Annotated in this window: 45 protein-coding genes (1 of these 45 running past the window's edge); 20 read left to right on the forward strand and 25 right to left on the reverse strand. The window is 63.4% G+C overall.

Annotation, left to right across the window (positions count from 1 at the left end):
• Positions 1–134: 134 nt before the first annotated feature.
• Positions 135–1,007, reverse strand: coding sequence for a helix-turn-helix transcriptional regulator (locus tag NKJ23_RS26905; RefSeq protein WP_352621213.1), 873 nt, complete (start codon positions 1,005–1,007; stop codon positions 135–137).
• 105 nt (positions 1,008–1,112) lie between these two features.
• Here NKJ23_RS26905 and NKJ23_RS26910 point away from each other — a divergent pair, with 105 nt between their 5' ends.
• Together NKJ23_RS26910 and NKJ23_RS26915 are read left to right on the forward strand one after the other, a co-directional pair.
• On the forward strand, positions 1,113–1,964 hold the full coding sequence (locus tag NKJ23_RS26910; protein ID WP_352683530.1) for an SDR family NAD(P)-dependent oxidoreductase: 852 nt from the start codon (positions 1,113–1,115) through the stop codon (positions 1,962–1,964).
• Positions 1,961–2,683, forward strand: coding sequence for an SDR family oxidoreductase (locus NKJ23_RS26915; RefSeq protein WP_352683533.1), 723 nt, complete (start codon positions 1,961–1,963; stop codon positions 2,681–2,683). The genes NKJ23_RS26910 and NKJ23_RS26915 overlap by 4 nt, the downstream gene beginning before the upstream one ends.
• A gap of 30 nt (positions 2,684–2,713) precedes the next feature.
• Here NKJ23_RS26915 and NKJ23_RS26920 read toward each other — a convergent pair whose 3' ends face one another.
• From NKJ23_RS26920 to NKJ23_RS26940, 5 genes are all read right to left on the reverse strand, one after another.
• On the reverse strand, positions 2,714–3,091 hold the full coding sequence (locus NKJ23_RS26920; RefSeq protein WP_352683535.1) for a DoxX family protein: 378 nt from the start codon (positions 3,089–3,091) through the stop codon (positions 2,714–2,716).
• A gap of 61 nt (positions 3,092–3,152) precedes the next feature.
• Positions 3,153–3,611 carry a carboxymuconolactone decarboxylase family protein gene (locus NKJ23_RS26925; RefSeq protein ID WP_352683537.1) on the reverse strand — a complete coding sequence of 153 codons (459 nt, stop codon included), beginning with the start codon at positions 3,609–3,611 and terminating at the stop codon, positions 3,153–3,155.
• 13 nt (positions 3,612–3,624) lie between these two features.
• Positions 3,625–4,143, reverse strand: coding sequence for an RrF2 family transcriptional regulator (locus NKJ23_RS26930; RefSeq protein WP_352453193.1), 519 nt, complete (start codon positions 4,141–4,143; stop codon positions 3,625–3,627).
• A 100-nt stretch (positions 4,144–4,243) separates the two neighbouring features.
• Positions 4,244–5,557, reverse strand: a complete 1,314-nt coding sequence (gene preA, locus NKJ23_RS26935) for an NAD-dependent dihydropyrimidine dehydrogenase subunit PreA (protein ID WP_352683539.1) — start codon at positions 5,555–5,557, stop codon at positions 4,244–4,246.
• 2 nt (positions 5,558–5,559) lie between these two features.
• On the reverse strand, positions 5,560–6,924 hold the full coding sequence (locus tag NKJ23_RS26940; protein WP_352683541.1) for an NAD(P)-dependent oxidoreductase: 1,365 nt from the start codon (positions 6,922–6,924) through the stop codon (positions 5,560–5,562).
• A 220-nt stretch (positions 6,925–7,144) separates the two neighbouring features.
• Between NKJ23_RS26940 and NKJ23_RS26945 the strand changes: the two genes are divergently transcribed.
• The 3 genes from NKJ23_RS26945 (at position 7,145) to NKJ23_RS26955 (ending at position 9,198) form a co-directional block, all read left to right on the forward strand.
• Positions 7,145–7,594 (forward strand): cupredoxin domain-containing protein, encoded by a 450-nt coding sequence (locus tag NKJ23_RS26945; RefSeq protein WP_352683543.1) that lies wholly within the window; start codon positions 7,145–7,147, stop codon positions 7,592–7,594.
• A 279-nt stretch (positions 7,595–7,873) separates the two neighbouring features.
• Positions 7,874–8,650 carry a VOC family protein gene (locus NKJ23_RS26950; RefSeq protein WP_352683545.1) on the forward strand — a complete coding sequence of 259 codons (777 nt, stop codon included), beginning with the start codon at positions 7,874–7,876 and terminating at the stop codon, positions 8,648–8,650.
• Positions 8,651–8,805: 155 nt separating this feature from the next.
• Positions 8,806–9,198, forward strand: a complete 393-nt coding sequence (locus tag NKJ23_RS26955) for a DoxX family protein (protein ID WP_023675853.1) — start codon at positions 8,806–8,808, stop codon at positions 9,196–9,198.
• A gap of 4 nt (positions 9,199–9,202) precedes the next feature.
• Here NKJ23_RS26955 and NKJ23_RS26960 read toward each other — a convergent pair whose 3' ends face one another.
• Both NKJ23_RS26960 and NKJ23_RS26965 read right to left on the reverse strand, forming a co-directional pair.
• Positions 9,203–11,644, reverse strand: coding sequence for a GcvT family protein (locus tag NKJ23_RS26960; RefSeq protein ID WP_352683547.1), 2,442 nt, complete (start codon positions 11,642–11,644; stop codon positions 9,203–9,205).
• Between the two features lie 79 nt (positions 11,645–11,723).
• Positions 11,724–13,262: a trimethylamine methyltransferase family protein gene (locus tag NKJ23_RS26965; protein WP_352683549.1), complete on the reverse strand. Its 1,539-nt coding sequence runs from the start codon at positions 13,260–13,262 to the stop codon at positions 11,724–11,726.
• 218 nt (positions 13,263–13,480) lie between these two features.
• On the opposite strand from NKJ23_RS26965, the gene NKJ23_RS26970 reads away from it, so the two are divergent.
• Complete coding sequence (locus tag NKJ23_RS26970) at positions 13,481–14,071, forward strand: transglycosylase SLT domain-containing protein (RefSeq protein WP_352683551.1); 591 nt, start codon at positions 13,481–13,483, stop codon at positions 14,069–14,071.
• A gap of 14 nt (positions 14,072–14,085) precedes the next feature.
• On the opposite strand, the gene NKJ23_RS26975 is transcribed toward NKJ23_RS26970, so the two are convergent.
• From NKJ23_RS26975 to NKJ23_RS27000, 6 genes are all read right to left on the reverse strand, one after another.
• Positions 14,086–16,506 (reverse strand): dipeptide ABC transporter ATP-binding protein, encoded by a 2,421-nt coding sequence (locus tag NKJ23_RS26975; protein ID WP_352683553.1) that lies wholly within the window; start codon positions 16,504–16,506, stop codon positions 14,086–14,088.
• Positions 16,507–16,569: 63 nt separating this feature from the next.
• Entirely contained in the window at positions 16,570–17,727 is a 1,158-nt protein-coding gene (locus NKJ23_RS26980; RefSeq protein WP_023675848.1) for an ABC transporter permease, read from the reverse strand.
• Positions 17,728–17,738: 11 nt separating this feature from the next.
• The gene (locus tag NKJ23_RS26985; protein ID WP_352453204.1) at positions 17,739–18,773 is read right to left on the reverse strand and encodes an ABC transporter permease; all 1,035 of its coding nucleotides are present in this window, start codon (positions 18,771–18,773) and stop codon (positions 17,739–17,741) included.
• Positions 18,774–18,994: 221 nt separating this feature from the next.
• The gene (locus NKJ23_RS26990; protein ID WP_352683555.1) at positions 18,995–20,647 is read right to left on the reverse strand and encodes an ABC transporter substrate-binding protein; all 1,653 of its coding nucleotides are present in this window, start codon (positions 20,645–20,647) and stop codon (positions 18,995–18,997) included.
• 261 nt (positions 20,648–20,908) lie between these two features.
• Positions 20,909–26,959, reverse strand: a complete 6,051-nt coding sequence (locus tag NKJ23_RS26995) for a translocation/assembly module TamB domain-containing protein (protein ID WP_352683557.1) — start codon at positions 26,957–26,959, stop codon at positions 20,909–20,911.
• Complete coding sequence (locus tag NKJ23_RS27000; RefSeq protein WP_352683559.1) at positions 26,959–28,884, reverse strand: autotransporter assembly complex protein TamA; 1,926 nt, start codon at positions 28,882–28,884, stop codon at positions 26,959–26,961. The genes NKJ23_RS26995 and NKJ23_RS27000 overlap by 1 nt, the downstream gene beginning before the upstream one ends.
• 273 nt (positions 28,885–29,157) lie before the next feature.
• Between NKJ23_RS27000 and NKJ23_RS27005 the strand changes: the two genes are divergently transcribed.
• From NKJ23_RS27005 to NKJ23_RS27035, 7 genes are all read left to right on the forward strand, one after another.
• Positions 29,158–34,638, forward strand: a complete 5,481-nt coding sequence (locus NKJ23_RS27005) for an alpha-2-macroglobulin family protein (RefSeq protein WP_352683560.1) — start codon at positions 29,158–29,160, stop codon at positions 34,636–34,638.
• A gap of 214 nt (positions 34,639–34,852) precedes the next feature.
• Positions 34,853–36,943: a penicillin-binding protein 1C gene (gene pbpC / locus NKJ23_RS27010; RefSeq protein ID WP_352683562.1), complete on the forward strand. Its 2,091-nt coding sequence runs from the start codon at positions 34,853–34,855 to the stop codon at positions 36,941–36,943.
• Between the two features lie 54 nt (positions 36,944–36,997).
• The gene (locus tag NKJ23_RS27015) at positions 36,998–37,684 is read left to right on the forward strand and encodes a M15 family metallopeptidase (RefSeq protein WP_352683564.1); all 687 of its coding nucleotides are present in this window, start codon (positions 36,998–37,000) and stop codon (positions 37,682–37,684) included.
• 218 nt (positions 37,685–37,902) lie between these two features.
• Positions 37,903–38,931, forward strand: a complete 1,029-nt coding sequence (locus NKJ23_RS27020; RefSeq protein ID WP_023675840.1) for a sulfate ABC transporter substrate-binding protein — start codon at positions 37,903–37,905, stop codon at positions 38,929–38,931.
• 18 nt (positions 38,932–38,949) lie between these two features.
• Positions 38,950–39,801, forward strand: a complete 852-nt coding sequence (gene cysT, locus NKJ23_RS27025) for a sulfate ABC transporter permease subunit CysT (RefSeq protein ID WP_352683566.1) — start codon at positions 38,950–38,952, stop codon at positions 39,799–39,801.
• Positions 39,794–40,678, forward strand: a complete 885-nt coding sequence (gene cysW / locus NKJ23_RS27030) for a sulfate ABC transporter permease subunit CysW (protein WP_352637285.1) — start codon at positions 39,794–39,796, stop codon at positions 40,676–40,678. Before cysT ends, cysW begins: the two co-directional genes overlap by 8 nt.
• Before the next feature lie 131 nt (positions 40,679–40,809).
• On the forward strand, positions 40,810–41,850 hold the full coding sequence (locus NKJ23_RS27035) for a sulfate/molybdate ABC transporter ATP-binding protein (RefSeq protein WP_352647042.1): 1,041 nt from the start codon (positions 40,810–40,812) through the stop codon (positions 41,848–41,850).
• 14 nt (positions 41,851–41,864) lie between these two features.
• Here the strand turns inward: NKJ23_RS27035 and NKJ23_RS27040 are convergent, their stop codons facing one another.
• Together NKJ23_RS27040 and NKJ23_RS27045 are read right to left on the reverse strand one after the other, a co-directional pair.
• Entirely contained in the window at positions 41,865–42,263 is a 399-nt protein-coding gene (locus tag NKJ23_RS27040; RefSeq protein WP_352683568.1) for a type II toxin-antitoxin system VapC family toxin, read from the reverse strand.
• Positions 42,263–42,535 carry an antitoxin gene (locus tag NKJ23_RS27045; RefSeq protein ID WP_352683570.1) on the reverse strand — a complete coding sequence of 91 codons (273 nt, stop codon included), beginning with the start codon at positions 42,533–42,535 and terminating at the stop codon, positions 42,263–42,265. Before NKJ23_RS27045 ends, NKJ23_RS27040 begins: the two co-directional genes overlap by 1 nt.
• Positions 42,536–42,819: 284 nt before the next feature.
• On the opposite strand from NKJ23_RS27045, the gene NKJ23_RS27050 reads away from it, so the two are divergent.
• Both NKJ23_RS27050 and NKJ23_RS27055 read left to right on the forward strand, forming a co-directional pair.
• Complete coding sequence (locus tag NKJ23_RS27050; protein WP_352683572.1) at positions 42,820–43,806, forward strand: sulfate ABC transporter substrate-binding protein; 987 nt, start codon at positions 42,820–42,822, stop codon at positions 43,804–43,806.
• 247 nt (positions 43,807–44,053) lie between these two features.
• Positions 44,054–44,503 carry an RrF2 family transcriptional regulator gene (locus tag NKJ23_RS27055; RefSeq protein ID WP_006202816.1) on the forward strand — a complete coding sequence of 150 codons (450 nt, stop codon included), beginning with the start codon at positions 44,054–44,056 and terminating at the stop codon, positions 44,501–44,503.
• Here NKJ23_RS27055 and NKJ23_RS27060 read toward each other — a convergent pair.
• From NKJ23_RS27060 to NKJ23_RS27090, 7 genes are all read right to left on the reverse strand, one after another.
• Positions 44,500–45,045, reverse strand: a complete 546-nt coding sequence (locus NKJ23_RS27060) for a gluconokinase (protein WP_352683574.1) — start codon at positions 45,043–45,045, stop codon at positions 44,500–44,502. The genes NKJ23_RS27055 and NKJ23_RS27060 overlap by 4 nt on opposite strands.
• 5 nt (positions 45,046–45,050) lie before the next feature.
• The gene (locus tag NKJ23_RS27065; protein WP_352456242.1) at positions 45,051–46,037 is read right to left on the reverse strand and encodes an ABC transporter permease; all 987 of its coding nucleotides are present in this window, start codon (positions 46,035–46,037) and stop codon (positions 45,051–45,053) included.
• Positions 46,034–47,014 (reverse strand): ABC transporter permease, encoded by a 981-nt coding sequence (locus NKJ23_RS27070; protein ID WP_352564358.1) that lies wholly within the window; start codon positions 47,012–47,014, stop codon positions 46,034–46,036. The genes NKJ23_RS27065 and NKJ23_RS27070 overlap by 4 nt, the downstream gene beginning before the upstream one ends.
• Positions 47,011–48,552: a sugar ABC transporter ATP-binding protein gene (locus tag NKJ23_RS27075; RefSeq protein WP_352683576.1), complete on the reverse strand. Its 1,542-nt coding sequence runs from the start codon at positions 48,550–48,552 to the stop codon at positions 47,011–47,013. The genes NKJ23_RS27070 and NKJ23_RS27075 overlap by 4 nt, the downstream gene beginning before the upstream one ends.
• 79 nt (positions 48,553–48,631) lie before the next feature.
• Positions 48,632–49,756: a sugar ABC transporter substrate-binding protein gene (locus tag NKJ23_RS27080; RefSeq protein WP_023675828.1), complete on the reverse strand. Its 1,125-nt coding sequence runs from the start codon at positions 49,754–49,756 to the stop codon at positions 48,632–48,634.
• 296 nt (positions 49,757–50,052) lie between these two features.
• A complete protein-coding gene (gene gntR / locus NKJ23_RS27085; RefSeq protein WP_352683578.1) occupies positions 50,053–51,081 on the reverse strand; it encodes an HTH-type transcriptional regulator GntR in 1,029 nt (342 codons plus the stop codon).
• Positions 51,082–51,253: 172 nt separating this feature from the next.
• A complete protein-coding gene (locus NKJ23_RS27090; protein ID WP_352683580.1) occupies positions 51,254–52,486 on the reverse strand; it encodes an MFS transporter in 1,233 nt (410 codons plus the stop codon).
• A gap of 175 nt (positions 52,487–52,661) precedes the next feature.
• Between NKJ23_RS27090 and NKJ23_RS27095 the strand changes: the two genes are divergently transcribed.
• The 5 genes from NKJ23_RS27095 to NKJ23_RS27115 all read left to right on the forward strand — a co-directional run bounded on the left by NKJ23_RS27095 (position 52,662) and on the right by NKJ23_RS27115 (position 56,418).
• Positions 52,662–52,949: a DUF3175 domain-containing protein gene (locus NKJ23_RS27095; RefSeq protein WP_023675825.1), complete on the forward strand. Its 288-nt coding sequence runs from the start codon at positions 52,662–52,664 to the stop codon at positions 52,947–52,949.
• Between the two features lie 119 nt (positions 52,950–53,068).
• Positions 53,069–53,980 (forward strand): myo-inosose-2 dehydratase, encoded by a 912-nt coding sequence (gene iolE / locus NKJ23_RS27100; protein WP_352683582.1) that lies wholly within the window; start codon positions 53,069–53,071, stop codon positions 53,978–53,980.
• A 200-nt stretch (positions 53,981–54,180) separates the two neighbouring features.
• Entirely contained in the window at positions 54,181–54,387 is a 207-nt protein-coding gene (locus tag NKJ23_RS27105) for a LacI family DNA-binding transcriptional regulator (RefSeq protein WP_352683585.1), read from the forward strand.
• 4 nt (positions 54,388–54,391) lie between these two features.
• Positions 54,392–55,858, forward strand: a complete 1,467-nt coding sequence (gene mocR, locus NKJ23_RS27110) for a rhizopine catabolism transcriptional regulator MocR (protein WP_245274662.1) — start codon at positions 54,392–54,394, stop codon at positions 55,856–55,858.
• 194 nt (positions 55,859–56,052) lie between these two features.
• Entirely contained in the window at positions 56,053–56,418 is a 366-nt protein-coding gene (locus NKJ23_RS27115; RefSeq protein WP_352683587.1) for a GFA family protein, read from the forward strand.
• Positions 56,419–56,449: 31 nt separating this feature from the next.
• Here the strand turns inward: NKJ23_RS27115 and NKJ23_RS27120 are convergent, their stop codons facing one another.
• Positions 56,450–56,893, reverse strand: a complete 444-nt coding sequence (locus NKJ23_RS27120; protein WP_352571761.1) for an SRPBCC family protein — start codon at positions 56,891–56,893, stop codon at positions 56,450–56,452.
• A 167-nt stretch (positions 56,894–57,060) separates the two neighbouring features.
• A protein-coding gene (locus NKJ23_RS27125; RefSeq protein ID WP_352683590.1) for a DegT/DnrJ/EryC1/StrS family aminotransferase crosses the window boundary here: on the reverse strand, positions 57,061–57,671 show its final stretch. It continues 634 nt past the right edge of the window; the window shows 611 of its 1,245 coding nt (coding positions 635–1,245); its start codon lies off the right edge, out of view; it ends in the stop codon at positions 57,061–57,063.

The raw sequence follows: 57,671 nt of genomic DNA on the forward strand, positions 1-57,671 counted from the left end.
CCGGACATATGGACGCAAGCGATCGAAAACGACGCAAAACAACCGTTGCAGGCAGGGCGCCGTCCACATATGGATCCCAGGGTCTCCGCGACGCCGCTTCGCGGCTGCTACGCCCTGGGATGACGAAGCTGGGTTCACGCGCTGCGCCGTTCGGCCGGAAGCGTCTCCAGCAGCTGTTCGAGCTTGGCGATCGAGTTCTGCTCGGCGAGCGGCGTGTAGACGATCAGCTTCATGTCCGAGCCGTCGTCGATCGACAGGCTCATATGCTCGAACGCCATGGCGCCTGCCGTCGGATGCCTGACATGCTTCACACCCGACAGGTTGCGGGCCACATCGCGCAGCGGCCACCATGCCCGAAACTCCAGGCTTGAACGTGTCATCAGCGCGATCAGCCGCTCGAAATCCGGGTCGCCGACATATCTGGCGCTTTCCGCCCGGAATGACGCCAGCACGGCACGCGCCAGTTCCTCCCAGTCGACGAGCAGGCGCCTATGATGTGGATTGGTGAAAATCATATGGACGATGTTGCGGGCATCGCCCTCCAGCAGGCCATAGTCGCCGAACACGGCTGCCGCGGCAGAATTCCAGGCCAGCACGTCCCAGCGCCGCCCAAGGACATAGGCCGGCTGGAGGACCAGGCTCTGCAGCATGTGCAGCAACGGGCCATCGACTTTTTCCGGCGCATCGAGACGACGCTCCGGCTGCGGGCGGCCGGCAAGAATGAACAGATGCCGTTGCTCGGCCGTGTCCAGGCGCAACGCCTGACTGAGCGCCGTCAGCACCTCCACTGATGGCCTGACGTCGCGCCCCTGCTCTAGCCAGGTGTACCAGGTCGTGCCAACGCCGGCGATCATCGCCACCTCCTCGCGCCGCAGCCCGGGCGTGCGCCGGCGCAGGCCGGTCGAGATGCCCGTGGCCGAAGGCGTCAGCCTTTCGCGCCGCGAGCGCAGGAAGGCGCCAAGCTCGCGGCGTCGGCTGTCTTCGGCGGAATGCGTCGGTGAATCCATCGGCGCTATTATAGCAGTACCGATACCAGGATAAAGTTTGAACTGTTTGGCAAACGGCTTGCGGCCCATCTTTCCGCTCAGAGCGATGACATGGAGGCTCTGAACATGGAACTGAAAGACAAGAAGATCCTGATTACCGGCTCGACCGACGGCGTCGGCAGAGTCGTGGCGCAACGGCTCGGCGCCGGCGGCGCCCGCATCCTGGTGCATGGCCGCGACGCGACAAGGGGCAAGGCGACCGTGGCCGAGATCGAAGCCGCCGGCGGCAAGGCCGAGCTGCTTGTCGCCGACCTCTCCTCCCTGGCCGAGGTCCGCCGCCTCGCCGAAGCCGTGCGCGCCAGGACTGACCGGCTCGATATCCTCATCAACAATGCCGGCGTCGGCACAGCCGGCCCCAACGCGAAACGGCAGGTCAGCGCCGACGGCTACGAGTTGCGCTTTGCCGTCAATTATCTCGCCGGCTTCCTGCTCACCACGGAGCTGCTGCCGCTGCTCAAGGCCAGCGCGCCGGCGCGCATCATCAATGTCGCCTCGGCCGGGCAACGGGCGATCGACTTCAGGGATGTCATGCTGACCCGCTCCTACGACGGCGTTCGTGCCTACTGCCAGAGCAAGCTGGCGCAGATCATGTTTACCATCGATCTGGCGGAGCAGCTGAACGGCACCGGCGTCACCGTCAACAGCCTGCATCCGGCAAGCTACATGAACACCACGATGGTGCGGCAGGCGGGCATCACGCCGTGGAGCTCGGTCGAAACCGGCGCCGAAGCCATCATCAATCTCGCCACATCGCCCACGCTGGAAGGGCGAAGCGGCCTCTATTTCGACGGCCAAAGGGAATCCCGCGCCGATGCGCAAGCCTATGACGCGAAGGCGAGGCAGCAGTTGCGTGAATTGAGCCTCGGTCTTGTCGGGCTCGCACCCGCTTCCGCCACATCGAAGAAAGAAAATTCATGATCGAGAAAACGCAGCACGCCGTGGTCGTCGGCGGCTCCTCCGGCATCGGCCTCGCCACCGCGAAAAAGCTGCTCGGCCCGGGGATGAAGGTGACGATCACCGGGCGCAGCCAGGAAAGGCTCGACAATGCATGGCAAAGCCTTGGCAGCGCGGTCGAAAAAGCTGCCTTCGACGCCGCGAAGCCGGACGAGGTTCGCCGGTTCTTCAGCGAACTCGGCCCTTTCGATCACCTGGTGCTGGCCGCCAGCGGCGGCAAGGGGCTCGGCCCGTTCGAAACGCTTGACCTGACTGACATCGGCGGCGGCGTCGACGAGAAGGTCCGGCCACAGCTCTCCTGCCTGCAGGCCGCTTTGCCGACGCTGAACAAGAGCGGCTCGGTGACTTTCATCTCGGCGGTGTCGGCACAATTGTCGGCGCCGGGTGTCGCCGGCATCGCCGCCGTCAACGGCATGCTGCTGACCGTGGTGCCGATCCTGGCAATGGAGCTGAAGCCGTTACGCGTCAATGTCGTGGCGCCAGGCGTCATCGACACGCCCTGGTGGGACTTTTTGCCCGATGAACAGCGCCATGCGGTGTTTGCCGCGTATGCCGGCAAGACGCCGGTCGGCCGCATCGGCCGCGCCGAGGACGTCGCCGAGGCAATTGCGTTCCTGGTCTCGAACAGCTTCGTCACCGGCCAGATCCTGACCTGCGACGGCGGCTTGCGGTATGCGGCGTGAGCGGCTGCCTCCAAGAGGCATCAGTCGTTGTCAAAGCGACTGCGCGATCAGCGCCAGAAATCCTCCGGCCAGCGCGACGTTGCCGACAAAGCCATTGATGCGGGACGCGCGCTCCGGGCCCTGATGATCCCAGAAGTTATGGAACATCGGCGTGGCGACGATCAGGAACAGGATCAGGCATGCCGCCGCCGGAGCGGTCCAGATGCCCGCGATCACCCGTGCTCCGGCAATGATCTGCAGGACGATCCCCAGCCACAGCACCAGCCGTGCCCGCGGCACGCCGCGCGTCGTCATCAATTGGCTCACCAACGCCGCGTTCTGAATGTTGCGCAGGCCGGCAAAGACAAAGGCGCCGCCAAGCAGCAGGCGGGCGCCGAATAGGATCTCACTATCAAAGTTTGAAAACATGCTGTCGGGTCCTCGGGCAGAAAAGAGGCGCGCGGCGGAAGGCCGCGCGCCTGGTCCATGCTCAAGCGGCCAAGACTGCTGGCATCGGATGGATTGCATGAAACGGAACGCAAAGCCGGTTCCAGGTGTTGATCATGCCGAGCGCAACCGAGAGCTTGACCAGCTCCTGTTCCGAGAAATATTCGAGCGTCCTTGCATAGAGTTCGTCCGACACACCGTTGTCGGCAATCCTGGTCAGCGCGTCGGTCCAGGCCAAGGCCGCGCGTTCGCGCTGTGAAAACAGCGGCGATTCCTTCCAGGCGGAGACGAGATAGAGCCGCTGCTCGCTTTCGCCGTCGCGGCGCGCTTCGCGGCTATGCATCTCGACGCAATACGAGCAGCCGTTGATCTGCGACGCCCTGAGCTTGATCAGATGCAACAGGCTTTTTTCGAGCCCGCATTCGTCGACTGCCTTGTTAAGCGCCGACACCGCCTTCATGATCTCCGGCGCCGCGCCGAAAAATTGCAGCCTCTGTTTCATCGTCTATAGCCTTTCATGCTTGCTTGGTTGAACTTGATTTCTGCGGCCGCCGATGGCGCTCGACGAAGGCGCAGTTCGCGGCGACCGAACGGGGATCGGCATCGGCCGTGTATTCTGCAACGATGTCGGACAGCCGGGCGTCGGCGAGCGCGGCGCGATAGGCACGCTCGGCCTTCAGCATGGCTACGTTGATGCCGCAGGGTTTGACATAGACCGAGGCATCGAGCTTCGCTGGGCCGCGCTGGCGGATTTCGGCGCAGCGGAACGCCGGTTCACGCCCCTCGACGGCCAGCACGATATCGAGCAGCGTTATGCGTTCCGCCGGCCGCGCCAGCCGGTAGCCGCCGGACGGCCCCGGCACTGATTCCAGAATGCCGGACGCAGTCAGCGCGTTGAGATGCTTAAGCAGATAGCTCGGCGACAGCCCGAACGCTTCGGCCATGGCAGCACCTGGCAAGGTCGCGGCGCCATCAACGCCGGCGAGCATCGCGGCGCAGTGGATGGCCGCTTCGACGCCTTCGCCCAGCTTCATTTCGCTCTCCTGTTCATGGATATAGATTATCGTGGATAACTTTTATCCGCAATAGGAAAGTCAAAAAGCGGCGCCATGAACGCCGCTTTTTTTCGCAATGCTATTCCGCCGCCACCTTGGCCATCGGATTGTTCGGATGCGTCGTCCAGTTGGCATAGATCGGCGACACCGGCCTGCCGGTGCGCTGGTCCATCACGCCGACCGCCAGCGCCTCCATGGTGATGCAGTTCTCGACCGGACAGACATTGACGCAGAGATTGCAGCCGACGCATTCGGCCTCGATCACCTCGAAATGCCTGACGCCATCGACGATTGCGGTGATCGCCTGGTGCGAAGTGTCCTCGCAGGCGATGTGGCAGCGGCCGCATTTGATGCAGGCATCCTGGTCGATATGCGCCTTGGCGACGTAGTTGAGGTTGAGATACTGCCAATCGGTGACGTTGGGCGTGGCACGGCCGACGATGTCGTCGAGCGAGGCATGGCCCTTTTCGTCCATCCAGTTTTCCAGGCCGGCGATCATTTCCTGCACGATCTTGAAGCCATAGGTCATCGCCGCCGTGCACACCTGCACATTGCCGGCGCCGAGCGCCATGAATTCGGCGGCGTCGCGCCAGGTGGTGATGCCGCCGATACCGGAGATCGGCAGGCCATGCGTTTCCGGATCGCGCGCGATCTCGGCCACCATGTTCATGGCGATCGGCTTCACCGCCGGGCCGCAATAGCCGCCATGCGAACCCTTGCCGTCGATCGTCGGCTCCGGTGCGAAACTATCGAGATTGACGCCGGTGATCGAATTGATGGTGTTGATCAGCGACACCGCGTCGGTGCCGCCGGCAAGGGCAGCGCGTGCCGGCTTGCGTATGTCGGTGATGTTGGGCGTCAGCTTGGTGATGACAGGCATGCGGGTGTTGGCCTTGCACCAGCGCACCACCATTTCGATGTATTCCGGCACCTGGCCGACTGCCGCACCCATGCCGCGTTCCGACATGCCGTGCGGGCAGCCGAAATTGAGCTCGATGCCGTCAGCGCCGGTCTCCTCGACCACCGGCAGGATCGCCTTCCACGCATGCTCCTCGCAAGGCACCATCAGCGAGACGACGATCGCCCGGTCGGGCCAGTCCATCTTGACCTGCTTGATCTCGCGCAGATTGACCTGCAGGTCGCGGTCGGTGATCAGCTCGATATTGTTCAGGCCAAGCAAGCGGCGGTCGGCGCCCCAGATCGCGCCGTAGCGCGGCCCGTTGACGTTGACCACCGGCGGGCCCTCTTCGCCGAGCGTCTTCCAGACCACGCCGCCCCAGCCCGCCTTGAAGGCGCGAATGACGTTATAGGCCTTGTCGGTCGGCGGCGCCGAGGCCAGCCAGAACGGGTTCGGCGATTTGATGCCGACGAAATTGTTGCGAATGTCTGCCATGCTCATGCCCTCCCGTTCGAGGTCAGTGCCCGATGAATGCTTTCCGCCGCGTCGCGGCCTTGCGCGACGGCCGAGACTGTCAGGTCGTCGCCGCCGAAAATGCAGTCGCCGCCGGCCCAGACATTGGCCAGCGAGGTGCGGCCTTCGACGTCGACCTTGATGCGGCCGGCTTCCAGGTCAAGCAAAGCCCCGCTGCCGTTGAGCGCAGCCGGGACAAAACTCTGGCCGATCGCCTTGAACACCTGGTCGGCGACGAGCGTCAGCCGCTCGCCGGTGCCGACGAGCCGGTCGCCGTCCATCGCGGTGTATTCGAGCTCGATCGCCGACACCTTGCCGGCATCGGCAATGACCCGCTTCGGCTGCAACCAGTGCCGGATGATGACGCCGTTGGCAGCGGCCAGGTCCTGCTCGAATTCGGAGGCGTTCATGTGCTCCGGGCCGCGCCGATAGCAGATTGTCACCTCTTCGGCTCCGAGCAGCTTCGACTGCACCGCCGCGTCGATCGCCGTCATGCCGCCGCCGATGACGACAACACGCCGGCCGACCGGCAGGCTGGCCAGATCGCTGGCCTGACGAAGCTCGGCAATGAACTCGACGGCATTGGTGACGCCTTGCGCCTCCTCGCCATCCGCTCGCAAGGCATTGACGCCGGCAAGCCCCATGCCGAGGAACACCGCATCGTAATTCCTGGTCAAGTCCGACAGCTGGTAATCACGGCCGAGCGCCTTGCCGTTCTGGATGTCGATGCCGCCGATCGACGTGACATAGTCGACTTCGGCCTGGGCAAAATTGTCGACGCTTTTATAGGCGGCTATACCGTACTCATTGAGGCCGCCGGGCTTCGGGCGGGCTTCCAGGATGGTCACGTCGTGGCCATGACGGGCAAGCCGATGCGCGGCCGCAAGCCCGGCCGGTCCGGCGCCGACCACGGCGACCGTTTTGCCGGTCGGTTCGGAGCGGTTGTAGAACTGCTTGTTTTCGGCCATGGCGACATCGGTGGCGTAGCGCTGAAGGCGACCAATCTGCACCGGCTTGCCTTCGGCCACCTCGCGCACGCAGACTTCTTCGCACAGCGTCTCGGTCGGGCAGACGCGGGCGCACATGCCGCCCAAAATGTTCTGGTCAAAAATAGTCTTGGCTGAGCCGATCGGATTGCCCGTCGAAATCTGGCGGATGAACAGCGGGATGTCGATCGAGGTCGGGCATGCATTCATGCACGGCGCATCATAGCAGAAATAGCAGCGGTCGGACTCGACCAGCGCCTCGTGATGATCGAGCGGCGGGTGCAGGTCGGCGAAATTGTCGGCATATTGGTCCGGCGAGAGCCGCCCGCCGGCAATGCCTTGCTTGAACTGGCCTTCTGGCATCGTCAGTTCCCCATGTTCTTGTTTTGGGGAAGGCTAGCACGTTTTATTTTTTTATCAATTGGTCAATTTTCGGCGCAAGCCGCTGAAACCCCTCGATAAAAACATGATAAATGTACTCATGTTTTTGAGCACCGTCCGTTGCGTCTCAATGGATGCGGCGCCCAGAATTGGCTACCAGTGGCGACAAGCTGTTCGAAAGCGCTTACGGGGCGGTAGGCGCTTGAGCATCGTGCGCGATTTTCAAACATTGGAGAAGGTGATGGACATTGTTCAGGAGGCGGTTCAGCGGTGGGAGCCTGTGGAAGATTTACCGCTGGCTGCCTGTCAGGTGTGGCGTCTGAAATCCGACAACTACTTTGAATTGGCCGTCGAAGGCGACTTCTTCGTCGGGGCATCCGAACGAACCCTCAAGATCAACTTCCACGGAGTGCTAGCACTTTCGGCTCATGACGACATGTTGGGAGTGACCCATGTCAGCGCTAGCAGCTCAATCCCATTGATTGGCTCTGGCGGGCAAGCCTCCTATAGATGGCCCCTCCTCCGAGTCGAGAACTCGCACTGGTTGCGATCAATACCCGGGCCGACAGACGACTGTTCGCATTTCCTATTGCTCAGTCTCGAATGCACGGTAGAGGTGATTGCTCGTGAAGCCATAGCTGCTTGGATCTGACCGCTCGCTTCGCACCACGCCTTCCACAACCATTCCGGGCAGCGGGATAGGCCTTAGACTGGTGATGGTCCGCTCTGGTCAGGGAAGTGAGCGACATCCGGCGCATGGATCAACAACCCCTCGTTGACTGAGAGCAAAGTCGAAAACCTTAGGGCGCGCAACCCGGTAACATTTCCAATTTGCCGTCATCTTTTTTGGTTGGCTGTCGGATTTTCGTCGTGAAGATCGTCCTAGAATGGATCGCGCATGATCGATGTACAAACCGCAAGGAGCACGACAATGCCACAGTCCCCCATGCCCTTCTTCTGGTACGAGCTGATGACCACCGATCTCGACGCCGCCGAGGCGTTTTACACCTCCGTGGTGGGCTGGAGGGGGCAGCCTTTCGAAGGGGCCCAGGGCATGCCGCGCTATATCGTCATGAATGTCGGCGAGCGCGGCGTCGGCGGGTTGATGACGCTGCCCGATGACGCGCGCAAGATGGGCATGCCGCCGGCCTGGGTCGGTTATATCCTCACCAGGGACGTCGATGCCGCAACGGCCTCCCTCAAGAAGGCTGGTGGCGCGGTTCACCGCGAGCCCGACGACATTCCTGGCGTCGGCCGCTTCGCCGTCGTTGCAGACCCGCAAGGCGCGATGTTCAACTTCTTGCAGCCCAGCGGCCCCGACCAGCCGCCGCTACCGTTGGCGACCCCCGGCAACATCGGCTGGCATGAGCTCTACACGTCAGACTGGAAGGCGGCGTTCGATTTCTATTCCAGCCAGTTCGGCTGGGAGAAGGGCGACGCCATGGATATGGGTCCGATGGGCGTCTACCAGCTTTTCGCCTTCGGCGGCGAGCCCGTTGGCGGCATGATGAACAAGCCCGAGCAGATCCTGGCGCCGGTCTGGCAGTTCTATTTCAACGTGCCCGGCATCGACGCGGCAGCCAAGCGCGTCACCGACAATGGCGGCAAGATCCTGATGGGTCCGATGGAGGTCCCCGGCGGCAGCTGGATCGTACAGTGCACAGACCCGCAAGGCGCGCACTTTGCTCTGACAGCGCCCGGGCATTAACGGCCGCGCTGATCGCGGGGCCGCCATCGTGCGGCCCCAAGGCTGCAGCACGCCTCACGACTCACTCACCGACAGTTGAATGCAGGCCGGACTATGTGAATGGTCCGGCCTTTGGCGATGACCTATGGCCGGGCTAGGTGAAAATGGAGTCGTAGATGAAGCTTTTCGAAGGCCTCGCCGGATATCAACCGTTCGCCCTTGCCGCCTTGCGCATCATGACGGCGCTGCAGTTCATTGAGCACGGCACCCAGAAACTGTTCAATTTCCCCGTCGGCGACCATGCCGGCACCATGAGCGGGCTATCGCTGACCGCGGCCATCCTGGAATTCGGAGGCGGCATCCTGCTGGTATTGGGGCTTTTCACCAGGCCGGTGGCATTCCTTCTCAGCGGCGAGATGGCGATCGCCTATTTCATGGCGCACATGCCGCGCGACTTCTTCCCGGTCAACAACGGCGGCGATGCGGCAATATCGTTCTGTTTCATCTTCCTGTATCTGGTGTTCGCCGGCGCCGGCGCCCTGGCGCTGGACAACCGCCGCGGTGCCTGAAACGTCACCCACGCATCCGCTCGAAATTCGCGTCGAACAGCGGGATCGGCTGCATGCGCGCGGCGTGGCGTTTGCCCAGAAGCTCAATCTCGAAGCCGTCGGCTTCGTCGGCAATCTCTTTCGGCACATAGCCGATGGCGACGGACTTTTTCGAATGATGCGCGTAGCCGCCCGACGTGACCCAACCGCGCACGGCACCGCCGTACCAGATTGGCTCGTCGCCGATGACGTCGGCATCGACAGTATCGACGACAAAGGCCCGCAGCCGCAGTCTGCCGCCTTGCTTGCGCTCGGCCAACGCCGCCTGCTTGCCGATGAAATCGGCTTGCTTGCCGTAGGCGACGAAGCGGTCGAGCCCGGCTTCCAACGGTCCATAGATCGGCCGGTATTCGCGCGCCCATGAGCCGTAATTCTTCTCAAGCCGCAATGCGTTGAGCGCGCGCGAGCCGAACAGGCCGATGCCGAATTCCTCCCCCGCGGCCATCAGCGCCTGATAGGCGGCGCGCTGATATTCCGGCGCCACCCAGATTTCGTAGCCGAGGTCGCCGGTGTAGCTGACGCGCCCGACCAGGCATGGCGCCATGCCGATATCCATCCTGCTGATGGCCATGAACGGAAAGGCCGTATTCGACACGTCAGATCGCGTGACCTTTTCAAGAAGGTTCCGCGCGCTCGGCCCGGCGATCGACAGGCCGGTGAGTTTTGCTCCCAGCGCCTCGATGCTAACAGAGCCGTCCTGCGGCAGATGCGCTTCGAACCAGCGCATGTGGTACTGCTCGGCGACACCGCTGCCGGCCAGGAACCAATCCTTACTTGCAGAATTTGGACCGCCGAGATTGGCCAGCGTGAAATCGCCGATCAACCTGCCGTCTTCCTTCAGCATCGGCGCCAGCGTTATGCGGCCGGGCCTTGGCAGCTTGCAGGCCAGCAGACGATCAAGCCACGCCGCCGCCCCCTCGCCCGTCACCTTGTATTTGGCGAAGCTCGAAATCTCCGATAAGCCAACGCCTTCACGAACGGTCTTGACCTCATTTGCGACATGCTCGAAATCGCTCGAGCGGCGCCAGGAGAATTCGTCCTTGACCCCTTCGGGCGCATACCACAGCGGCACTTCCAGCCCATAGGCGACGCCCCATTGCGCGCCCTCGGCCGACAACAGATCATAGACCGGCGACGTCTTGAGCGGTCGCCCAGCCGGCAACTCCTCGTTCGGGAAGCGGATCGAAAACCGCCGCGAATAATTCTCGCGCACCTTGGCGTTGGTATAGGCCATCGTGGCCCAGTCACCGTAGCGCGACACATCCATCGCCCAGATGTCGGCGCCGGGATCGCCCTCGATCATCCAGTTCGACAGCGCCAGGCCGACGCCGCCGCCCTGCGAGAACCCGGCCATGACACCACAGGCCACCCAGAACCCCGGCAGGCCGCGCACCGGCCCGACCAGCGGATTGCCGTCCGGTGCGAAGGTGAAGGGCCCGTTGATGATCTGCTTGATGCCGGTGTTCTGGAAGGCCGGAAAATGCCGGAAGCCGACCTCCAGCGACGGCGCGATCCGGTCGATGTCGGGTTCGAGCAGCTCGTGGCCGAAATTCCATGGCGTTTGGAACTCGGACCAAGGTTTGTTGGCCTTTTCATAAGTGCCCATCAGCATGCCGCCGCGCTCCTGGCGCAAATACAGCTCGCCATCGAAATCCACGGCATGGATGATTTCGGAACCAGTCTTCTGGTTCCAGGCGGCGACTTCCGGCATGTCCTCGGTGATCAGGTACATGTGCTCCATCGCCAGCACCGGCAGCTCCAGCCCGACCATGCGGCCGACCTCACGCGCCCACAGGCCGCCGGCGTTGACGACATGCTCGGCCACAACCTCGCCCTTGTTGGTGATGACACGCCACAACCCGTCGGCGCGGCGCACGATGTCCTCGACCTTGGTGAAACGCTCGACCTCGGCACCAAGCTTCCTCGCGGCCTTGGCGTAGGCGTGGGTGACGCCGGAGGGGTCGAGATGACCGTCCTCCTTGTTGCGAACGGCGCCGACGAACTGCTTGGGGTCGAGCAACGGCATCAGCTCGGCCGCCTCATCAGGCGATATTTCTTCGAGGTCGATGCCGAGATAGCGGCCCTTGGCGACGACGCCGCGCAGCCAGTCGAGGCGCGCCTCGGTCGCCGCCAGCAAGACGCCGCCAGTCAGATGCACGCCGGTCGCCTGGCCGGACAGTTCCTCGATCTCCTTGTAGAGCGAGATTGTGTATTTCTGCAGCTTGGCGACATTGGGATCGCCATTGATGGTGTGCATGCCGCCGGCGGCGTGCCAGGTCGAGCCGGAGGTCAATTCATTGCGCTCCAGGAGCACGATGTCGGTCCAGCCGTGCCGGGCCAGATGGAACAGCACGGAGCACCCGACGACGCCACCGCCGATAACCACGACCTTTGCATGCGATTTCATGGGATTCTCTCTGACGTCAACGAGTTGGATGGGAACGATGAATTCGGGGAGGAGCCCCACGAGCGCAAGCCTTCGATCATCACGGCTCGCTTTGCCCGATCGCTTCCTTGCGCTTGGCCACGTACGCCTCCAGCGCTTCGCGCCTGGAGATTTCCATCACCGGCTCGACATAGTCCTCCAGCGCCTTCTTCCAAAGCCTCGTCGCCCGCGCCGTGGCATCGAGCCCGCCAGCCTCCTGCCAGGCCTCGAAATTCTGCCAGTTGGACAGTATCGGCTGATAGAATGCAGTGGCATAGCGCTCCAGCGTGTGCGGCTCGCCGAAGAAGTGGCCGCCGGTCGGAACCGCACCCAGAGCCTCGACAGCAAGCTCGGCCTCGTTGACCTCGATCGGGCGCAAAAACTCCATCATGTGCTGGATCATCTCGACGTCGATGATGAACTTTTCGAACGACGCTGTCAGTCCGCCCTCTTGCCAGCCGGCGGCATGGTAGACGAGGTTGCCATGGCCGAGCACCGCGCCCCACAGCGCCATCAGCGTCTCATAGGCGCCTTGCGCGTCGGCGGCATTGGAAGCCGAGCCCGGCGTTGTGCGATAAGGCAGGTTGTAACGCCGCGCCAACTGTCCGGACGCGATATTCGCCTTGGTGTTTTCAGGCGTGCCGAACGCCGGCGCTCCCGATTTCATATCGACATTGGAGGTGAAGGCGCCATACATCACCGGCGCGCCGGGGCGGACGAGCTGCGTCAGCACCACGCCGAACAGCGCCTCGGCATTCTGCTGGGCGAGCGCGCCGGCAAGCGTCACCGGGCTCATCGCCCCCATCAGCGTGAATGGCGTTACCGCCACCGACTGGCCGAACTCGGCCATCGTCATCAGCCCCTCGGCCATCATCTCGTCGAAGCGGCGCGGCGAATTGACCGAAATGATCGTGGTGACGCCGGGATCGTCGCGCATCTCGTCAAGCGTCAGTCCGCGCGCGATTGCCATCATTTCGATGCCGTCGAGCGCCCTGCCGCGGCCGATGGCCGAGACGTGAAAGCTTTTGTCGGTCAGTGTCAGATTGGCGAAATAGGTGTCGAGATGACGGGAATTCGCCGGCAATTCTACCGGCGCGCAGACCTGGTTGCCTAGCATGTGGATGCAGTTGAAATGCTGCGCCAGCCGGACGAGATCGGAATAATCGCGCAAATTGCCGGCACGGCGGCCGCGCTCCATGTCGTGCACATTCGGCGGCCCGGCGACGAGCGTGAAGTTGATGGTATTGCCGCCGAGGTGGACGGCATGGGCGGGATTGCGCGGCGTCAGCGTATAGCTGGACTGCGTCGTCTTCAGCGCTTCCTCGATCATGCCGCGATCGATGCGGACGTTCATCGTTGCATGATCGACCTTGGCCCCGGCCTTCTCGAACAGCGACAGCGCCCGCGGGCTCATCACCTCGATGCCGAAATTCTCCAGGATATGCATCGACGCCTGGTGGATCGCCTCGATCTGGTCGGCCGAGAGCATCGCCATTGGCGGATAGGGATTGGTGACGCGGCGCAACGGCAGTTGCGGGATGGCGGTCGGTCCCCTGTTGCTGGTTCGCTCGGCGCCGCGCTTGCGTCTTGGTTCGCTCATGCCGCGCATCAAAGCGCCGGCACGAGGATCGAGCTGTCAAGAATCCGCCACCTGCGGGCGTGATTTTAGCCAAGGCGGCATTCCGGGAATTTCACATCGGCAAAAGCGACAACAAACGTCGGAATGGTTATACTTGTTCCGCGTCAGGCAAAGCGGCCGATGAGCCGTTAAGGAACGCAGCAAGATTCCTTTTATGTTTTCGGCCTAATGCTCTTGCAATGCGTAGGTTGAGTTTTAGTAAAATTGTAGCGATTACCGTGCCGCTGGCGCTTTCGGCCTGCGCGACGCCGCCGAACCACATCAACGATGTCTGCGCCGTTTTCGACCAGAATGACGGCTGGTTCGACAATTGGCAGGCGGCGGCACAACGCACCGAGCAGAAATACGGTGTGCCGGTTCCCGTGCTGATGGCGACGGTGCGCAAGGAATCCGGCTTCAAGAGCAACGCAAGGCCGCCGCGCACCAAGCTGCTGGGCTTCATTCCCTGGAAACATATCTCCAGCGCCACCGGCTTCTCGCAGGCGCTCGACGGCACCTGGGCGCAATACCAGAACGAGACCGGCAGCTGGGCGGCGCGCCGCACCAGGTTTGCCGATGCCGTCGATTTCGTCGGCTGGTATCATTCCAAGACCGCCGAGACCCTCGGCGTCGCCCGCAACGACACCTACAATCTGTATCTCGCCTACTATCTCGGCTGGAATGCCTATAAGCGCGGCAATCGCGGCGACGCCGACGTGCAGCGCTATGCGCATGCCACCGAACAGATGGCGCAGGACTACGCCGCGCAGCTACGGCAATGCGCGCCCTAGCCTATTAACGGCTCTCAGCCGCCCTTGGGTTTGCGCGGCTTGCGCGTGGCGTCCTCGGCCTGTCGGCCGTCGCCGACAGTCGGCGGCATGATTGGTGCCACCTGGCTGTCGGCAGAGCTTGAGGTGCCGGTCTCTGAAACCTCGTCGCGAACCTCGTGACGGCGGGCTTTGGCGACCGCTTCGGCATTCTCCACTGCCTGACTCTCGGCATCGGCTTCAACGCTGCCAGTCTTTCCATGCGGGCGCTTGGGCGGATCTCCGGCAAAGCCCGGGCCAACACCGTGGTTTGCATCATCCGGCACGCCCTCATTCGCGGCGTGCTCCTTGTCGAATTTGATCACCGGCTCCATTTTCGCCAGCACGTCGTCGGACAGCCAGCACAGGCTCATATGGCCGTCGCCGAGATTTTTGACTGGCGGCACCGTGGTTTCGCAAAGGTTGTCCGGCACCAGTTTCTTGTAGCCGCAGCGCGTCTGGAACGGACAGCCGGACGGCGGGTTCATCGCCGAAGGGATGTCGCCCTCCAGCACGATGTGCTTCTTGACCACGCTTGTGTCGGCGATCGGGATCGCCGACAGCAATGCCTCGGTATAGGGGTGATAGGGCGGCGCGAATATCTGGTCGGTCGTGCCTTGCTCAACGATATAGCCGAGATACATGACGACGACGCGGTCGGCGATGTAGCGCACCACGGACAGATCGTGGCTGATGAACAGCATCGTCGTCTTGTTCTTGCGCTGGATGTCCATCAAAAGCTCGGTCACCGCCGCCTGCACCGACACGTCGAGCGCCGAGACCGGCTCGTCGGCCACCACCACCTTGGCATCGCCGGCAAAGGCACGCGCCACGCCGATGCGCTGTTTCTGGCCGCCTGAAAGCTGGCGCGGCTTGCGCGTCTCGAATGCCCTCGGCAGCTTCACCAGGTCGAGCAGTTCCAGCATCCGCTTGCGGCGGTCGGCCACCGTGTCGCCGACATTGAACTTTTCCAGCGTACGGATGATCTGCGAACCGACCGAATGGCTGGGATTGAGCGTGTCGAACGGATTTTGGAACACCATCTGGATCGACGACACCGTGTCGACGCTGCGCTTCTCGATCCCGGTCGACTGGATCTCCTTGTTGCCGAGCTTGACGCGGCCGGAGCTTGCCGTTTCGAGGCCGAGCAGCACCTTGGCCAGGGTCGATTTTCCGCAGCCGGATTCGCCGACGATCGCGACGGTTTCGGATTCGCGCGCCATGAACGAGATCGTCTCGTTGGCCTTGACGACACGGCCCTCGCTCGAGCCGAACACTTCGCTGCCGCCGACCTTGTAGTACTTCCTGAGGTCTTCGATCTGGAGCACCGGCGCACCGGGCACCACCCGCTCGTTGACCTTCTTGGCGCCGGGCGGCAGCGCCTCCCAATCGATTTCGTTGAAGCGCACGCAGCGCGAGAAATGCCCGTCATGGCCTTCGACCGCGATCATCGGAATTTCGGCGGCGTTGCAGACTCCCTCGACGAAATGGTGGCAGCGCGGGCCGAAATTGCAGCCTTTCGGCCGCTCGTGCGGCAGCGGCAACTGCCCCGGGATGGAGATCAGCGGCCGCGAGTTCTTGTCGGCGCCCGGCAGCGGGATCGAGCGGAACAGGCCTTGCGTGTAGGGATGGCGCATCCGGTCGAAGACGTCCTTGATCTTGCCGGTCTCCACCGCTTCGCCCGAATACATCACCGTGATGCGGTCGCAGGTCTCCAGGATCAGGCCGAGATTGTGCGACACGAAGATCATCGAGGTGCCGAACTTCTCGCCCAGCCCCTTGACCAGGTCGACGATGCCGGCCTCAACCGTCACGTCGAGCGCTGTCGTCGGCTCGTCGAGCAGAAGCAGCGCCGGCTTCGACAGCAGCGCCATGGCAATGACGATGCGCTGCTGCTGACCGCCGGAAAGCTGGTGCGGGTAGGAACGCATCATGCGCTCGGGATCCGGCAGCTTCACCGCGCGCACCATTTCCAAGGCGCGTTTGTAAGCTTCGTCCTTCGACACCTTGTCGTGGATCAGTGGCACTTCCATCAGCTGCTGGCCGACCTTCATCGCCGGGTTAAGACTGGCCATCGGCTCCTGGTAGATCATCGCGATCTTGTTGCCGCGGATAGCTCGCAGTTCCTCGTCGGACAGTTCTCCCATGTCCTTGCCTTGGAATTTGATCTTTCCGCCGACGATCTTTCCGATGTTGGAGAGGTCGCGCATGATGCCCAGCGACACGGTCGACTTGCCGCAGCCGGATTCGCCGACAATACCCATCGCCTCGCCAGGCATGACCGTGCAGGAAAAATCCATGACGGCCGGGATCTCGCCCTTGCGGGTGAAGAAGGAGATCGACAGGTTCTCGATCTCGATGATCGGCCCATTGGTCGGCCCATCGGTCGGCTTGGCGGGATTTCGAACTGCCTCATTCATGGGTCGCTCCAATCCTTGTTCTTCAGGCATGTCGGGCCGAACCCGGCATCGATCTTCCCGGCATCAATCTTTCATTGACTGTTCGCGCAACGAATCCGCCAGGAGGTTGAGGCCGAGCACGAACGACATCAATGCGATCGTCGGCGGCAGCGCCGGGTGGATGAAGGAGCGCAGCAGCCGGCTGGCATCCTTGATCGCCGTGCCCCAGTCCGGGCTTTCCGGCGCCAGTCCCAGCCCGAAATAGCCGAGCGTGCCGAGCAGGATCGTGGTGTAGCCGATGCGCAGGCAGGCGTCGACGATCAGCGGCCCGCGCGCATTGGGCAATATCTCCCACAGCATGATGTACCAGGGCGATTCACCGCGCGTTTGTGCCGCCGCAACATAGTCGCGCGTTTTGATATCCATGACCAGGCCGCGCACGATGCGGAACACGCCGGGGCTGGAGGCGAACACCACCGCCACGAAGATGTTGAGCTGGTTGGGATCGATGTGGATGATCTTGAACGGATCGGCATCGAAGACAAGGCCTGCATAGATCCAGCCGCCAAGTACCAACGTCAGGCCAAGCAGGATATAGAGGCGGTCGGGGCGGTTCTTGTAGCGCGTCCAGAACAGCACACTGAAGAAGATGATCGGAAACAGGAAGAACAGCCCTGCCATCGCGTAGGGGATCGGCGTGTCCATGATGCCCGGCGTCACCAGCAGGTAGAACAGGAGGATCACCGGGAAGGCCAGCACAAGGTTGGCGAGGAAGGACAGCACCGTATCGATCTTGCCGCCATAATAGCCGGCCGGCAGGCCGAGCGTAATGCCGACCATCAGCGCAAAACCGGTCGCCGCCGGCGCGATGATCAGCACGATCTGGCTGCCATAGACCATGCGGGAGAACACGTCGCGGGCGAGCTTGTCGCCGCCGAAATAGTATACAAGTTTCGACGCCGGCTCGATTGCGCCCGGCAGCGCGTCCTTCATGATCGGCACTTGGGCGAGCGGATCGAAGGGCGAGATGGTCGACGCGAAGATCGCCGTAAACAGCCAGAACAGGCAGATGCCGACGCCGACGATGCCGACGCCGCTGTCGAAAAGCTGGCCGTAAAGGCCTAGCTTCTTCTTGTAGCCGAAGCTCGCCCCCATCACCAGGGCGAGAGCGATCCAGACCGGCCAGAAGCGGGTAAGCACGCCGAGTACGACGTTGAAGGCGCTGAGATATTCGACCTGCATCCGCCGGTCTCCTATTGAACTCTGATGCGCGGATTGAGGAACGCGTAGCCGACATCGGAGATGAGCTGTGTGATCAGGACGATAAACACCGAGACCAGCGAGCAGCCGAGCAGAAGATCGATGTCGTTGTTGCCGGCGGCCTCGACCAGGGTGTAGCCGAACCCCTGGTAGCGGAACATCACCTCGACGATGACGACGCCGGTGAGCAGCCAGGGGAACTGCAGCATGATGACCGTGAATGGCGCGATCAGCGCGTTGCGCAGAGCGTGCTTTATCACCACGCTGCCGAAGGAGAGGCCCTTCAGCCGGGCGGTTCGGATATATTGCTGTGTCATCACCTCCACCATCGAGGCGCGGGTCATGCGAGCGATGTAGCCGATGCCGTATATCGCCAGCGTCATCACCGGTAAGGTGAAATTATAGAAGGTGATGCCCTGGCTGGCCGAGGCCGCCGAACCGTTCAGCACGCCGAGCCAGGAGGCAAAGATCACGGTGAAGATGACGCCCGAAACATATTCGGGCGTCGCCGTCGAGGCGATCGAAGCCACCGACAATGTGCGGTCGGTGCGTGAACCCTCGCGCATGCCGGCGAGAATACCGATCAAAAGCGAGATCGGCACCATTACGGCCAGCACGCAGAGCATCAGGATGCCGGTGGCGCTGAGCGCCGGAAAGAGTTTTGAAGCGACCGTCGTCTTGAACTTGGTCGAGCAACCGAAATCGCCTTGCAGGATGCCGGAGAATGTCGGCACGACCGGATCGTTGCAGAAGGAGAAACGCTGTGCGGGCTTGCCGGTCGCCGGGTCGGTCACCGGCTGCTTGGGCATGATGCCCAGCCATTGGCCGTAGCGGATAAAGAAATTCTGCCGATAGCCGTGGTTGACCAGCCAAGCCTCAAGCTGCTCGGCGGATGTGTGCATTTCGGTCTGGCTGATCGCGAGCTTCTTCAGATTAGGCCCGAGATTGACCAGGAAGAAGACGATCATCGTCAGGCACAGCATCGTCACTGCCATGGTGCCGAGACGCCTGATAACGAAAGAAAGCATGGCGGTCCCCTGCCGGTCGGGTTGGGGGGTGGAACCGGTTTGCAAGCCGTGCGCTGCCGCCAGCGGCAGAACAAGCCTTCAGACCAGTCCCAGATGCAATACCCTTTTTATTGCAGACCCAGGCCGAAGAGTCCGCAACTTTTTGCTGCGCCGACTTCCGGTCCAAGGACCATGCAAAGAGCGAGGGAAAGGGGCGAGACGCCCCTTTCCGGATCGTCCGGTCAGGCCTGGTCGAGCCAGACCTTGCCGTAGTCGCGCTCGAAGGTCGGGTGCATCTTGTAGTTCTGCACCGCCTTGACCGAATGGCTGTAGAGCTTGCGCCAATAAGGCTGGATGATAATGCCGGAATCCTGCAGGATCTGCTCGATATCCTTCATCATTTCCTTGCGCTTGGCGGCGTCGGCAACTGCCAGCGCAGCGTTGAGCTTGGCATCCCACTCCGGATTCGACCAGGCCGTCTCGTTCCAGGCCTCACCTGTGCGATAGCCGATCGCCAGAACCTGGACGCCGAGCGGCCGCATGTTCCAGTTGGTCATCGACAGCGGATACTTCGTCCAGTCGTTCCAGAAGGTCGAACCCGGCAGCACCGTACGCTTGACCTTGATGCCGGCGTCGCGCATCTGCGCGGCGATCGCGTCGCCTGTGTTCTTGTGCCAGTCTTCGTCGACCGTGATCAGTTCGTGCTCGAAATCGGCCTGGCCGGCTTCGGCCATCAGCGCCTTTGCCTTGGCCGGGTCGCGAGCAATCTTCGGCAATTCATAGTATTCCGGATGGATCGGGGCGACATGGTGGTTTTCGGCAACCGTGCCGGCATTGCCGTAGCCGAGCTGGAGGACGACATTGTTGTCGACCGCGAGCTGCAGGGCGTTGCGAACCTTCTGGTCGCCGTAAGGCTTGTTGGTCACATTGGTGCGGCAGACGATCGTCGAGGCGGTGACGACCTCCGACTTCGCCAAGTCCATGCCGTCCAGAATGGACACATAGTCGGCCGAGGTTTCGAAGTTGGTGTGCACTTCGCCTGCCTCGAAGGCGCTGACCATAGCCGCCGGATCGGTGCCGTAGTCGATGAACTCGATGCCGTCGAGGAAGACGTCACCATCCCACCATTTGTTGTCTTCGCGGCGCTTGTAGACCACTTTCTGGCCGACATCGTAGGAGACCAGCTCGAACGGGCCAGTGCCGATCGGGCAGGACTTGAAGTCGCCGCCTTTTTCGTCGAACGTCTTGTGGACGATGAGGCCGGGATAGTCGCACACGTTGGGAATGAGGGCGATATCCGGCTTGCTGAGCGTCAGCTTGATCGTGTGGTCATCGACCTTGGTCACCGCGCTCTCATCCAGCTTGTCGTCCTTGACCAGCGAACCGAGGCGACCCGGCATGGAATTGCCTTCGGCCTTCTTGTCGGCCCAACGCTTGAGGTTGAAGATGACGTCGTCTGCGGTGAACGGATCGCCGTTGTTCCAGGTGACGCCCTTGCGCACATGCAGCGTGTATTCGGTAGCGTCGTCATTCACGTCCCAGCTCTCCAGCAGATAGGGGCGGAACGTGTATTCGGTGGTGTATTTGACCAGCGGCTCGAGCGCCTGGCGCTCGGCATTGGCGATTTCCGACCAGTCGGACTTGCGCGGATCCTTCGGATCCTTGATCCATTGCGCGACCTTCAGTATGCCGCCTTTCTTGCCCTTCACCTCTTCCGCCTTGGCCGGCGTCGGGTCTGCGAGGCCAAGCATGCCATAAGCCATCGCCGTCGAGGCGCCGAAGACGCTGGCGAGAGCCAGAAATTCGCGACGATCCATCTTGCCTGCCTTGGCATCTTCGGCCATGGCCAGGATGTGATCGGGAACGCGGTCGCCGTTACTCTTGTAGATCGTCATGACTAACTCCCATTGTTGGCTTTCTGCCTTTTAACATTCCGCATCCGCGCCATGATGTCAAAGACGGCACGGATTGGGAACATGCCAAGGAATGTGCAACTTTGAAAGCAGGGCGGTTCGCGCGATAACGACAGTCTTGGCGCAAATTTGCTACTGCGCCAGGGATTTCGTCTGAAATCTCAACGGGCAATTAAACTGGGACATTCGCCGCTGCGCCGCTCGTTCTTCAGGCAACCAGTTGTTCTGCGCGAACGGCCGGTTTCAATATTCCCGTTCGTAGAAAACACCGCCTTTGGCTTCGCCGGCGTCGGTTGCCTCGCCACGCAGCTTGACGCCGCGTCCAACGTCGAGATCGACGGTTGCCTTGCCCGAGCCCGGCCTGTCGCCCTTCTGGATCGTCACATAGGTGCGGTCGTTGAGATACTTGCCCGCCGAGACGGCGGTGCCGCCCTGTTCGTCGGTGATCACGTCGAGATCGTCGACGCCGATCGCGCTGCGCAGGTTCTGCAGCAGGGAGGTCGAGCCGCCGACGCCGGCCAGTTGTCCGGCAGCCTCGGCAAGCTGCGCGATCTGCAGCGGCGACAGGTTCGACATCGAACGGCCGAAGATCAGCTGCGCCAGCACCTCATCCTCCGGCAACGCGGGTACCGAGGAGAAGGTGAATTTCGGGTTGTTCGCCTCGCCCGACACCACGATAGTCACGGTGGCGCTGGTCGTCTTCGATTGCGCCGTGAGATTGAGGTAGGGCACCAGAGAGCCGGAAAAGCCGACGGTGCCTTCCGTGAAGGTCAGCCGCTTGGCAAGGATCGTCAACCGCCCGCGCCGCAAGGTGAAGGTGCCGACCGCCTGGGGTGACGATGCCGGGCCGGTCAGCCGCAGCGAACCGCCGAGCTCGGCGTCGACACCCCTGCCCTGGATGAAGATCTGGCTCGGCGCATTGACCGTGACGTCGAGATTGAGGCCGCTGCCGCCGCCACCGCTGCTTGCAGCGGCCGGGCGCAACGCCTTGTCCTGGGCACGCACGGCGGCCGGCGCATTCTTGTGCTTGACGTTGAGCTCGGCCAGCGAGCCGGGCAGCTTTTCCGGTACGGTGATGACGGTCTTGGCCAGGTTGACGGTACCGGAAATCACCGGCGCGGAGATGAGCGGTCCCTTGACGGTCAGGTCGCCGCCAAGATTGGCGGTGACCACCTTGCCGTCGGTATAGCGGCCGTCGACGAGCTTGATCGACAGATCGGCCGGAAAACCCTTAGCCGGATCGATGCCGACGGTGCCGCTGGCCGAAAGGCTGCCGCGTGTCGACAGCGTGCCGGTCAGGCGATTGATCCTGGCCACGCCATTGCCGATAGCGACATCGGCAGTGATGTCGTTGATCGCAAGCCCCGAGCGCGCGTCGAGCAGGCGGGCGCCCGACGTGCGGACCGTGCCTGAGATCACCGGCGACGTCGCCGGGCCGCGCACCTGCACATCGACGTCGGCCGTGCCGCTCAGGGACAGGCCTTGCGCGGCGAGTGTCCTGGTGAGGAAGGCGAACGGCACCTTGCCGGAAAAGTTGAGATCAAGGGTGGGCCCGCCTGATGTCGTCATCGTGCCGCCGCCCTTGAGGCCGAGGCCGGCGGCATCGCTCATGTTGGCGTCGAAGGTCAGTCTGTTGCCCGAATACGTACCTGAGGATGAAACGCCCATGTCGCCGAAACCTGCACCACGGGTCTGCGACGTCTGAACGCCTGCGGCGTCGATCTTGAAGGCAACGGCCGGATTGGCCGGCGCGCCCGTCACCTTCACAGTGCCTGAGATGGAACCGGCGGCATCGAGGCCCGGCGAAAAACTGTTGGCTATCGAGATCGGGACGCGGGCCAGCGTCGCGTTGAGGTCGAACGCCTGCCCAGCCTTGCCCGTGACCGTCGCCGTGCCGCCGCCGAGGTTGAGCACCAGCCTGTCGAGGCTGGTCACTCCATTGGCGATGTTGATGGTCGAGGCCTGGGCGATGGCCGCCTTGATGCCGCGGATGGTCGCCTCGCCGGAGGCAAGTTCGACCGTCGTCGTGCCCTTGACCGCCTTGACCCGGCCGGCCGCCCTCAGCGGAATATCCTTGATGGTGGCGCCACCGGAAAAGCCGGTCCATTCGCCGTCGCGCTTGAGATCGACGTTGACGCCCCGAATAGCCGTGCCGCCGGAAGTTACGCTGTCGGCACGGATTTTGCCCGAGATCACCGGTGCCGCCAGATAGTTGGCGATCAGCGCATCGATGCTCACGGCCTTGGCCGAGACATCGCCGCGCGAGATCGAGGCCGTCGTCGCCTTGACGGCGACTTGCGGCACGGTGCCCGCCTTGGAGAAGGCGATCGTGCCGCGCACATCGCCATCGGCCTTTTCCAGTGCCAGGGCCGCAAGCGGACCGATATCGGGCAGGTCGAGCGCCACGGTGCCGGCCGGCAGGAAGGCATCGTCGAGCGCCAGGTCGCCGGAGATACGGTTCTTGCCGAGCGACAGCAAAAGTCCATTGATGGCGCGTTTGCCGTCCGATGTCGCCAGCACGGCGCTGCCCTGCAGCGGTTGGCCCGCGACATTTCCGGTGAGTTGCACATTCGCAGCCGGGTTGGCGGCATCAGCCTTGCCGGTGGCAGTGAGCTTCAGACCGGTGATCTCGCGCGCCGCGACCGAAAGCCTGTCGCTGTTGACACTCAGCGACAGATCCGGCGCGGTGCTGGCGCCTTGCGCATTCAGCGCGAAAGAGATGGCGCCTTTGGCGTCCTTGGATAGCAGCGAGACGTCGCCTAGCGCGCCTTTGACGTCGGCGCTGAGCTTGTTGTCGGCAAGGCTCGCCTGGCCGTCTGCCGTCAGCGAACCGGACGACAGCCTGACGGTATTGGCGGTGACATTGCCATTGGCGTCCCGCTTCAGCGCGGCACTGAATTGCGTTCGCTCGGCGAGCACGCCACGTACCGCCCCCGGCAGTGCCGCCGAGGCGGCGTCCGCCTTGACATTGAGGTCGATGGCGCCGTCGGCCAGCGAGACCCGCCCGTTGAAGCCGCTGTTCAACGCGTCGCTGGTCACCGTGCCGCTATCGATGACGATGGCATCGGCGGCAAGGCTGCCGGCGAGTTTGGCGGTGACCTTGCCGGCGATCAGCGGCGCGATAGTCGGATTGTCGAGGCCGATTTTTTCGGCAGTCACGGTGCCGGAGATCGGCCCGCTCCGGGCTTTCACGTCAAAGCGATCGGAGTGCAGTGCAAGCGTGATACCCTCGATCATAGCTAGATTGGTGGCGGCCGATGGCAGCGTCGCGGAAATGTCGAGCTTCGGCTGGGCGCCCTGCCCGGCCGCCGTTAGCGATATCGCCTGTAGCTCGAGCTTGATCGGGCTCTCCTTGCTGCCAAGCGACAACGGCAGGCTCGGACCGGTAGAGGCCAGGTCGAGCGAAAAATCGCTGGCACCGTTCGGATTGATGATGCCGGCTGCCTTGCCGGAGATTTTCTCGCCGGCAAGCGTCGCCTGCTCGATGGCCAGGCCGCTGGCCGACGAGAAACGGCCTGCCGCGTCGAGATCCAGCGGCCCGAGCCCAGCCTGCCGGGTCTGGCTGGTTTCGGCGCCGCTGAGCCGGGCGGTGAAGCGAATATCTGGGGCAGCCGACGATCCGGTGACCTGCGCGGTGCCGCTGAGCGCGCCCACGGCATCGAGACCCGGTGAAAAATCATTGGCAAGCGCTGCCGGCACCGCCGACAAGGTGGCAGCGAGATCAAGCGTCTGGCCGGCCGTACCCGACACGGCAACCGAACCACCGCCGACACCGAGCGCCAATTTCTCTATGCTCACCCTGCCATTGGCGATTGTCAGCGCTGATGGCTGCGCGACAGCTGCCTTGATGCCGCGGATGGTCGCCTCGCCCGAGGCAAGCTCGATGCTGGTGGTGCCGTTCGCAACCCTGACCAGCCCGGACGCGCTGGCCGGAATGCCGGCGACCGTGGCGCCGCCGCTAAAGCCGGTCCAGTCGCCATCGCGCTTCAGGTCGACATCGATGCCGCTGATCACCGTGGTTCCGGAGGTGATCGTGTCGGCCTTGATCTTGCCGGCGATTGCCGGTGCTTTGAGATAATTGGCGACCAGCGCGTTGACGGCGATTGTCTTCGCCGCCAGTTCACCGCGCGAAATCACGGCGCTCGTCGCATCGATCGCGACCGTCGGCGCTCCGTTGTCGTTCGCAAAGCGGATGGTGCCGCGCACGTCGCCGGCTACCGACTGGCCTGCGAGTGCGGCCAGCGGAGCAATATCGGCGGCATCGAGGGTCAACGTGCCGAGCGGCAGCAGGTTGTCGTCGAGCCCGAAGTCGCCGGAGACCTTGTTGTCGGCTAACGAGACGGCAAGTCCATTGATGGAGCGCTTGCCGTCGGTTGTGACCAGCGATGCCTTGAGGTCGAGCGGCTGGTCGTCGACCGAGCCGGTCAGCGAGACATCGGCGGCGGGACTGGCGATATCGGCCTTGCCGCTCGCGCTCAGCTTGATCTGCTTCACCGCATGGCGGGACGCCGTCAGGCTGTCGCTGTTGGCCGAAACCGAGAAATCCGGTGCGCTGCGCGCGCCGCTTGCGGTAAGCCCGAAACCGACGGCGCCGCCGACCTTGGCGCCGACCAGCGGCGACAGCACCGACACGTCGCCCAGCGTACCCTTGATATCGGCCCGGATATCGGTGCCTTGCGCACTGGCGGTGCCGCTGGCGCTAAGCGTGCCGGAGGTGAGTTGCAATGCGTTGGCGGCGAACGCACCGTCCGGGTCGCGTGTCGCGGTTGCGGAAAACTGCACGCGCTCGCCGAGAACCGAGCTGATTTGCGGCGGCAGCGCCGTCGAAGCCGCGTCGGCATTCATTTTGAGCGTCATCGACAGATCGGCAAGCGCCACTGTGGCTGTTACGGACGCATTGAGCGCGTCGCTGCGTAGCGTGCCTTCGTCGACGACAATCTGTTCCTTGCTGACGGAGCCGGCGAGACCGGCGCTGACCCTGCCCGTTATCAGCGGCGCCAAAGTCGCGACGTCGGTGTTCAGGCCGGCCGCCGTCAGCTTGATGGTGACCGGCCCGCTACGGTTCTGGATGTCGAAACCATCGGAATGCACTTGCCCGATTAGGTCGTCCACCCGCGTGCCGCCCGCCACCACCGAGACTAGCGACGCGCCGATATCCACCATCGGCGCCTTGCCATCGCCGAATGCGCGGGCCGTGGCATCCTTGATTGCCACGGTTATCGGTTGCGCCTCGCTGCCGAGGCTGAGCACGATCGGCGGCCCCTTTGCGGCGAGCTTCACCGAAAGGTCGCTGGCGCCGTTCGGATCGACAATGCCGGCGGCGGTCGCGTGCAAGGCGCCGCTGTCGATATTGGCGCGCTCGACATCGACGCCGCCGGCCGCGGTCGCCGTGCCGGCGAGGTCGAAGCTGGTCTTGCCGGCAAACAGCGGTTTCAGGGTTTCGGGCAGGAAGCGCTCGAATTCGCCATCGCCCTCGGCCTCGACATAATGACCCTTGTCGGTGAGCTGATGGCGACCGGTAAGCTGGGTGACGATCCGGCCGTCGACAACGAAGGTCCCGATGCCATTCCAGTTGGCGAGCGGTCCGGTGCCGGAAACGACAATGTTGACCGGCGGCGCGCCCGGCAGGTTGAGCAGGTTGGCGATGATGCCGCCGGCCGGCTCGGATGCCTTAAGGTCGAGGTCGAGCTTGTTGTCGGCCGGCGCGAAATGGGCTTTGGCGTCGACCGTGCCTTGCTTGCCGTCGTGGCGAACGATGTTGAGGTTGGTCTCGATCGCCAATGGTGAGGCGTTCGCCTTGAGCGCTCCCTTGGCTGCAAGTTCGGCGACACCGCTGCCGGCCAGAGCCTGCCCGAGCGCGATTTCGGGAAGGTCGAGTTGCCTGACGTCGATGGAAACCGGCAGCGTCGTCGCTCCGCTTTGGCTCGACTGTGTATTGGCCACCGGCAGCCTTGCCAACTCGATACGCTCGGCCCCAATGCGATCGGCGCTGAAGCTCTTCGACAGGAGTGCCAGCGGCGACCAATCGACGGCCACGTTGCGCGCCACCATCCAGGCGCCTTCGCGATCCTCCAGAACGACATGATCGACCCTCAGCGCGCCCGACCAGATACCGTCGATGCCGACGACAGTGACCTTGCGATCACCGGTCGAGGCCATGGTCGAGATGATGCCGGCAAGGTTTTCGCGGCCGCGCTCGGTTTTGGTCAGCACGACGAGCGCCCCCACCGCCGCTGCCACGACGATGAGCAGCGTGTAAAAAAGGATACGGAGGATGCGCCTGAATATTGCCATCAGAATGCCTGGCCGATGCCGGCATAAATGCCGAAATGAGGATCGTCGGGGCCGCGGTTGAGCGGCACCGCCGCGTCGACGCGCAGCGGCCCGAACGCCGTCAGATAGCGCAAGCCTACACCCGCGCCGACCTTCATGTCCGAAAAATCGGGGACCTGCCTGGTCGACACCGTGCCGGCATCGACGAACGGCACGACGCCGATCTTGTCGGTGACGGCGATGCGCATCTCGACCGAGGTCTCGAAGAAGGAAAGCCCGCCGATCGGCTCTCCATTGCTGTCCTTCGGGCCGATGCCTTGATAGGCATAGCCGCGCACCGAACCGCCGCCGCCTGAGTAGAAGCGTCGATCTGCCGGAACATCTTGAAGACTGGCGCCGATGATAGAGCCGATGGCGACACGTTCGGCGAAAACGAATTTCGAGGCCGAATCGAGTGACTGGTAGGCCGACCCCTCGCCCTTCAGCTTGACAAACGCAGCCCCGCTCAAAATGTCGTAGCTCGGCTCGCCATAGGCCAGCACCCTGAAGCCCCGGGTCGGATTGAGCTTGCTGTCGCGATTGTCGTAGACATATTGCAGTGGAATGCTGGCGATCAGATAGGTGTGCTTGCCGAAAGCGTCGTGGATCCTCGAATAATCCAGCGCGACTTGCGCGGAAGCCGTCTGCTTCTTGTCGAGTTCGTAGGATAGGCCGGTGCTGCCCTTGACCGAGAAATGGTCGTAGGCGTCGGGGTGCTCCAGCACGGTATTGACGCTGGCAATGAATTTCGACGCCGGCCCGATCACGCCCGGCTTTTCGAACATGACGCCGGCATTGTAATTGAGCTGGGTCAAGTCGTTGCTGCCGATGCCGCTGATCTTGCCGTCGATGCGCAGCTTTTCGGCGCGGCCAAACAGATTGCGATGCCCCCAATAGCCTTCGAGGCCCAGCCCTTCGGTGTTTGAGAAGCTGCCGCCAATGCCAAAATAGCGCGGCTTGCGTTCGCTTACCTGGACACCGATCGGGATGTTGCCCTCGGCGTCGAGGGCGTCGGCTTCCTTCACCGTCACGCTGTTGAAGACCTCGAGCCCGAGCAGCCGGTCGCGCGCATCGTCGATCTCATCGGGCGAATATTGGCGGCCGCGCTTAAGGCCGGTCATATATTGGGTGAAGTCGCGGTCGACCTTTTCGGTGCCCTCGACAGTGGTGTCGCCATAGCCGGCGACCGGGCCGGCCGCGACGGCAAGCGTCACGTCGAGCGTCGAACCGGCGTGCTCGGCGACGATCTCGCGGCCCGTCACCTTGGCCAGCGGCCTGCCTTCTTGCTTGAGTGCCCGCACGATCGCCGCCTCGGCCTTGAGCACGGCGCCCGAACTGGCGTCACCGCCGGCGATCAGGCCGAAATCGGCACTTGCCAGCCCCGCCGCATCGCCTTCCAGTTTGATGTTGCCAAGCGTGAATTTCGGCCCGGCTGCTATGCTTATCACCACCGGTATCGGCTGCGGACCCGAAAACTCGGCATCGGGCGGCAGATCGTCGAGCGGCTTGCCCTGAATAGTGATGGTGACGACACCCTCGTAGCGGGCGTCAGTGTAGAGTGCGGCAACAAGTTGCTCACGGTCACTGCGCGCCTTGGCCAGCAGGCCGAGAGAACCGGATACCGGGTGTTCCTCGTCGGCCTTCAGCGCCGAGGCGTTTTCGAGCTTCTCGGCGAGATCCTTGTCGGCGTCCGGCGCCTCGATCGTCACCGCATAGCGCAGCGGGTCGACGATATCGGCATCTTCGTCTTTGGATCCCCACAGCTTGATGCCGAAAATCTCGAAGGCTGCCGCACTTCCGGTTTCGGCAACAAGTGCCGTAGAGCACAACAATGCGAAAAGCAGGGCGCGCGAAAGCGCGCGCCGTGGCGCGGTTCCTCCCGACATCTGCCTTTCATACGCCGGCATTACGCTCCTAGCCTAGCTCGCAAACCTAAAATTGGAATGAAGTTCTGAAGCACTCGTAAAGGGGCCACAATCCAATTGCTGAAATAGACAGGGCTTGGAACTCACACCTTCTGCGTCGCCGCAAGAAAGCGTGATCCCCTGTCCTATGGAGCTACTACCGGTCACCGGCCGGAAAGCAAACCGTTGGCAGGCGGATCCTGCCGCGTCCCGATGTTGACAAGCGCGACTGAAGCTTGAAGATTTCTGGACGTAAGCACTTGTCTGGAGGGGTTTATGGCAATGCGCGCGGCTCGTGGTCTATCGATTCTTTTCCTTCTCTTTTTTGCCTGGAGCGGTGTCGCGCAAGCGGCCGAAGCCCGGCGGGTGGTGACATCGGACAATTCCGACTATTTCGGTTTCGATCTCAGATCCGACCAGAATGTCAGCCTCGACCAGTGCAAGACCACCTGCCTCGGCGACCCGGCCTGCCGCGCCTTCACCTACAACCTCAAGGCCAAATGGTGCTTCCTTAAATCCGATTACAATTCGTTGAAACCCTTCGGCGGCGCCGTCGCCGGCAAGGTCGTCAACATCGATGGCGATCCCGACATCGGCGCGCCACCCGAACTCGCCTTCTTCCCCAACTGGATGGCCGACCAGGCCCAGCAATACCGCAACAAGCTCACTGGCCCGACCTACACCAAGCCGACAGAAGGGCTGACGGCGCTGAGGGCCGCCGCCGAACAGTCGGCGCTGACGGGCGATCATCGCTCGGCCATGCACAAATACGAAGCGGCGGTTTCGGTGTTGCCTTATGATGGCCAGCTCTGGCTCGAGCTGGCGCGCGAAACGCTTGCCGTCCATCCGACCGCCAACAGCTCGGAGCCGTCGACCCTACCGGCGAACGCCACTTCCGCTGCCTTCAACGCCTACAAATTGCTGCGCACCACCAAGACGCGCGCCGACGTGCTGGCGCTGCTCGGGGACGGCCTTGATCGCCGCGATCTCTACAGGCCGGCCCTGCAGGCCTACGAGGCGAGCCTCGCTCTCGTCAATTCGCCGGCAGTCAGGGCCGCCTATCAGGATCTCAAGGCCCGCAAGGGCTTCCGCGTCATCGATCATACCGTCGATGCCGACACCAGCGCGCCACGCATCTGCGCGCAGTTCTCCGAGGAACTGGTCAAGACCGGCGTTGACTACTCGCAGTTCGTTACTGTCGACAACGCCGCTCCCAAGGGCGTCGAAGCCAAGGACAAGCAGATCTGCGTCGAAGGACTCGAGCACGGCCAACATTATGACGTGATCTTCCGCGCCGGCTTGCCGGCCGCCATTGGCGAAGTCACCGCGGCACCGGTGGTTCTGTCGATCTACGTGCAGGACCGCGCGCCTTCGGCCCGCTTCACCGGCGACAGCTTCGTGCTGCCCGCAGGCGCACGCCGCGGCATACCGGTCGTTACCGTCAACATGAATGCCGCCGAAATGAAGCTCTTCCGCATCGGCGACCGCTCGCTGGCCCAGCTTCTGTCGGGATATCAGTTCCTGCGCCAGCTTGACGGCTACGACATTTCGAACATCTCCGAACAGATGGGCGAGCCGGTCTGGCAAGGCCAGCTCGACATCGCCAACGACCTCAACAAGGAAGTCACCACCTCCTTCCCAATCGACGAGGCTTTGCCGAAGCGCAAGCCCGGCGTCTATGTGCTGACCGCACAAGCCGTCAACGATCGCAGCGACGACTATGATTCGCACGCCACGCAATGGTTCGTCGTCTCCGATATCGGCCTGTCGACCTATACCGGACAGGATGGGCTGAACGTCTTTGCCCGTTCGCTCGCAACCGCCAAGCCGATCGCCGGCGCCGAGCTGACGCTGCTGGCCAGGAACAATGAAATCCTCGGCACCGCGACCACCGACGCGGAAGGGCGGGCGGTGTTCAATCCCGGCCTGACGCGCGGCGACAGCGGCATGGCCCCGGCCGTGCTGATGGCCAAACAGGGCGACGACGATTTCGTCTTCCTCGATATGGGCCGCGCCGGCTTCGACCTGTCCGACCGCGGCGTCGCCGGACGGCCGGCACCTGGCGCGCTCGACGTCTATGCCTGGACCGAGCGCGGCATCTACCGCGCCGGCGAGGACGTCCATGTCGCAGCCCTTGCCCGCGACAGTGCCGCCAGGGCGGTCGAGAACCTGCCGCTGACCTTCATCTTCTCGCGGCCCGACGGCGTTGAGGACCGCCGCATCGTCAGCGATGGCGCATCGGCCGGTGGTCACGCGGTCGACCTGCCGCTGGAACCCAACGCTATGCGCGGCACCTGGACGGTGGCGATCCATACCGATCCCAAGCAGGCGGCGGTCGCCAGCCAGATGTTCCTGGTCGAGGACTTCGTACCGGACCGCATCGAGTTCGACCTGTCCTCCGACAAGCAGGAGATCGCGCAGGGCGAGACCGCCAACATTACCGTCGACGGCCGCTTTCTCTACGGCGCGCCGGCCGCGGGCCTCGCGCTCGAAGGCGAATTGACGCTGTCGACCGCCCGCGACTGGGACCGCTTCAAAGGCTATTCCTTCGGTCTGGCCGACGAACAGTCGGCGGAACCGACGGTGACGCCCTTCACCGGCCTGCCGGTGGTCGGCGAGGACGGCAAGGCGACCTTCCCGGTCTCCGTCGATCAATTGCCATCCACCACCAAGCTGGTCGATGCCAAGGTCACTGTCAGGATGCGTGAAACCGGCGGCCGTGCCGTCGAGCGCTCGCTGAATATCGGCATCCGCCCGCAGGGCCACATGATCGGCATCCGCCCGGATTTCGACGACGACGAGGTGCCGCAAGGCGGCACGGCCAAGTTCAGCCTGATCGCTGTCGACCCAGACGGCAAGCGTGAGGCGCTGAAGGGCGCGCAGTGGTCGCTGGTCAAGGTCGAGCGTAGCTACCAGTGGTACCGCTCGAGCAACTCCTGGAACTATGAGCCGGTCACCTTCACCAAGGCGGTGGCCAACGGCCAGGTCGACCTGAGCGCCGATGGCGAGGCGACGGTGTCGCTGCCGGTCGACTGGGGCCGCTACCGGCTCGAGATCGAGACAGCGGATCCGGAAGGCCCGGCCACCAGCTACGAGTTCGACGCCGGCTGGTATGTCAGTTCCACCACCACCGAAACGCCCGACGGCCTCGAGATCGCCCTCGACAAGGATACCTATGCGGCGGGTGAAGTGGCCAAGCTCGAAGTGTCGCCGCACTTTGCCGGCGAGCTGCTCGTCACCATCGGCGCCGACAAGCTCCTGAAGACCGTCACCGCCAGCGTGCCGGCCGGCGGCAGCACCGTCGACATCCCGGTCGGCGACGACTGGGGTGCCGGCGCCTACGTCACTGCAACGCTGTTCAGGCCGGGCGATGCGCAAGAGACACGCATGCCGGCGCGCGCCATCGGCGTCAAATGGCTGAAGCTCGATCCCGGCTCGCGGAAGCTTGCCGTCAGCTTGGCGCCGCCGGACAAGACCATGCCGCGCCAGCAGCTGTCGATCCCGGTGGCCGTAGCCGGCGTGCAGCGCGGCACCAACGCCTATGTCATGGTCGCGGCCGTCGACGTCGGCATCCTCAACCTGACCAACTACAAGGTACCGGATCCGGAGAACTGGTTCTTTGGCCAGCGCATGCTCGGTCTCGAGGTTCGCGACATCTATGGCCGGCTGATCGACGGCTCGCTGGGCACAACCGGTAAGCTGCGCACCGGCGGCGACGGCGCCAACATGCAATCGCAAGGCAGTCCGCCGACCGAAAAGCTGGTCGCCTTCTTCTCCGGCCCGGTCCAGCTCGACGCCGACGGCAAGGCGCGGATCGACTTCGACATACCGCAGTTCAACGGCACCGTGCGCGTCATGGCCGTCGCCTGGACAAAGGAAGCAGTCGGCCATGCCCAGTCCGACGTCATCGTTCGCGATCCGGTGGTGATCACCGCCGGCCTGCCGCGATTCCTGGCTCCCGGCGATTCCGCCGTCATGCGGCTCGACGTTGCCGACACCGACGGCCCCGCTGGCGACTACAAGCTGACCATCGACACGACGGGCGACCTGTCTACCGGCAGTGCCGCCTTGCCTGAAAAGCTGACGCTGGCCAAAGGCAAGCGGCAGACGCTGACCGTGCCGTTGATTGCGCAGACCGCGGGCAACGCCTCGATCACCATCAAGCTTGCGCATGCCGACGGCACCGCCGTCGAGCAGACGCTCTATGTGCCGGTGCGCCCAGCGCAACTGCCGGTGACCACCCGCATGGTCGTCGACCTCAAGGGCAATGGCGGCGCGCTGCGCGTCGACAAGGAACTGCTGGCGGCAAGCCTGCTCGATGGCGCTTCGGTCAGCGTCGGCGTTTCGCAGGCGGCTGCCTTCGATGTACCGTCGCTGCTGATGACGCTCGACCGCTATCCCTATGGTTGCGCCGAACAGACCACCAGCCGCGCCATGCCGCTTCTCTACGTCAACGAGATGGCTTCCGGCATCGGCATGGCCAGCGACCCCGATCTGCATGGCCGCGTCCAGGACGCCATCTACAAGGTGCTGAGCTACCAGGCATCGGCCGGCAGCTTCGGCCTGTGGGGTCCCGGTTCCGGCGATCTGTGGCTCGACGCCTATGTCACCGATTTCCTGACCCGGGCGCGCGAGCAGAAATACGACGTGCCGGCCCTGGCGATGAACCAGGCGCTGAGCAATCTGCAGAACGCGATCGGCTACGATCAGGACGTCCAGGATCGCGGCAGCGAGATCGCCTATGCGCTTTATGTGCTTGCCCGCAACAAGAAGGCCTCGGTCGGCGATCTGCGTTATTATGCCGACACCCAGCTCGAAGCCTTTACCAGCCCGATGGCCGTCGCCCAACTGGCGGCGTCTCTCGCGCTCTACGGTGACACGCAGCGCTCGGAGGCAACCTTCCAGGCCGCGCTGCAACTGGCCAAGTCGACGCCCGAATATGACTATTACCGGTCCGACTATGGCTCGCCACTGCGCGACGGCGCGGCGATCCTGGCGCTTGCCGCGGAAAGCAAGCCGGTGCCGACCATCGTGCCGGCGCTGATCCAGCTGGTGACCAGGGAACGCGCCGACGCCAGGTGGACCAGCACACAGGACGAGTCCTGGATGGTGCTGGCGGCCCGCGCGCTGAAGGCCGGCAATGATTCGATCGCGCTGACCATCAACGGCGCACCGCATGCCGGCGGCTATGCGGACCAGATCGCCGGTGGCGACCTGGCCGACAGTCCGCTGACCATCGTCAACACCGGCAGAAATCCGCTGCAGGCGGTCGTCACCACCGTGGCCTCGCCGATCCAGCCTCTGCCGGCCGGCGGCAACGGCTTTACCATCAGCCGTACCTACTACAAGCTAGACGGCACAGAGGCCAACGTGACGGAGGTCAAGCAGAACGAACGCTATGTCGTCGTGCTCAAGGTTTACGAGCAGAACACCTGGCCTTCGCGACTGCTGATCACCGACCTGTTGCCGGCCGGCCTCGAGATCGACAATCCGGGCCTGGTCTCCAGCGCCCAATTGACGAACTTCTCCTGGCTGGCGCAGACCGATGCCGCCCATCTCGAATTCCGCGACGACCGTTTCGTCGCGGCGTTCAATCCCAACGACGGCGACGGCGACCGCAACATCACACTCGCCTACGTCGTGCGCGCGGTGACGCCGGGCACCTACGCCCACCCGGCGGCAACGATCGAGGACATGTACCGGCCGCAATATTCGGCCCGCACCGCCACCGGCATGATGGAGGTCAAGGCGCCATAAGGCAAAAAATGGCGGATAGGAATATGGCGATGGCGCTGCCCCTCATTGCCCTGCCGGGCATTTCTCCCCGTATAGAGACGGGGAGAAAGAGCCATGCGCCGAAGTTTTCGCCGAACTTTAACGTCGCAGAAAAGGCGCCAAGGGTCGCGACAGCCCCCTTCTCCCCGTCACTAAACGGGGAGAAGGTGCCGGCAGGCGGATGAGGGGCGGCGCCATGCTCTCCAGAAAATTCCTGCGCCGAGCGGCCATCACGGGCATTTCCTTGGCCGGTCTCGCTGCAATCACCGCCGCCGCCCTCTGGCAGCTCGACCGCGCATTTCCGCCGCCGCTGCCGGCTGCTTTGACGGTCTCGACCGAGGTGCAGGACCGAGACGGCCAGCTGCTGCGCGCCTTCGCTACGCCGGATGGCTACTGGCGGCTCGCTACCAGCCTGGACCAGGTCGACAAGCAGTTCGTCGACATGCTGGTCACCTATGAGGACAAGCGTTTCTGGGATCATCAAGGCGTCGACGTGCTGGCACTGGCGCGTGCCGCCGGCCAGTTCGCGACCAGCGGCCATATCGTCTCCGGTGGCTCGACGCTGCCGATGCAACTCGCCCGGCTGATCGAACCGCGCGACAGCCGCAGCCTCGGCTCGAAGATCAAGCAGATGCTGCGCGCCCTCCAGATCGAACGGCGGCTTTCCAAGCGCGAGATCCTCGAACGCTATCTGACGCTGGCGCCCTATGGCGGCAATCTCGAAGGTGTGCGCGCGGCTTCGCTTGCCTATTTCGGCAAGGAGCCGAAACGGCTGACGGTCTCGGAGGCGGCCCTGCTCGTCGCTTTGCCGCAATTGCCGGAAAAGCGGCGCCCTGACCGCAACCTCGACGTCGCCCATGCCGCCCGCGACCGCGTCCTGACCCGCATGGTCTCGGCAGGCCTGCTCGGCGAACGTGAGGCCGCGCGTGCCGCGCTCGACGATGTGTCGGGGCTGCGGCGGACCTTGCCGGCGCTCGCTGCCCATGCGGCCTATACAATGCTGTCCAAGGCTGTTCCCGGCCAGAAGCTGCAACTGACGATCCGCAAGAGTGTCCAGGAAGGGCTGGAGCAGGTGGCCAAGGATGCGGCCGCCAGGCTCGGCCCTCGCCTCTCGGTGGCCATGGTACTGGCCGATGCCCGTACCGGCGATATTCTTGGTGAGGTCGGCTCTGCCGATTTCTTCGATGCCAGCCGTTCGGGCTGGATCGACATGACCAAGGTCGTTCGCTCGCCTGGCTCGACGCTGAAGCCGTTCATCTACGGCCTCGCCTTCGAACAAGGCCTGGTGGCGCAGGAGATGCTGATCGAGGACAGCCCAGCCGATTTCTCCGGGTATCGGCCGAAGAACTTCGACATGGGCTATCAGGGCGATGTCAGCATCAGGCAGGCGCTGCAATTGTCGCTCAACGTGCCGGCGATCCGCGTGCTCGACGCGGTCGGCCCGGCCCGGCTGATGGCACGCTTTCGCCAGGCCGATGTGACCCCTATCCTGCCCGTCAACGAAGCGCCCGGCCTGGCGATCGGCCTCGGCGGCGTCGGGGTGACCCTGCGCGACCTGGTCCAACTCTATGCCGGCCTTGCCAATGGCGGCAAGGCACACACGCTGCATGACGGCACCGAGCCGGCGAATGCCGAACGCTCGACCACCACCATCCTCGACGGGCAGGCGACCTGGCAGATCACCGACATCCTGTCAGGCGTCAAGCCTCCCCAGGGTGCCGCCCAACGCGGCATCGCCTACAAGACCGGCACCTCCTACGGCTATCGCGACGCCTGGTCGGTCGGCTTCGACGGCCGCTACGTGCTCGGCGTCTGGGTCGGCCGCCCCGACGCCGGCGCGGTGCCCGGCCTGTCCGGCTATGTCTCGGCTGCGCCCATCCTGTTCGAAGGTTTTGTCCGTTCCAGCCTGGCCGCCGTACCGCTGCCGAGCCAGCCGTCCGGCGTCCGGCGTCCGAACCGCGGGGGGCGGCCGGGGACGCTTACGCGCTTCGGCGCCGGCGCCGATGGGCTGGTACAGGCGACGCCGACCGAACCTGCGCCAACCATCATCTTTCCGCCCGACGGCGCCCGCGTCGATCTCGGCACTTCCTCGGCCGACGCCTCGCCGCTGGTGCTCAAGCTGCAAGGCGGCCGCGCACCATTCCGCTGGCTGGCCAACGGCAAGCCGCTGGTCGGCATCGACCGGCGGCGCACCGCGACCTGGCAGCCGGACGGCGCCGGCTATTCGACCCTGACCGTGATCGACGCGGCGGGACGCGCGGCCAGTGTGAAGGTTTTCGTCGAGTGAAAGTTTCCCTTGAATAACTTCCGGCAGGTGATTCAGGGGATTGGGTTTTACGTCTTGCTTTCAGCCGCCGGTATTTCCTCGGCGTCTGCTGACGCGCTGCCCGCCAGCTTTGTTCGGCTAGCCGACATCGATCCCAATATCCGGCAGGATATCCGCTATGCCGGCCTCGAAAATTTCCTGCGTCGCAAGGTAAGCGGCTACGATGCGCCGGTATGCGTCCTCACCAGGCAAGCGGCGCAAGCGCTTTCGGCAGTGCAGAAAGCGATTGCCGCCGAAGGACTGACGCTGGTCGTGTTCGACTGCTATCGCCCTGCGCGGGCTGTCTCCGACATGGGTGACTGGACAAAAACGAGTGGACCACCGGACCCGCAATGGTACCCAAAGGTCAAGCGCAAGGATCTCATCGCCAAGGGCTACATCGGCGAACTGTCCACCCATTCGCGCGGATCGACGGTCGATGTCGCGATCGCGCGAGCCGACCGCAAGAGCGCTCCGAAACCGGCCTGCGGCGCGACCGATGCCGACACGCTCGATTTCGGTACGGGTTTCGACTGTTTCGATCCAGCGAGCGAAACGGCTCACCGACCGATAGCCCGTGAAGCGGCGGCTAACCGCAAAAGACTTGTCGAGGCGATGCGTGCCCGCGGCTTCAAGAATTACGCCCGCGAATGGTGGCACTTCACGCTGGAGAACGAGCCGTTTCCAAAAGAGCGCTTCAACTTTCCCGTTACCGCCGAATAGCCGGCCGAAACCTTCGGGCGCGACGCAGCCATTGCCGAAGAGCTAGCCGTCTCTAGATAATCGCGTCGGGAGCGCGATCATGGTCCATGCGGGAAAATAGTTTCTCGCATCGCCGAAACTAGGCGAAAAATTGCTTCAATAGGCCAAAAAAGGCAACATTGAATGCATCTAAATTCTATCAATTCGGTAGATTTGGCGCGAGTTCAACGGAGGCGGAAATGACCAAACCTCATTTCAGGAAACTGCTCGGCGCACTGGTCGCCACGTCTGTCCAGTTCGGCACGCTCGGTTTCGCGTTTGCCGACACCACCATTCTCAACGTGTCGTATGATCCGACGCGTGAGCTCTACAAGCAATTCGACGAGGCCTTCACCGCCCACTGGAAGGCCGAGACAGGCGAGACGGTCACCGTCCAGCAGTCGCATGGCGGGTCGGGCGCGCAGGCTCGCGCCGTGATCGACGGCCTCGACGCCGACGTGGTGACGCTGGCGCTCGAAGGCGATATCAACGCCATTGTCTCGAAAGCGAAGAGGATCAATCCCGACTGGCGGACGAAATTCGAAAACAATTCGGCGCCCTACACCTCGACCATCATCTTTCTCGTCCGCAAGGGAAACCCCAAGGGCATCCATGACTGGGGCGATCTGGTCAAGGACGACGTCCAGGTGATCACGCCGAATCCCAAGACCTCCGGTGGTGCGCGCTGGAACTATCTCGCCGCCTGGGCCTATGCCAGCGCCAAGGATGGCGGCGACGAGGCCAAGACCAAGGAATTCGTCGGCAATCTCTATGCGCATGTCCCGGTTCTCGACACCGGTGCGCGCGGCGCAACCGTGACCTTCGCGCAAAAAGGGCTGGGCGACGTGCTGCTCGCCTGGGAAAACGAGGCCTATCTGGCGCTCGACGAGTTCGGCGCCGACAATTTCGACATCGTCTACCCGCCGACCTCGATCCTGGCCGAGCCGCCGGTCGCCGTGGTCGACGCTAATGTCGACGCCAAAGGCACGCGGAAAGTTGCCGAAGCTTATCTGAGCTATCTCTATTCCAAGGAAGGCCAGACGCTCATCGCCAAAAACCATTATCGCCCTTCGAAGCCCGAGTTGGTGCCGGCGGAGGACTTGGCCAAGCTGCCTGAGATCAAGCTGATCACCATCGACGACCCGCTTTTTGGCGGCTGGAAGAAGGCACAGCCTTATCATTTCGGCGATGGTGGTATATTCGACCAGATCTACAAACCGGCCCAGTAGCATTTAGATCAGGACGACATGACCACAGCACCCGCCAAGGCGGGGTGGCGATTCAGGCAGCCGAGCGTCATTCCGGGTTTCGGATTGACGCTCGGCTTCTCGCTTGCCTACCTCACCCTCATCATCCTCATTCCCCTGTCCGGGCTGATCTGGCGCTCGGCGGCGCTCGGCTGGACCGACTTCTGGGCGATCGTCACCGACCGCCGCACCATCAACGCGCTTGAAATCAGCTTCGGCACCGCCTTCATTGCCGCCGCCGTCAACGTCGTCTTCGGCACGATCGTCGCGTGGGTGCTGGTGCGCTACAGCTTTCCAGGCCGCCGCATCGCCGATGCCATGGTCGACCTGCCCTTCGCGCTGCCGACGGCGGTTGCCGGCATCGCGCTGACCACGCTTTACGCACCGAATGGCTGGATCGGAAGCCTACTGACGCCGCTCGGCATTAAGGTCGCGTATACGCCGCTCGGCATCGTCATCGCGCTGGTCTTCATCGGTCTGCCCTTCGTCGTGCGCACCGTGCAGCCGATCATGGAGGAGATCGACAAGGAGGTAGAAGAAGTGGCCGCCACGCTCGGCGCCAATCGCTTCCAGATCATCAGCCGCGTTCTACTACCCGGACTGGCGCCTGCCATCGTCACCGGTTTCGCGCTGGCCTTCGCGCGCGGCGTCGGCGAGTACGGTTCCGTCATCTTTATCGCCGGCAACCTGCCGTTCAAATCCGAGATCGCGCCGCTTCTGATCGTCATCCGGCTGGAGGAATATAATTACGCCGCGGCGACCGCGATAGCGGCGATCATGCTGGCGCTGTCCTTCCTCATGCTGCTGGTCATCAACCTGGTGCAGACCTGGAGCCGCAAACGCTATGGCTGACCCGGAGATCAAATCCTACGCGCCGCACCATGAAAGCCAGTCGCCGGCGGTGACCGAGAGCCGCACGGCGAGAACCGTGCTGATGATCGTGACCTTTGCCTTCCTCGGCATTTTCCTGCTCCTGCCGCTGATCATCGTCTTCAAGGAAGCTTTCGCCAAAGGTATCGAGGCCTACACACAGGCGCTGAGCGAACCGGACACGCGCTCGGCGATCCGCCTGACGCTTCTGGTCGCGGCGATCTCGGTGCCGCTCAATGTGATTTTCGGCATCTCCGCCGCATGGGCGATCGCCAAGTTCGAGTTCAAGGGCAAGGCGTTCCTGACCACACTCATCGACCTGCCCTTTTCGGTCTCGCCGGTCATTTCCGGCCTGGTCTATGTACTTCTGTTCGGCGCGCAAGGCCTGCTCGGCGCCTGGCTCAAGGCGCATGGCATCGTCATCCTGTTTGCCGTGCCGGGCATCGTGCTGGCCACGATCTTCGTCACCTTCCCCTTCGTCGCCCGCGAATTGATCCCGCTGATGCAGGAACAGGGCAATGGCGACGAGGAGGCAGCCCTGTCGCTCGGGGCCAATGGCTGGCAGGCGTTCTGGTACGTGACGTTGCCCAACGTCAAATGGGGATTGCTCTACGGCGTGTTGCTGTGCAATGCCCGTGCCATGGGCGAGTTCGGCGCGGTCTCGGTCGTGTCGGGCCACATACGCGGGCTGACCAACACCATGCCGCTGCATGTCGAAATCCTTTATAACGAGTACAATGCCGCCGCCGCCTTTGCCGTCGCTTCGCTGCTTGCCGGCCTGGCGCTCGTCACGCTGGTCTTGAAAACACTTCTCGAGATGCGCTACGGCGCCGAGATCGCCGCGACGCGCGGACACTGACAAATGCATGTCGCCCAAAAGTGTGTAGCGGTTTTTGGACAACGACATGCATAAAACAAAGATTTAATGTCGCCCAAAAGTGGGAACCGGTTTTGGGATAACGGCATGCATCAACTACAAAAGGGATTTGCATGGAAGTTCGCGTTGCCAACGTGCGCAAGGAGTTTGAGCGGTTTCCGGCCCTCCGCGACGTTTCGCTCGACATCAAGTCGGGAGAACTGATCGCCCTGCTGGGACCTTCCGGTTCCGGCAAGACGACGCTGCTCAGGCTGATTGCCGGCTTGGAGCGGCCGACCCGCGGAAAGATCTTCTTCGGCGAAGAGGATGCGTCCCAAAAGTCGATTCAGGAGCGCAATGTCGGCTTCGTCTTCCAGCACTACGCGCTGTTTCGCCATATGACGGTCGCCGACAATATCGGCTTCGGACTCAAGGTCCGGCACGGGCCGTCACGCCCGTCGGCGAAGGAAATCCGCCGCCGCGCCTCGGAACTCCTCAACCTCGTTCAGCTTTCCGGTCTGGAAAAACGCTATCCGGCACAGCTTTCGGGCGGCCAGCGCCAGCGCGTGGCGCTGGCCCGCGCCATGGCGATCGAACCGGCCGTGCTTTTGCTCGACGAGCCGTTCGGCGCGCTCGATGCGCAGGTGCGCCGCGAACTGCGCCGCTGGCTGCGCGACATCCACGACGCCACCGGCCACACCACGGTCTTCGTCACCCATGACCAGGAAGAGGCGCTGGAGCTTGCCGACCGCGTCGTAGTGATGAGCCAGGGCCGCATCGAGCAGGTCGGCACCGCCGACGAAATCTACGACACTCCGAACTCGCCCTTCGTCTACGGCTTCATCGGCGAATCGAGTTCGCTTCCGGTCAAGGTCGAGGACGGCCAGGTCTGGATCGCCGACCGGCCGATCGGGCTTTCCGCGCCGCACGCACCGCAAGGCGAAGCGACGCTGTTCTTTCGCCCGCACGACGTCGATCTGGTGGAAGAATGCAACGGCTGCATCGCCGGCACGGTCGCCGCCAGCCGCCGCGTCGCCGGCACCAGGCGGGTCGAGCTCGAAATCGGCGGCGAACGTCAGCGGGTCGAGATCGAATTGCCCGTCGATCATCCGGCGGCGCAGAAAAGTCGCGTGGCTTTTAGGCCGCGGCGCTGGAAGCTTTTTCCGGCTGCTTGATCCTCTATCAGGCGCTACACCAGCCAGTTCTCGACCTTCAGGCCTTTGATCCGGTTGAACTCCCCGGTGTTGGCGGTCACCAGGGTAGTTCCAAGCGCACGGGCGTGGGCAGCAATAAAAAGGCCATTTTGGCCGATGGTCTGGCCCCTGCCTTCCAGTTCTGCGCGAATCGCGCCGTACTCGGCATCCACCGGCACATCGAGCGGCAAGACGGGAATCTCAGCCAGCAATTCCTCGACCTTCTTGTGCAACTTGGCTGATCTTTTCTTGACGCAGCCATATCGCAGTTCCGACGCGACCACGATGCTGGTACACACGGCGGCGTCTCCCACGCGCAGGACAGCGCTTGCGGCTTTCCCGGCCGGATTTCGGATCATGTCGCTGACAATGTTCGTGTCCAGCATGAACCGCATCAAAAAATTTCCTCGGATTTGACAGGCATATCCTCGACTTCGGGAAAGTCTTCCTCGGCACCGGGCGGCGGCTCTTTCGCCCATTGCGCGAGCAGTGCGGTGAGGCCAGGTTTGCGGACCGGCTCGATGATCAGGCGGTCGCCTTCACGGCTGATCAAGACCTTTTCGCCGGGAAGTTCGAACTCGACAGGAATGCGCACCGCCTGGCTGCGATTGTTACGAAACAACTTCGCCTCCTTCGGCGGGGTTGTTGAATGGCGGTGTTGAGACATGACAACAGCTCCTTGTATATACTATTTGTATATGCCAGACTAGGGCGGCGATGCAATCGCCTTGCACCGCGTTGGCCGGCCGGGAATCATCGTGCACGCCGACGGCATCGGCGCCGCTGCCAAGCTGTCCTGAGACTCTGCTTGAAAGAAAAAACTAGAAATCGCCCACAACGGGACTACTTTTTCTCGCGATAATGTCGAGCGGCCGCTCTGCGTGCCTCGTCGCGCACGATGCCTTGCCGCTATGGTCCGGCATTAAGCTCATGGCATTGGAGCCTGTTTTCATGAAGCGATTTTTGCTTGGCGTCGCCACATTGGCCGGCCTGGTCCTCGCATCCTCCCAAGCCTGGTCGGCCGACAGATTGCTCAATGCTTCCTATGATGTCGGCCGCGAACTGTTTGCGCAGGTCAACAAAGCGTTCGTCGCCGGGCACCCCGGTGTGACCATCGATCAGTCGCATGCCGGAACTTCGGCGCAGGCGCGTGCCATAGCCGAAGGCCTCGGCGCCGACGTCGTCACCTTCAACCAGGTCATCGACATCGACTTCCTGGTCAAGAAGGGCCTCATCTCCGCCGACTGGCAGAAGGACTTTCCCGACAACGCCTCGCCTTTCTATTCGCTGCCGTCCTTCCTGGTGCGCGCCGGCAATCCGAAGCACATCAAGGATTGGAACGATCTCGTGCGCGACGACGTCCAGGTGATCTTCCCTAATCCGAAAACATCGGGCAATGCGCGCTACACCTATCTCGCGGCCACCGCCTACGCCAAGGAAGCCTTCAAGGGCGACGATGCCAAGGTGAAGGAGTTCGTCACCAAGTTGTTCAACAACGTGCCGGTGTTCGACAGCGGCGGGCGCGCCGCGACCACCACTTTCGTGCAGCGCGAAATCGGCGACGTACTCATCACCTTCGAGTCGGAAACGCGCGGCGTCCGCAAGGAGTATGGCGAGGACAAGTTCGAGCAGGTGACGCCTTCGGTCAGCCTGTTGGCGGAATTTCCGGTGGCGATCGTCGACACCGTTGCAGACGAGCATGGCACGCGCGATCTCGCCAAGACCTATCTCGACTTCCTCTATACGCCGGAGGGCCAGGACATCGCCGCCCGCAACGGCCTGCGGGCCCGGGACGCGGCGGTCGCCGCCAAATACAAGGCTGAGTTTCCCGACGTCCGCCTGCTGACGGTGGAGGACGTCTTCGGCGGCTGGGCCAAGGTCAAGGCCGAGCACTTTGCAGCGGGCGGCCTGCTCGACCAGACTTATGGCAGCCGCTGAGGCGATCTTCCAACTTTGACAGAAGCCGGCTTTGCCGGCTTCTTTGCTTTCGCGCCGCGAAAGGTGATTTCTGGCACTTTCCGGGCGCATTCCGTCCAAAACGTTACAAAGAATCAACGCGTTTGTGCCTACCGTGAGAACGGACGGCTTGTTTTCGCGAACGGCTTCGCGTGATCAAACCGTCATGATTTGCACACAAACAGCCGCCAGACGCGGGTGGTTGGGGCTTCATGGGTTGACTCGGGGCATGCTTACCAAAAAAGGCAAATACGGCCTCAAGGCCCTCGTGCATCTGTCGGGCCTGCCGGTCGGCCAGCTCGCATTCGTCAACGACATTGCGGTCGCCAATAACATCCCCAAGAAATTCCTGGATGCCATCCTGGGCGAGTTGCGTAACGCCGGCTTCGTCCAGAGCCGCAAGGGCAAGGAAGGCGGTTACCGCCTTGCCCGGCCGGCTTCCGAGATCAAGATCGGCCATGTCGTGCGTGTCCTCGACGGGCCGCTGGCGCCGATCCCCTGCGCCAGCCGCACGCAATACCAGCGCTGCGAGGATTGCGACGAGGCGACCTGCCAGGTTCGGCACATGATGCTGGAGGTCCGGCAGGCGATCGCCGAGGTGCTGGACAACCGCAGCCTCGCGGCCATGCGCGACGCCGACAATGACGATTTCCCAGTCGAACTGACGTCGCAAATCTAGCGCGCGAGCAGGCTCAAGGCAGTCGCGACGGTGTCGGCGACCGGACGCGTGCCATCCAAGGTTATCGCCGCCTCGTCCGCCGCTGGCGCCTCGAGCGTGGCGAACTGGCTGTCGACCAGGCTTGCCGGCATGAAATGACCCTTGCGATCGCCGACGCGCTGTTTTGCTGTTGCCGGGTCGATCTCCAGGTAAACGAAAACGATATCCGGGCAAAAGCCGCGCAGGCGATCGCGGTAGCTGCGCTTCAGCGCCGAGCAGGCGGCGACCACACCTTGCCCGCTTGCGACCGACGCGGCCATCCGCTGGCCGATCGCGTCGAGCCAGCCCTCGCGTAGTGCGTCGGTGAGCGGCTGACCGCTCGCCATGCGCGCGACGTTTTCGGGCGGATGCAGCCTGTCGCCTTCGATAAAGACGGCGCCCAATGCCGCTGCAAGCGCTTCGCCAACGACCGACTTGCCGCAGCCGGCAACGCCCATCACCACGATGGCGGGTATCTTTCGAACAGTGCTCGCCGGCTTATATGCCACGTCTTTACCGGTCATGCAGGTCAGCGGCTTGCCGGCGCGCGGCCATAGAGCAGCAGCATGGCGACGATGACGACGCCGTAGATGATCTGCCGTCCCGCCTCCGGCATCTGCATGACAGAGAGAATGGACTGCAAGAGGGTGATCAGGATTACCCCGGCGACGGTGCCGAGATAGGAGCCGCGCCCGCCGAGGATCGAGGTGCCGCCGAGCACCACCGCGGCGATCGACGGCAGCAGATAGGCATCGCCCATCGACTGCGCCGCCTTGGAGGCATAGCCGGCCAACAGCACGCCGCCGAAGGCGGAGAGCCCGCCCGAAACCGCAAAGGCGATCATCACCACGCGCCTTGTATCGATGCCGGAAAGATAGGCGGCACGCTCGCGATTGCCGATGCCGTAAACGGTGCGGCCGAAGCCGGTGCGGGTCAGCACGAACACCATTGCGGCGCCGATCAGCGCCCAGATGAGGACGGCGTTGGGCACGGCAGGAACGGCAAAGCCGGTCGCCAGATAGCGCATCGCACCGGTCGCCGAATCCTGCGGCGAGAAACCGCCCGTGTAGACCACCATCAGCCCCTGCGCGACGGCGTTGGTGGCAAGCGTGATGATCATCGAGGGAATGCGCAGATAGGCGACGCCGATGCCGTTGACGATGCCGATCAGAACACCGCAGAAGATGCCGAACGGAATGGCAAGCGCCACGCCGACGGTACCGTATGCGGCCGCGGCACAGGCCATCATGGCGCCGGCCGCCACCGACCAGGGCACCGACAGGTCGATCTGGCCGAGCAGGATGACCAGCATCATGCCGGTCGCGATGACGCCGAGAAACGACGCCACCTTGAGCTGCTGCAAAAGGTATTCAGGCGACAGGAAGCTGCGCGAATAGAGGCTGCCGAGGAACAGCAGCAGCACGATACAGGCGAACGCCGTCAGCACCGCCGGGTCGGCGCGGCGGAGGAATTTCGGCATGCGGCCGGCGAGACCACTCACAGTCGTTTCGCTCACAGGAACCACTCCAGCCGGTTGCGGACCCGAAACAGGGCGAACGCGCCGAGGCTGACCGCGATCAGCAGAATGACGCCCTGGAACAGGGGCTGCCAGAGCGGATCGAAATCGAAGACGAACAGCAGGTCGCCGATGGTGCGGAAGGCAAGCGCGCCGAAGATCGCGCCGATGGCGCTGCCCTTGCCGCCGAACAGCGACACGCCGCCAAGCACGACCGCGGCAATCGAAAACAGCGTATAGGCGTTGCCGCTGGCATAGGCCGCATCACCGGTATAGGTGAAGAACGTCAGGAACAGCCCGCCGATCGCGGCAAGCAGACCGGCAAGCGCATAGGCGGCGAACTTTCCACGCCGGATCGGCACGCCGGACATGTAGGCCGCCATCTCCGAGGAGCCGGCTGCATAAGCGGCGCGACCGAGCACCGACCGGCTGAACGGCACCCAGACCACGAGCACGACCGCCAGCAGCGTCACCAGGCTCGCCGGCACAAAACCAAACAGGCGCCCGGTCAGCGCATCGGCGAGCCCTTCATTGACCGAGCCGCCCGGAAACGGCCGAAGCAGCAGCGCAATGCCGAAATAGACCGCACCGGTGGCGATGGTGGCGACGATCGGCTGCAGGCGTCCATAGATGACGATCGCACCGTTGATTGCCCCGCACAGCAGCCCGGTGCCGAGCACGGCGATGACGCCGAAGGCGGTCTCGATGCCGGTGCCGACGACCAGCCACGAGGCCAGGCAGTTGGTCAGCGTGAAGATCATCCCGACCGAGAGATCGATGCCGGCGGTGATCACCACCAGCGTTTGCGCCATGGCGACGAAGGCGAGCAGCACGCCCTTGTTCGAGGCCGTCTGTACGACGTTGGCGGTGAAGCCCGCCGGATGGTTCGAGGTGTAGATGACGAACATGACAACGAAGATGCCGAACGCCAGCAACGTTCCGCGCTGTTCGGCAAGCCAGTAGCGCCAATCCTTCACGCGTCCGCTCCCTGCCTTGGCATCTCTTCGTGAATGTTGAGCGCGCTGGCGATCAGCGCCCGCTCGGTGATTTCGGCGCCGACCAGTTCGCGCTTGACCGCGCCATCATAGAGCACCAGCACGCGGTCGCAGCAGCCGATGAGCTCGTCATAGTCGGTCGAATAAAACAGGATCGCCGCGCCCTGGTCGGCAAGCTTGCGCATCAACTGATAAAGCTCCTGCTTGGTGCCGACATCGATGCCGCGCGTCGGATCGTTGAGCAGGATGATGCGCGGCTGCCGCATCAGCCATTTGGCGATGACGACCTTCTGCTGGTTGCCGCCGGACAGCGCGCCGACCGGAATGTCGAGCCCGGCCGTCTTGATCGCCAGAAGACCGACCATGTCGTCGATCAGCCGCTGCTCGGCGGCGCGATCGATGATGCCGGCCCTGGACAGCCGGTCAAGCGCGGCGAAGGAGAGGTTTTCGCGCACCGTCATCGGCAGCATCAACCCTTCGGTCTTGCGGTCCTCCGGGATCAGCGCCATGCCGATCCGGTCATCGCGCGCCGCGGCCGGGCTGGCGATCGCCACCGGCCTGCCGTCGATCAGGACCTGGCCCGACAGGCCGCGCAGCACACCGAAGAAGGCGAGCAGCAATTCGCGCTGGCCCTGGCCGTCGAGGCCGCCAAGCCCGACCACCTCGCCCGCCCCGACCGATAGCGAGACATCGTGCAGCCGATCCGTCCAGGACAGGCTGCGCGCCTCCAGAACCGGCGTGGCTGCGGCAGCCGCCCGCGCGGGCTTGGGCGGAAAGATGTGGCTGTATTCGCGCCCGATCATCAGCTCGACAACTTCATTGTCGCTCTTGGTGCCGGCCGCGTAGCTGGCGACATTGCGGCCATTGCGGAACACCGTGCACTGGTCGGCCAGCTCGGCGATCTCGTTCATGCGGTGCGAGATGTAGAGCAGCGCCAGCCCTTCCGAACGCAGTCGCTTCAACACGGCGAAAACTCTGGCGACGTCAGCCGCGGTCAGCGCCGAGGTCGCCTCGTCGAGGATCAGGATGCGTGGCTTGCGCGCCAGTGCCTTGGCGATCTCGACCATCTGCCTTCTTGAAAGAGGAAGATCCTTGACCAGCGCCAGCGGATGGATATCGGAAGCGCCGGCGCGAGCAAGGGCTTCTTCGGCGATGCGGCGCTGCGCCTTGCGGTCGATCATGCCGAAACGCTTCGGCGGATCGGAAATGACGATGTTGTCGGCAACGCTGAGTTCGGGGACGAGCGACAGTTCCTGGAAGATGCAGACGATGCCGGCCTGGTTGGCAGCGGCCGGCGAAGCGAAGGTAACGTCGCTTCCGTCCAGCATCATGCGGCCCTCGTCGGGCGCAACGACCCCCGCCATGACCTTGATCAGCGTCGATTTGCCGGCGCCGTTCTCGCCGAGAATGGCGTGGATGCTGCCTGGAGTGACCGACAGTTCGGCCTTCTCCAGCGCCCGCACGCCGCCATAGCGCTTGGATATGCCTTCCATGCGGAAGAGCGGAACCGCACCGTCCATCGGCCCTCCCCAGGCGCTTGGCAATCAGGATGTCGAGCGCCGACGCCGCGGGATTCCCGCGGCGTCGGGCTGTCGGAGTTTACTGGTTTTCCTTGCTCTGGCCCATGATTTCCTGCGCCGTGAAATTGATGCCGCAGGTCGGGAAGGAATTGCCGACGAAGAAATTGTCGGACTGATCGGGGAAGAAATCCTGGCCTGCCTTGAAGTTCGGATCCTCGACGATCGCCAGCGGCAGCTTGACCGCTTGCGGCACGACCTGGCCTTCAAGTGCTGCAATCGCCGTCTTGATGGCAACCGCGACCTGAGCCGGGCCGGTGCCGGCCGACGAGCATTTCAGGCCGTCAGCGGCGAACTTGGCGCAGAATTTGCGGAAGCCGTTCTCCGTCTCGCCGCCGAACGGCACGAACGGATGCTTGGCATCGATCATCGCCTGCACGATGCCGGTATCGCCGCCCTGTCCGGTAATGCCGTCGAAGGGGCCGTTGGTGGCAATGGCATCGGCCGTAGCCTTTTGCGCAACGCCGTCATCCCACTTGCCGACGACCTCGGTGACATCCCATTTCTTGCCGGAAGCGTCGAGAACCTCGTGGATGCCGTTATGGCGATCGGTGTCGACGGACGTGCCGGCGACGCCGCGCACTTCCAGCACCTTGCCGCCGTTCGGCACGTGCTTGACCAGCCAGTTGGCCCACAATTCGCCAAGGCCTTTCTGGTCGACATTGACGTTGATGGCATCCTTGGTGTCGAGGATGTTGTCGAAGGCGACCAGCACCACGCCGGCTTCCTTGGCCCGCTTGATGACAGGACCGAATGCGGTCGGGTTCTGGGCGTTGACGACAATCGCGTCATAGCCGGAATCGATGAAATTGTTGATCGCCGAAATCTGGGCCGGCACGTCTTCGCCGGTCGAGACCACCTTGAATTCCTTGAGCTTGGCCGCGACCTCCGGCTGCGCTGCATAGGCCTTTGCCGTCTGCACCATCTGGATACGCCATGTGTTGGCGATATAGCCGTTGGCCAGAGCGATGCGGTACGGGCCGTCTTTCTTGGGGAACTTGAAGAACTGCGTATCGGCCGACCAGGGCGCGAAGCAGTCAGGCTCGGCCGATGGCCCCTTGACGATTTCAGGATCGGCGATCGCCGACGAGCTCAGCATGACGAAAGCAGTGGCGGCAACGATACCGCCAACGAGTGACTTGATCATCGATATTCCTCCCAGTTGCAGTTTTGTTTGTTGTTACGCCGATGAATTTGCGCGTTTCCGGCCCGGCACCTCCCGCCGTACCCGTCGCGCGTTCAGGTGGCCGAATGCCGACCCGATCCCCTCCTTTGCTGCCCGGCTAGTCCCACAAAAACTATCATATTATACATAATAAACAAGCATGAGCTGTCGCTTATGTATAATAAACAGCCTCCCATCGTCGGGGCGAAGTACCGCCCGGCGATAACTGGTAGCGCTACCATGACGTAGTGTAAAGCGCCATTGCGTCGAAGCTCGCTTCAGCGCGCCGTGCTTTCACGCCGCTTGAGTTCGAAGCCGAGGTCGACGACCCGCTGCTCCGGCCTGTTGCCTTCGATAGCCGCAAGCGCCATGGCGACCGCCCGCCGGCCGATCTCGTAACGATAGGTCCGAACGCTGGTGACCGACGGAAACGCCACCTCCATCATGTCGAGATCGTTGAAGCCGACGATGCCGATCGTCTTCGGCACGGCGATCGAAGCGCGATGGCATTCGAACAGCACCCCGAGGGCGATATCGTCATTGTTGCAGAACACGCCGTCGAGGCTCGGCACCTTGGCCAGCGCGTCGCGGAACAATTCGCGGCCGAGGGTGACACTGGAGGGCACCGGCGTGGTGGTGGTAAGCCGCGCATCGAACAGGCCGGCCGCCTCCATCGCCGCGCGATAGCCGGCCAAGCGCCGCTGCGAACGCGGATCCATGCGCGCGCCGATGAAGCCGATCCGGCGATAGCCTGCCTCGATCAGATGTTCCGCTGCCGCCTTGCCGCCCTCGAAATGCGAGAAGCCGACCATCATGTCGACCGGATCGGGGCCGGTCTCCATCACCTGCACCACCGGACAGCCTGCCGTTTCCAGCAGTTTTCGCGAGGCCGGCGTCTGGTCGATGCCGGCCACGATCAGCGCCGCCGGGCGTTGCGGGCCAAACACCTGCAGCAGCCGCTCTTCCTCGAGGCCGGAATAGTGGGTGTTGCCGAGCTGAATCCGGAAAGGGCCGTCCGACAGGCTGTCGTAGATGCCGCGCACCACTTCGGCAAAGACGTTGTTGGTAAGCGACGGCACCAGAACGCCAAAGACCTCGGCGCGCGCCGAAGCCAGCGCCCGCGCATTCGGGTCGGGCACATAGCCGAGCTCGTTCACGGCCGACTCGATCTGGCGGCGCAGATCTTCCGAGACACGCCCCGGCTCACGCAGGGCGCGCGATACGGTAATGGCGCCGACGCCGGCCTTGCGGGCGACATCGGCGATGGTCGGGCGGCCGCCGCCGCGGCGCGAGCGCGGCTTGATCACCGTACTGGTCCCGAAGCCGGGCAACCGCCCAGACGCGACCGTGAGACGATGTTCAGGGTCTTTGCCACTGCTGCCTTGCCAAACTGGCCCGTTGCCACACCTTGTCTGGCGTCGCGCAGCCTTCGGCTATTGTCAAGCGACGGCGGAGAGACTGTATCCGTACCGCTGTGCTTCAGGCCATCACGGCAGCGCTGCGCCGGGCCTTCCACAGCAGCAGCACCATGGCCAAAATATTCAGCAGGTTCCAGGCAATGCCGTTGAGGAACGCGGCGGCATAGGAGCCGGTCAGATCGTAGATCCAGCCCGACATCCAGCCGCCGATGGCCATGCCGAAGATGGTCGCCATCATGACGATGCCGACGCGCTGGCCAGCCTCCTTGGCTGGCATATATTCGCGCACGATGATCGCATAACAGGGCACGATGCCGCCTTGCGACAGGCCGAAGACCAGCGAAACGACATAGAGCGAGGCAAGCCCGTCGAACGGGATATAGAACAACAGCGACAGGCATTGCAGCACCGAGCCGATCAGCAGGGTTTTCACGCCGCCGATGCGATCGGCAAGGAAACCCGAGCCAAGCCGGCTGACGACGCCCGCCGCCAGCATGATCGACAGCATATCGGCGCCACGCGCCACGCCGTAGCCGAGATCCATGCAATAGGCGACGATATGGACTTGCGGCATCGACATCGCCACGCAGCAGCCGAGCCCGGCGACGATGAGCAGCGCCTGCAAGGCCGCCGGCGACAGCGAGATCGGCTGGACCACGCGGCTGCCCGGCGATCCCGGAGCCGCCTGGGGCGGTGCGCCGCGCCGGAGCAGCAGGATCAGCGGCACCATGGTGACCAGGCAGACGGCGCCGATCGCGGCATAGGTGAAGCGCCAGCCCTCGGTCTGCATGACATAGGGCATCGCCGTCGGCCAGATCGCTCCGGCGAGATAGTTGCCGGATGCGGCAGCCGTCACCGCGACGCCGCGGCGCCGGTTGAACCAGTGCGAGATGTCGGCGATCAGCGGCCCGAAGATCGCCGACGAGCCAACGCCGATCAACAGGCCCTGGACGAGGGTGAACTGCAGGATCGAACTGGTCAGCGACGCCAGCAGGAAGCCGGCGCCAAGTGTAATCGCGGCAATCAGCGCCGGGATCCAATACCCCATGCGGTCGATGGCGCGGCCGAACAGCACATTACCGGCGGCAAAGCCGACCATGGTCGCGGTGTAGGGCATCGAGGCAGCGGCGCGATCGACGCCGAATTCTGCCTGCACGGCAGGCAGCACCACGACCACCGCCCACATGCCGACCCCGCCGATCGTTGCCAGCAGCATCGAGATGCCCAGCCGTATCCAGGCATAGGCACTGTCGATGCCGGAACTTTCTGCCTGGCTTGAGACGATTGGGGTCAAGAGCGTTTCCTGTCCGCAGTTCTTGAATCGGCGGTTCTGACCACTATCGGCGCATTCGCATCGCCGAGCAGCGCCACGACAGGCAAATCCGTGGCTCCAGGGATTCGGGCCGAAGTGGAACAGGGATGCGCCATAAGGCGTTTTCCCGGCAACGACCTAGTGGAAGGAGTTTGCCATGACCGCGCAACGGAAATGGTCCGCCGACGTCACCGAGCACAGCGACGCGCTGGACCTCGAGGAACACATCTTCGAATCCCACGATCCCAAGAAGATCGCCGCCTCGTTGAAGCGATCGGCCGAGCACAGCGACCGGCGCAAGGCAGGGCCGTTTCAATCCGCCATGTCGATGCTGAATTTCTACATCAACCGCGCCGGCAAGAACCTGCCGGCGGCGCAGAAGAAAGTGCTGGAGGACGCCAAAGACGAGCTGCGCGCCCTTTTTGGCCGCCCAAAGGAAGACTAGAATCGATCGCCATCGACTGGTTCTGCCAAATTCGGCTCAACTGGACCTAGTGACGGGTCCTCTTTGCCGCCAGTCTGCAGGCTCGGCTTGTATTCCCAAGCCCGCAAAAGCCTGGCGTCATGACGGTCAAGATCGGCATCAATCCCATCACCTGGAGCAATGACGACGTTCCGGCGCTTGGCGGGGATACGTCCTTGGAGACCTGCCTGTCGGAAACGGCGCTGGCCGGCTACCGCGGCACCGAGCTCGGCGGCAAATTTCCGCGCCAGGCTGAAGTGCTTGGGCCGCTCCTGTCATCCTATGGCCTGGAACTCGTCTCCGGCTGGTATGATGGCCGCATTCTCGACCGCACGGTCGAAGAGGAATTCGCGGCGATTACCCCGCATCTGACGTTGCTGCGCGACCTCGGCGCCAGGATCGTCGTCTACGCCGACACCTCGCGCGGTCGCCATGACGGCATTTTCGCACCGATCTCCGAGCGTCCGCGCCTCGCCGACAGGGACTGGCCGTCCTATGGCGAGAAACTGACCGCCCTCGCCGACCGCATGGCTGCATTCGGGGTCGGCATGGCCTTCCACCACCACATGGGCACCATCGTCGAGACGGACGATGAAGTCGACAGGCTGATGGCGGCGACGGGCCGAAGCGTCGGCCTTTTGTTCGATAGCGGCCACTGCCTGTTTTCGGGCGGCGACCCGCAATCGCTGCTGCAACGGCATCTCGACCGTATCGTGCATTTCCATTGCAAGGACGTTCGCAGGGCGGTGCTGGAACGGGCACGCCGCGAGGACATGAGCTTCATGGCGGCGGTAATGGACGGCATTTTTACCGTGCCCGGCGACGGCTCGGTCGATTTCCTGTCATTGCTGAAACTCCTCGCCGCGCGCGGCTATGAAGGCTGGCTCGTTGTCGAAGCCGAGCAGGATCCGGCCAAGGCGCATCCGCTGACCTATGCCAGCAAAGGCTATTTCTCGCTGCTCGCCACCACCCGCGAGGCCGGCTTCGAAGTGGCGACTCGGCAGGCAGAATGACCGGCCCGCATTGCGAGCCGGAGGAACATAATGGGCGCGCGCCTCGATGGGGTTAGCGACGCGAAGGCGCCCGGCGATCCGCGCCGCCTTGCTCCCTGCGCGGCGCGGATCGCAGAATCCCGGCTCTGGATTTCAAACCCCGACTTTCAAGCTTGAGGCCGGCCGGAAGCCGTGCCTTGATGCAACCGAGGAGGAGCGACATGGCTTTCGAAGCTGCGCTTGGCATGGAACGGCTTTGCACCATCCGGGAGATTGCCGAGAAGGCGGAACTTGGCGCCGCCACCGTGCATCGCGCGCTGAAGAACAGCCGCGAGATCAGCCCCGAAACCAGGCGACTGGTGCTCGACACCGTCTGCCGGCTCAACGAGGAAAAGATCGCCCGCGCCGCCCGGTTCGTCGGGGGATAGTGCCGTGGCGGACCACATGCGCCTTTCCCTCGACATCATGTCGGTCGACCGCGCTTCGGAAGAACCGATGCATCGTCAGATCTACGGCGCCTTGCGACGCTTCATCCTTGACGGCCAAATCCCGCAGAACACGCTGCTGCCGTCGACGCGCTCGCTGGCCGAAGATCTGAAGGTCGGGCGCAACACGGTCATCGCCGCCTATGACCAGCTCCTTGCCGAAGGTTTTATCGAGGCGCGTGCCGGATCGGGCACCTGGGTGGCGCCGATCCAGCAGAACCGCCCCTTGGCATCCCTGCGCGCCGGACTGGCAGCGCCGCAAAAGCTGTCGCGGCGTGGCCAGACCATCGTCAACGGCCCGCAGCCGCCACGCAATGCCGGCGTCATCAATTTCCATCCCGGCGTGCCTGAAACGGCATCGTTTCCGTTCACCATCTGGTCAAGCCTTCTGGTGCGCAATGCACGCAGCCGCGACGAGAGCCTGCTTGGTTATCTCTCCTTTGCCGGCCACCCCGGCCTGCGTCAGGCCATTGCCTCGACCATCGGCCTGTCGCGCGGCATCAGCTGCACCGCCGACCAGGTGATCATCGTCACCGGTGCGCAGGCAGCGCTCGATCTGGTCTCGCGCGTGCTGATGGACGAAGGCGACCATGTCTGGATGGAGGAGCCCGGCTATCTCGGCGCCAAGAGCGCCTTTCTCGCCAGCGGTGCCAGGCTGGCACCGTTGAAGGTCGACCGGCGCGGCTGGCATCTTGCCGATCCGGAGCTGCCGCCGCCGCGGCTGATCTATGTGACGCCATCCTGCCAATGGCCGTTCGGCACAATCATGCGCATCGAGGAGCGGTTGCAGCTGCTCGACATCGCCGAACGCAACGGCGCCTGGATCGTCGAGGATGACTATGACGGCGAATACCGGTTCCGCGGCCGGCCGGTGCCGGCGCTACGCGGGCTCGATCATGCCGACCGCGTCGTCTATATCGGCAGCTTCGGCAAGACGCTGATTCCGGCGCTGCGCATCGGCTATCTGATCGTGCCGCGCGAATTGTCGGTTCCGTTCGACCGGGCGGTGAGCATCACCGGTCAGTTCGCGCCACTGATCCTGCAGGCAACGGTCAACGACTTCATCACGCAGGGCTATTTCGCCACGCACCTCAAGCGCATGCGCCGGCTCTATGCGCGCCGGCAGGCGAACTTCGTCAAGCTGTGCCAGGAGCATCTGGCCGAATGGCTGACCGTCACGGAAAACGATTCAGGCATGCAACTGCTGGCCAGCTTCGTCAGGCCCTATAAGGACAGCGACGTGGTCGCCGCCGCCGTCAAGGAGGGGCTCGACGTTCAGGGCATCTCCATCAACTACCACTCTACTGAACCCGAGCACGGCCTGCTGCTCGGCTACGCGGCAATGGACGAACGTCAGATCTTGCGCGCCGTTCTGGCGCTGCGCGCCGCGTTCCTAAGATTGGATAGAAGCTAGAGCCAGGCTCTCCATCTCGTTCACCGCGGGGTTGAGTCAATCGCCCGCAGTGATTAGGAATATGGGGCATCGGTCCTTGTTTTTCGGCGTTCGCGCAAAGCGCGCTTCCCAAGGCCGAACCTCCCCGAAAACCAGAAGCATGCCTACCGCCGGTATAGGCGGGCAACGCATTCATCTGAACCATGAGGATTGCCATGAGAACCGCATGCTGTGCCTGTGGGCAACTGAGGATCTCCTGTAACGGAGAGCCGCAGCTGGTCGCACAGTGCCACTGCCTCGACTGCCAGAAACGAACCGGCAGCACATACGGCGTCGCCGCCTTCTTTGCGCGCGACAAGGTAGAAGCCGAAGGCGACGCCAGTACCTACAGGCGATCGGCTCGGAGCGGCCATCACGTCACTTTCCATTTCTGCCCGGGCTGCGGCTCGAGCGTCTTCTGGGAGCCCGAGCGAAAGCCTGAATGGATCGCCGTCGCGGTCGGCTGCTTCGCCGATCCGGCCTTTCCGACGCCAGCGCACGTCGCCTGGGAAGAACGGCGTCACCCCTGGGTTTCCGGTTAGCGACTCCAACCCGCCAGGGCAGCGCTTTATCTTACTGGTTGATCTCGGGTTCAACGAGCTTCGCCAGATTTCGCAGCGACTCCTGCCAGCCGAGATAGCAGGCCTCAACCGGGATGGCGTCTGGAATACCTGTCTGCGTGATATTCACTTCGGTGCCGACCGACACTTTCTTCAATGTCACGGTCACCTCGATCTCGCCGGCCAGGTTGGGGTCGTCGAACCGGTCGATGTAACGCAGTTGCTCATTGGGCACGAGCTCGACATATTCGCCGCCGAACGAGTGGCTGTCGCCGGTGGTGAAGTTGCGGAAGGACATTTTGAACGTACCGCCGACTTTCGCCTCGAAGTGATGAACCGTGCAGGTGAAGCCGTTCGGCGGAAGCCATTTCGCAAGTGCGTCCGCTTCGAGGAACGCTCGGTAGACTTTCTCCGGGCTGGTTGTCAGAACGCGGTGCAGCCGTACGGTGCCGGGCATATCGTTAATCCTCCGTGTTGTTGATCGATGCCCCTAGGACGAGCGGAGCCCGGCCCATCCGACACGGGCCTGCGGATTTTTTGGCGGCCGGCATGCCGGCCGGAATCCTCGCCCGGCCACTGGACAAGGAACTCGACCGCAGGGTAGCAAACCGCGCCGGAACTGGTCTAGTTCACACTGTCGAACTTCTGCAGATCGACCGGTGCAGCCTTGCGCAATTTGATATCATCGAGCGAAGCATTCTCCAGCGCCACCCGCGCCGCCGCGTCGATGTTGTGGATCATATCCTGAATGTCGGTATCGCTGTGCGCCGGGTTCATGGCGACCATCACGGTGCGGTTGAGGATGTCGAGCGAGCGCTTGCCGAGGTCGTCGGAATAATCCAGCCGCAGGCCCTGGTTCTCGGGCAGTGCGTAAGGATTGAGCGCCGGATGATGCGCGCCTTCATGCATCAGGACCTGGTCCCACTGGGTGAAATTGTGACGGCCGGTCTTGCCGGCAACGACGCTCGGAATGGTCTTCGAAAAAGTCTGCGCCGCCTGCTCGCTCGGCAGCAGGTACATCACCTGTGCGGCACAATCGTCGTCCGCGCTGTTCATCGGCGACGGCGTCAGCCCAAGATTTCCGAGATGGCGGGTACCGGCCAGCACCGTCTTCTTCTCGGCCCGCATCGCCTCGATGATGCCGTCCAGCCGGTCGAGCTGGACGTTGAGCATCGCCCCCATCAGTTCGGAAGCACGCGCGCCGATGCCGGCGAAGGGTTTGATGCTGTCGCTTC

This window comes from Mesorhizobium sp. M0184 (genome assembly GCF_040322215.1).
Taxonomy (GTDB): domain Bacteria; phylum Pseudomonadota; class Alphaproteobacteria; order Rhizobiales; family Rhizobiaceae; genus Mesorhizobium.

Bases quoted from the DNA above. Each gene is read 5' to 3' on its own strand.
- NKJ23_RS26920 (WP_352683535.1), bottom strand. From the start codon at position 3,091: ATGTTTTCAAACTTTGATAGTGAGATCCTATTCGGCGCCCGCCTGCTG.
- NKJ23_RS26975 (WP_352683553.1), bottom strand. From the start codon at position 16,506: ATGAATGAGGCAGTTCGAAATCCCGCCAAGCCGACCGATGGGCCGACC.
- iolE (WP_352683582.1), top strand. From the start codon at position 53,069: ATGACGGTCAAGATCGGCATCAATCCCATCACCTGGAGCAATGACGAC.
- NKJ23_RS26950 (WP_352683545.1), top strand. From the start codon at position 7,874: ATGCCACAGTCCCCCATGCCCTTCTTCTGGTACGAGCTGATGACCACC.
- NKJ23_RS27045 (WP_352683570.1), bottom strand. From the start codon at position 42,535: ATGTCTCAACACCGCCATTCAACAACCCCGCCGAAGGAGGCGAAGTTG.
- NKJ23_RS26995 (WP_352683557.1), bottom strand. From the start codon at position 26,959: ATGGCAATATTCAGGCGCATCCTCCGTATCCTTTTTTACACGCTGCTC.
- NKJ23_RS27020 (WP_023675840.1), top strand. From the start codon at position 37,903: ATGACCAAACCTCATTTCAGGAAACTGCTCGGCGCACTGGTCGCCACG.
- NKJ23_RS27120 (WP_352571761.1), bottom strand. From the start codon at position 56,893: ATGCCCGGCACCGTACGGCTGCACCGCGTTCTGACAACCAGCCCGGAG.
- NKJ23_RS27040 (WP_352683568.1), bottom strand. From the start codon at position 42,263: ATGCGGTTCATGCTGGACACGAACATTGTCAGCGACATGATCCGAAAT.
- preA (WP_352683539.1), bottom strand. From the start codon at position 5,557: ATGGCAGACATTCGCAACAATTTCGTCGGCATCAAATCGCCGAACCCG.
- NKJ23_RS26930 (WP_352453193.1), bottom strand. From the start codon at position 4,143: ATGAAGCTGGGCGAAGGCGTCGAAGCGGCCATCCACTGCGCCGCGATG.
- NKJ23_RS26915 (WP_352683533.1), top strand. From the start codon at position 1,961: ATGATCGAGAAAACGCAGCACGCCGTGGTCGTCGGCGGCTCCTCCGGC.
- NKJ23_RS27075 (WP_352683576.1), bottom strand. From the start codon at position 48,552: ATGGACGGTGCGGTTCCGCTCTTCCGCATGGAAGGCATATCCAAGCGC.
- NKJ23_RS27035 (WP_352647042.1), top strand. From the start codon at position 40,810: ATGGAAGTTCGCGTTGCCAACGTGCGCAAGGAGTTTGAGCGGTTTCCG.
- NKJ23_RS27000 (WP_352683559.1), bottom strand. From the start codon at position 28,884: ATGCCGGCGTATGAAAGGCAGATGTCGGGAGGAACCGCGCCACGGCGC.
- NKJ23_RS26970 (WP_352683551.1), top strand. From the start codon at position 13,481: ATGCGTAGGTTGAGTTTTAGTAAAATTGTAGCGATTACCGTGCCGCTG.
- pbpC (WP_352683562.1), top strand. From the start codon at position 34,853: ATGCTCTCCAGAAAATTCCTGCGCCGAGCGGCCATCACGGGCATTTCC.
- NKJ23_RS27050 (WP_352683572.1), top strand. From the start codon at position 42,820: ATGAAGCGATTTTTGCTTGGCGTCGCCACATTGGCCGGCCTGGTCCTC.
- NKJ23_RS26985 (WP_352453204.1), bottom strand. From the start codon at position 18,773: ATGCTTTCTTTCGTTATCAGGCGTCTCGGCACCATGGCAGTGACGATG.
- cysT (WP_352683566.1), top strand. From the start codon at position 38,950: ATGACCACAGCACCCGCCAAGGCGGGGTGGCGATTCAGGCAGCCGAGC.
- NKJ23_RS27055 (WP_006202816.1), top strand. From the start codon at position 44,054: ATGCTTACCAAAAAAGGCAAATACGGCCTCAAGGCCCTCGTGCATCTG.
- NKJ23_RS26940 (WP_352683541.1), bottom strand. From the start codon at position 6,924: ATGCCAGAAGGCCAGTTCAAGCAAGGCATTGCCGGCGGGCGGCTCTCG.
- NKJ23_RS26905 (WP_352621213.1), bottom strand. From the start codon at position 1,007: ATGGATTCACCGACGCATTCCGCCGAAGACAGCCGACGCCGCGAGCTT.
- NKJ23_RS26980 (WP_023675848.1), bottom strand. From the start codon at position 17,727: ATGCAGGTCGAATATCTCAGCGCCTTCAACGTCGTACTCGGCGTGCTT.
- NKJ23_RS27060 (WP_352683574.1), bottom strand. From the start codon at position 45,045: ATGACCGGTAAAGACGTGGCATATAAGCCGGCGAGCACTGTTCGAAAG.
- NKJ23_RS26965 (WP_352683549.1), bottom strand. From the start codon at position 13,262: ATGAGCGAACCAAGACGCAAGCGCGGCGCCGAGCGAACCAGCAACAGG.
- NKJ23_RS27115 (WP_352683587.1), top strand. From the start codon at position 56,053: ATGAGAACCGCATGCTGTGCCTGTGGGCAACTGAGGATCTCCTGTAAC.
- NKJ23_RS26910 (WP_352683530.1), top strand. From the start codon at position 1,113: ATGGAACTGAAAGACAAGAAGATCCTGATTACCGGCTCGACCGACGGC.
- NKJ23_RS26925 (WP_352683537.1), bottom strand. From the start codon at position 3,611: ATGAAACAGAGGCTGCAATTTTTCGGCGCGGCGCCGGAGATCATGAAG.
- NKJ23_RS27095 (WP_023675825.1), top strand. From the start codon at position 52,662: ATGACCGCGCAACGGAAATGGTCCGCCGACGTCACCGAGCACAGCGAC.
- NKJ23_RS26990 (WP_352683555.1), bottom strand. From the start codon at position 20,647: ATGACGATCTACAAGAGTAACGGCGACCGCGTTCCCGATCACATCCTG.
- NKJ23_RS26960 (WP_352683547.1), bottom strand. From the start codon at position 11,644: ATGAAATCGCATGCAAAGGTCGTGGTTATCGGCGGTGGCGTCGTCGGG.
- NKJ23_RS27080 (WP_023675828.1), bottom strand. From the start codon at position 49,756: ATGATCAAGTCACTCGTTGGCGGTATCGTTGCCGCCACTGCTTTCGTC.
- NKJ23_RS27105 (WP_352683585.1), top strand. From the start codon at position 54,181: ATGGCTTTCGAAGCTGCGCTTGGCATGGAACGGCTTTGCACCATCCGG.
- NKJ23_RS27005 (WP_352683560.1), top strand. From the start codon at position 29,158: ATGGCAATGCGCGCGGCTCGTGGTCTATCGATTCTTTTCCTTCTCTTT.
- cysW (WP_352637285.1), top strand. From the start codon at position 39,794: ATGGCTGACCCGGAGATCAAATCCTACGCGCCGCACCATGAAAGCCAG.
- NKJ23_RS26955 (WP_023675853.1), top strand. From the start codon at position 8,806: ATGAAGCTTTTCGAAGGCCTCGCCGGATATCAACCGTTCGCCCTTGCC.